Here is a 57671-nt window from a genome sequence, read left to right on the forward strand (position 1 = left end):
GCCGGGAAAAGCCCACGGCGGAACTCGCGAGCAAGGCGAGACACAACGCCAGGGCGAACGGACGTTTCGCCGAAGACGGCACGGGATCCGAAGGCCGGTCGAGCGGTTTGGGCTCCAGGAAGGCGAAAGCGAGACACAGCGCGACGACGAGCGCCAGATCGGCGACGTAACGGGGATCGCTGCCCAGTTCCGGGCCGACCTCGGTGAGCCTGGTGGCCGCCGAAAGCCCGATGTCCGCCACGAACACCAGGCCCAGCAGGATCCACGCCTTCCTGGCCCGGAGCCCGCCCACGCGGCTCCCGAATACCAGCACCCCGACGGCCGCGAGCAGCAGCACGATCCGCACCACCACGGGGGAAGCGGCGAACGTCGCGCCGGGGCCCGGCCCCGACCATGGCCCGCCCACCATTCCGGGGATCAGGGTGTCGCCGAGCATCCGGCCCGTCATGTCCGCGACCGTGCCGACGGTGACCGGACCACCGCCTTGCCCGACCTGACTCGTGGTCAGCATCAGGAAAACGGCGGCGTAGCCCGCGAGGACGGCGGCGAGGACACCCATCAGCACGAGATGGCGGCGCAAGGAAATCCCGAGCAGAACGGTGATCCCGGCGATCAGTAGCGGGATGAACACCGCCTTCTCGTAGAAGGCGAGCCCGAACACGGTCCAGGCCACGGTGGCGATCGCCCAGCGGCCGCCGTCGGCGAGGTAGCGCACGTGCGCGTGCAGGGCGGCCGTGGCCGCCAGGAGCACGGGCGCGATCTGGATGGCGTACGCCCACCACAGTGTCGGGACGAGCAGCAAGGTCGATGTCGTGAACATCGTGAACGGGACGAGAATCCCCCACCGGCGCCCGAAACAGCGCACCAGCACCGCCCACAGCAGCACCGACGCCGCCGCCTGCATCGCCAGGACCGGCGCCATCAGCACGGCGAAGTTCAGCGGTGCCCACGCGGTCAGCACGTCGGCGAGCAGGAACCCGCCGGGCGCGAGATGGCCGTGGTAGTCCTGGAAGAAGTAGCCGAAGTCGAACGGTCCCGCCTTCGCGGCGTGGTAGGTGATGACGAAGTCGTCTTGCGCGAGGCTGCCGCGCAGCGCGGCCCACACGTGCAGGACGAACGGGATCACACCGGCCGCGAACGCGGCGAGCGCGACCGGCGAAGGTCTTTTCCCCCGGAGAGCCACGGATCGCCTCAATTCTTGCAGGTCGGCGGCTGGCACATGATCTTGCTCAGCGCCTGGTAGAAGACGTCCGAGATCTTCCTCGGATCGGGGGTGGTGAACGATTCCCCGCCGGTGGCGGTGGAGACCTGCCGCAGTTCGGACGCGTCGATATCCGGCCCGATGCCGATCCCGATGACCGGCAACGGTTTCCGCGGATCCTGCAGCTTGCCCAGTTCCTCCAGCAGCCGGGGCAGCCCGATCGTCTCGCTGTCCTCGTTGCGCCCGTCGGTGAGCACGACGACCAGGTTGATCCGGCCGGGTTTCCAGTTCTGCCTGGCGTTCTGATACGCGGCGAGGATCGAGTCGTAGAGCCCGGTCGCGCCACCGGCTTTCGGGCGCACGGCTTGGAGTTGCGCGACACCGCCCGAGGCCGTCTGCTCGGCGATCGTCTTCATCGGCAGCAGGACACGATGGTCCTTGTCACCGTCCAATTTGGTCGAGAACAGCCACAAACCCAGTTCCGTCGTGGGTTTGAACAGACCGAGGCCCTGCGTCGCGGCCTGCAGGGTGAGCTCCATCCGGCTCTTCCCCGTACCCGGCACGGCGGCGGCCATCGAACCGGAGACGTCGAGCAGCACCTGGACCCGGGCGCTCAGGTTCGTCCCCGCCCATGCCTGGAGGACGGCGTACAGTTCCGCCACCGGCGGGGCTCCCGGCGGACGCGGCGCCGGATCGGTGCGGCCGTCCTGCGCCCGCGGCACGGCGAACCGGCCGCTGGGAGCCCGGAATCCCGCGTCGGCGAAGATGCCGCCGGCGAGCGGGTCGAGCAGCAGCCGCAGGAAACGTTCCGCCGCGGTCCTCGACGCTTCGGACGCCTTGGGCAGCACGACGTACGGATAGTCGAAGCCCTGCACCGGGACACCCGGGTAGGCCGCCACCAGGTTCCGCGCGAGGACGGATTGTTCGGTCGTGGGAAAGGCGGCCGGGAACCGGTCCGGCACCGGGTTCAGTTTCCGCATGGCGGCGGTGAACGCCGCGGCCGGGTCGGGTTCCTTCTCGGTCAGCTTCCGCAGGGCGAGCAGTGTGCCGACGCCGAGCGGATCGCGCGCCGGATCCGGGATGCCGATCGGTGCGCCGTCGAGGATCTCCTGCCACGACGGGGTTTTCCCCGGCCAGCCGAACCGCCGCGCGGTTTCGTCGGGAAGTCCCAGTACCACCGGGGAACTCGCCACCGACTGACCGGATTCCGGCAGGTTCCACGCGCCGGCGTCCCTGGCCTGCGACAACATCGTGCTCGACTCGGGGACCCAGACGTCGGGCCCGCCGGAGGCGGTGGTCCCGAGCAGGTCGGCGGTCTTGGCCGACTCGCTCGCGGTCACGTTGACACTGAAGCATTCTTCCTGCGGCACGGTCTTCGCGAGCCGGGTGAGCACCGGCGCCACGTCGGGCGCCGCGGTGATCTCGACCGGCGTCAGCGCGTCACAACCGTTGCCCGCCAACCGGGCCCGCAGGTAGTCGACACCCCACCAGGCGCCGAGCGCGATCACCAGCAACAGGCTCAAGACAACCACGGGCGCGTTGAAACGCCCGCCACGCCTCGGGCCGTCCTGCATGTGCGTGCCTCCGAGGTGCGGGGTGAGGACCTGGGATGTTGCCCAATCCGCCCGCGAACGTCAACCCTCGGGTAACTTAGCGCGCCCCGTTGCGGCAAACGGCCTAACGAAACCCGTGACTCACGTGATCAGAGCCGTGACTCGCGTGATCGGAGGCGTAACTCGTGAGTTACGCGTCCAATCACGCGAGTTGCGCCTCCAAACACGCGAGATCGGCCTAACCGAAATACCGTCCGGCGCCGATGTGGGCACCGACGGACTGCCACCAGCCCGCGTCGCCGGTCGAATCGATGCCGTCCGCGATCACCGTCACGCCCGCCATGGTCGCGGTGTCGATGAGATTCCGCAGCGTGCATTCCGCCAGCGGTTCCGTCCGCCGCTCCGCCAGCCGGGGCGCGATCCGGACCGTCCGCACGGGCACGTCGACCAGGCAGACGACGTCGCCGCCCGCGCCGAAGCCCTGCAGTTCCGCGTCCACGCCGATCTCGGCGAGGAGGTGCAGGTTGTCGACCGTCTCACCGAGGTCCGCGAGCACGGCCTCGGTCGGAAAGCCCAGGCGGAGCCGTGACGGCCCGAGGCCGGTCGCGGCCAGGGTGTTCCGCACCGACCCGACGAGATCGGGATCGGCGGCCTGATGCGGGGTCAGGCCCACGACCATCGGGAGCCTGTCGTCCGATTCCTCGCAGGCGGTGCGGATGAGCCATTCGCCGAGCGGCACGATCAGGCCGGTCTCGTTGGCGAAGCGGACGCAGGTGTCGTGACCGATCCGGCCGTGACGCGGATGGTTCCACGCGAGCCTCAGCTCGATTCCCGCCGGCCTGCTGTCCGCGAGCCACGTCAGCGGCCGGAAACCGACCTCGATCTCACCGGTCTCCCAGGCGCCCGCCATGGAGACGGCGAGGCCGAACTCATGTCGTTCCCTGCTGTCGAGCACGGAATCCGACAGCGCCCACTGCCGGTAGCCGTTGGCCTGCGCCCGGCGCAGCGTCATGTCCGAGACACGCAGCAGTTCGTTCGGCGCGATGTCCCTCGGCGGCCGGTGCACGACGCCGACGCAGGCCGAAACCGCGACGCCGCTGCCGCTCTCGAGGTAGACCGGTTCGGACAGCTCCTGGTTGATCATGCCGATGACGGTGGCGACGTCCGGGCTGGTCGCGGTGTTCTGGATGAGGATGCCGAATTCGTCGCCGCCGATCCTGGCGACGAGCGCGTCCTCGCCGCCGACGACGGTCCGCAGCTTCGCCGCGACGTTCTTCAGCAGGTCGTCGCTCTGCTTCTGGCCGAGCCCGCCCGCGATCAGCGAGAACCCGTCCAGGTCGAGGCGATAGACGGTGACGCCGAAGGACGGGTCGGCGTGCCGCAACGCCTTCTCCAGGCGGGTGCCGAAGCACTGCCGGTTCGGCAGGCCGGTGAGCGGATCGTGCAGGGCCTGGCGGCTGAGCTGGCGCTGCAGCAACGAAACGTCGGTGTCGCCGTCGACGAGGGTGATCAGCTGCTGGGCTTCACCGGCCGGGTCGCGGATCACGGCGCCGGTGAACGCGGCCCACGGCGGTTCCTCGTCCTCGGTCACGAGTCTTCGCGACAGCTCGAGTCGCTGGCTCTCGCCTTCCAGCAACTTCCGGTAGCCCTCGCGCAGGCCGTCGGCGTCGTCCGGGTGCACGAGGTCGTAGAGATTGAGCCCGATCAGGTCCGCGACGGGCCGGTTCAGCATTTCGGCGAACGCCGGGTTCACCCGCTGGACGCGGCCGTCGACCCTGGTGACGGCCACGCCGGTCGCCGAGCCGGTGAACAGCTGCTCGAAACGCGCCTGCGTCAGCACCAGCTCACGCCGCGTCTCGCGTTCGAGCGTGACCAACGTGCGGCTCAGATCCTCTTGCTGCGTCTGGATGCTCTCGCGCAACGCCTCGCCGTAGCCGGACGCGAGCGCGCCGAGCACCTGCAACACCCGTTCAGGGAGCGACTTCACGCCCCGCAACTCGGGTTCGTGCAAGAGCCCCTTGCCGAGTACGTCCATCGTGCGGCGCAGGCTGTCCGGCCCGACGCATCTGAGCGCGACGAGCCGCGCGCCGGCCTCGGTGGCCTGCGCGGGCTCGGCGTCGCCGCTCAGCACCGCGTCGAAGACCTCGTCCAGCAGAGTGGCGAAATGCTCTTCGATCTGGGCGTGGGTATACGGAAGATACGCCGTACCGGTGACCAGGTAGGCCCACTTGCGGGCCAGCGTGGCGCGGGTCGGCGCGGCGTTCTTCCGCTTCGGTGCCGTGGAGGATGAAGTTGACTTCGGTGCGTCCGGCGATACGGGGAACTCATCGCCGTCCGGAAGTGGGGCAGTCACGTCCGCCGGTCCTGGGGTCGCTTTCGTATTCCGTCGTGGAGGGACATCCTCCACGATTCTGAAGCCGTACTCACGGTTTGACGGTAACCCAATCGGGTGGTCACCCTACGGTACTGCAACACCGACCTTTTCCTTCAGCCAATCGCGGGTGGCGTCCCGATACTGGGACGCGTTGCGATGTAACGCCAGCGAATGTCCGGCACCGGACAGAACATACGTGGAAAGCTCGGCCTCGGGCCGGTAGAACGGCGCTTCCGCCGGACGCAGCGACTCCGCACTCGAACAGTCGCGAAGCGAGAAAAGACCGCAGAACAGGATGTCCTCCGACCCGACGGCCTGGAGAACGGGCACCCGGATGTCTTTCGTCGCGGGCAGCACGATGCCGAACACGGCGACCGTTCCCATTCCCGGGACCGAAACCTGATCCTTGGTCGCCTCGTCCGCTTCGATGACCCGCGGGTCGGTATTTTCCGTCGCGTAGAAAAGTCCGGCACGCGCTCCCGGTTTCGTCGTGAAATAGAGCGGATCGCTGCCCAGAGAACCGAGCCGCCCATCGGTGAACGCGGGCTGAAGGCCGAAAAGCACCCCGAACGTCAGGGCGGGGACGGACGGCAGATGCGTCATTCCGGTGAGGATCACGCCGTCGACGTCGTGATACGTCGAGGCCTCGGCCGCGACGATGCCCGAACCGACCGAATGCCCGACGATCACGACCTTCTCGAACGGCGTGCCGCCGACCCGCCCGGCGCGCAGGTGACCGACCACCTCGTGCATCGACCGCGCCAGCACCGGCAGCAGGAGCGGAAGGCTGGCCGGTTTGCTGCTCCCGCCCGAACCGAGCTGGTCCGCGGCGAAGGTCGCATAGCCGTGTTTCGCCATGTCCCGCTGATAGGAGTAGCGCTCCGGGTCGTAGGGCAGGTCCCAGTAGGCGCTGTTGTAGGTGCCGCCGTGCACCAGCAGCTGGACCGCCTCGGGCGCCGGGCCGTCGGGCAGGCAGAACCGGCCGTGCACCGTGGCGGGTTCGCCGAGCGGGCCGGTGACCGGGAGGTCCAGATCGGAACAGCGGACGTCGACGGCCTCGGCCGGCGCCGCGACCAGGAAACCACCGAGGAGCACGCAGCAGGCGGCCACCGCCGTGGCCAGTTTGAGCGGCATTCGCACAGGACCCTCTCCGGAATCGGGACGCTCGGAAGGAGCATGAACCCTACACCTGGTGATCGAACGTTCACCGTCAGCCTCGACTTCGCGGCCATGCGATCATCGGCAGCCGATTCGGCTGCATCGTCGCTTTGATCTTGGGGAACACCTTCACCCCCGGTACCGGTTCCAGCCGCCATCGGGCGCCGATCGTCGCCGCCACCAATGCGATCTCCGTGGGAGCGAACCGATGTCCGGGGCACAGCCGGGCCCCGGCGCCGAACGGGATGAACGCGCCCTTCGGCACTCCGGCGGCGCGCCCGGGTTCCCAGCGGTCCGGGTCGAAGCGTTCGGGATCGGGGAACCAGCGCGGATCGCGGTGCAAGGTGTGCTGGCTGACCGCGACCTCGGTACCGGCGGGCAGGCGCACCCCGCCCAGTTCGACGTCCTCCCGTGCGCGCCGCATCAGGATCACCGGCGGCGTCCGGCGGACGACCTCGTTGATGATCCGCTGCGTGTAGACCAGCCGCGGCAGGTGTTCGAACCGGGCGGGCCCGCCCGCCAGCACCTCGTCGATCTCGGCGTGGAAGCGGCGTTCGATGTCCGGCCTCGCCCCGATCTCGTGGAAGAACCAAGCGAGCGCGACGGCCGTGGTCTCGGCGCCGGTGGTGAGGATCGTGATGACCTCGTCCTCCACCTGCCGGTCGGTCATCCTCTCGCCGGTCTCGTCGTCCTCGGCCAGCAACAACATCGACAGCAGATCGCCCTGATCGCCGCCCTTCTCGCGCGCTTCGAGGACGGCGTCGCCGATGACCCGCCGCAGCCGCGCGGCCGCCGCGTCGAACTCGCGGTTCGCCGGGATCGGCAGGCGTTCCACGAACTTCGGCGAGAACGCCCGGACCATGACGTACTTCAACATGATCGGGATCGACCGCTGGATCTCGGTGAGCGCGTCGTCGCCGAGTTCGGCGGAGAACAGCGTGCGCCCGGAGATGGTCAGCGCGAGGTCCTGCATACGCTTGTCGAATTCGACCACCTCGCCCGGTTTCCATGTTCCGGCAAGGTCTACAGCGAGCTTCGTCATCGTCGTCTCGGCGTAGAGCGCGATCCGGCTTCGCTGGAACGCGGGCAGCATCATCCGGCGTTGCCGCTGGTTGAAGGCGCCGTTGGAGGTCGCGAGCCCGTCGCCGAACAACGGCCGCATCTTGTCGAACACGATGCCTTTGTCGAACTTCCCCGCGTCGACGGCGAGCAGCCGCCACGCCAGCTCCGGCGTCGTGACCAGATAGACCGGCATCGGGCCGAAGTCGAGCCGTACGACGTCGCCGTACGAGCGCAATGAGGACAACAGTTTCAGCGGGTCACGGAGCATCGGCACGGTATGCCCGAGCACCGGCCACCGGCCCGGTGCGACAGCGACGTCCGGAGGTGCTGCCATCGTGCTCGTCTCCCGATGCCTGGACGCTGAACCCGGCCACCTTAGGGCCGGCGAGCGGCGAAGAGGCTTTCGCCGCCGCACTTCCACACGATCGGACGATGGCCGCCCGGTCCCGCGAGACCGCTAGACTCCTGTGCCCCAACGGATCCCAACCGAACGGCGGCGACGAAGGTGACTTCGAACCTGAGCTGGGTGCCCCCCGAGGTCGACACGACCGTGCCGAATCCCGCCCGGGTCTACGACTACTGGCTCAACGGCGACCACAACTTCCAGGCCGACCGTGAACTGGGCGAACAGATCCTGAAGATCATGCCGGGCATCCGCGACGCGGCCCGGCTCAACCGCGCCTTCCTGCGGCGTGCCGCCGTGCACATGGCGGAGGCGGGCGTGCGGCAGTTCCTCGACATCGGCTCCGGTATCCCGACCGTCGGCAACCTCCACGAGATCGTCCAGCGGATCGACCCGTCCTGCCGGGTGGTCTACGTCGACCGCGAATCGGTCGCCGTGGCACACGCCAAACTGCTGCTGCGCGGCAACGACCGGTGCGCGGCGATCCAGGCCGACCTCCGCGACGTCAACGACATCTTCGACGCGCCCGAAACCAGGGACCTGCTCGACCTCGACCGGCCGATCGGCCTGTTCATGTTGCTGCTGCTGCATTTCGTGCCGGACTCGTGGGAGCCGCACGCGATCCTGGCCCGCTATCGGGAGCGGATGGCCCCTGGCAGCTTCCTGGCCGTCTCGCACGTCGCCGCCGACGCGAACTCGAGCGGCCTCGACGAGGCCATCGAGGCGTACAAGAGCACCCAGAACGACCCCATCCCCCGGACCCACGACCAGGTGCTTTCGTTCTTCGAGGGGTTCGACGTCCTCGAACCCGGCGTCGTCGGCTGCGCGATGTGGAACCCGCAGGGCGCCGGTGACATGTCCGAAGACCCGGAGATCAACTCGCTGCCGTATGCCGGGGTCGGCCGGAAACCCTGAGCCCAGGATGTCAGGAAAGGGTCGTTCAGGACGAAAGATGTCCTGAACGACCCTTTCCTGACGTTCCCCCCTCGCCTCCCCCGGCTCAGGGCAGCACGTCGGTCACGGTGTCCTTGATGACCTGCCACTTCCCGTGCTCGCGTACCAGCGTCAGGCTGATCGTGTAGTGCCGGTCGATGTTCTGCGACGGAGCCTTGTAGTACGCGTCGAGGATCGCGAAGCCCATCTTGCAGTCCTCGACGACGGTGTGGGTCACCGTCCACGGCATGCTCCACTCGTACGGGAGCTTGAACTGCACATCGACCACCGGATCCACGTTGGCGGCGTAGCCGATGATCGTCTGGCCCTTGCGGCCGATGGTCACCATGTTCTGGTGGATGATCGCCTTGTAACGGGCCGCGTCGCGTTTGTTGAAGCTGTCCATGTCCTCCCAGACCGCGCGGTCGAACGCGCGCTGACAGGCCTGCCGCTCCGACTCGGCCCGCTGGTCGCTCGCCGCCGCCGCGGCGGGCACGCCGATTCCCGCCGCGGCCACGACCAGCCCGGCCAACGCCGCGTAATACCGCTTGCGCATGGGGTTCTCCTCATCACGTCCCGTATTCCGTCCACCAGGAGATTCGCCGGGCGGTGCATCACAGCTGCATCACTTCCGCACCGGCGTGGGCGCGGGGCCGGTTAACCTCGCGGGAGGGGGTGCGATGGAGTTCCGGATCTTGGGGCCGGTGCAGTGCCGGAACGGGGCACGGCCGGTGAAACTGGCGGGCCCGCGGCAGGAGCGGATCCTCGCCGCGCTGCTGCTCGGCGCCGATCGCGTCGTCTCGGTCTCGCGGCTGGTGGACGTCGTCTGGGACGAAGACCCACCCGCCACCGCCACGCGCCAGATCCGCAACCTCACCACCGCGCTGAAGCGCACGCTCGTCGCCGAGGGCGCCGCCGACGACGTCTTGACCGCCGAGGGCCCGGGCTTCGTCCTTCGCCCGCGCTCCTTCGACCTGCACACGTTCGAGGGGCACGTCTCGCGTGGCGAGTTCCGGGAAGCGCTCACGTGCTGGAGTGGGCCCGCTCTGTCCGGTGTGGACAGTGCGGCACTGCGCGGCGAGGCCGAAGAGCTCGACGAGCGTCGTCTGTCCGTTGTGGAGCGTTGTCTCGACGAAGAGATCTCCGCCGGGGAAGACTCCGTCGCGGAGCTGACGGCGTTGGTCGCCGAGCATCCGCTCCGGGAGCCGTTCGCCGGCTTGCTCATGCGCGCGCTGCACCAGCAGGGCAGGCAGGCCGACGCCCTGAACGTCTACCGGCAGGCGCGAACGCGGCTGGTGGAGGAACTCGGGATCGACCCCGGGCCGAAACTGCGCGAACTCTACGAGCGGATCCTGCGTGACGAGCCGGAATACGGCAAGACCCGCTGCTTCCTCCCTTACGACGTCCCGGATTTCACCGGGCGCGAGGCCGAGATCAATCGCCTGGCCGACGCCGTGCGGCTCGGCCGCCCGGTCGTCGTCGACGGGATGGCCGGTGTCGGCAAGACGTCACTCGCCGTCCACGCGGCGCATCGGCTCGCCGCCGATTTCCCCGACGGACAGCTGTTCGTGGATCTGCACGGCCACTCCCCCGCCCGCGAACCTCTTCCGCCCGAGGCCGCGCTCGAAGCCTTGCTCGGACAACTGGACGTCCCGGCTTCGCGGCTTCCCGGCGGCGTGGACCGGAGGGCCGAGTTGTGGCGGACCAGGACGGCGGACCGGTCGCTGCTCGTGGTGCTCGACAACGCCGCGAGCGCGGAACAGCTGCGGCCGCTGGTGCCGGGTTCCGCGACGGTCGCCCTCCTGGTCACCGGGAGACGCCGCCTCGCCGCGGTCGACGGCGCCGCGTCGATCAGTCTCGAAGTGCTGCCGGACGAAGAGGCGGGCGCGCTGTTCGCGGCGGCGTCCGGGCGGCCGGACTCGGGTGTGGCCGCGTTGTGCGGGAACCTGCCGCTGGCCATCCGCATCGCGGCCGCCCGGCTGCAGAATCGTCCACAGTGGACCGTCCAGGCCCTGGCCGAGCGGCTCGGCTCCGAACACGACCGGCTGGCCGAGCTGAAGGTCGCCGGACGTGACGTGGCCGCGGCCTTCGCACTGTCCTATCGGGAACTCGACGCCGAGCAACAGCGTATGTTCCGTTTGCTGGGGCGCAATCCAGGCGCCGACATCGGCGTGCCCGCGGCGGCCGCGTTGGCGGGCACCGGGGAACGCGAGGCCGAACGCCTGCTGGAGGACCTGCTCGACGCCCACCTGCTCAGGCAGCCCGCGCTGGGCCGCTACGCGTTCCACGACCTGATCGCCGAACACGCCCGCAACGCCGCACGCGACGAGGAATCCGGCCCGGCCGTGCATCGGCTCCTCGATCACTACCGCGACGGCGGCGGCCCCGGCTGGTATCGGGCGGAACGGGCGAACCTCGTCGCGGTGACCCGGCACGCGCTCGACGCCGGTCTCGACGAACACGCCTGGCGGATCGCCGCGGACACCGCGGAGCACCTCCGGGAGAGCGGGCACCTCGACGAACTGCTCGCCGTGGCACGAGCCGGGATCGCCGCCGCCCGCCGGATCGGCGACCCGCACGCGATCCAGCTGAGCCTGGCGAGCCTCACCCTGGCGTTCTGGGAGAACGGGCGGCTCACCGAGGGAATGGACTGCGCCCTCGAACGGCTGGACGTCGTCCGCGCGTCCGGCGACCGCGCGGCCGAGGCGATCGCGCTGTCCAGGGCGGGCGCGCTCCACGCCATGCTCGGCCGCTACCCCGAGGCCATCCGGTTCTACGAGGACGGTCTGGCCGTCGTGGGCGAGACCGGCGCCGCCACGCTGTGGACCAATCTCAGCAACGCACAGGAAGTCCTCGGCGGACTGGACGACGCGCTGATCTCGGCCCGGCGAGCGGTGGCGCTGCGTGAGGACGAGCGCGGCGCGATCCTGAGTTCGGCCCAGCTCGGCCTCGTCCTCTCCAAGCTGGGGCGTTTCGACGAGGCCTTCGACATCATCGAACGGTCGATCACCACCTCGCGGGATCTCGGTTACCTGTTCGGCGAGGCGTGGAGCCGGATCGACCTCGCCGACGCCCTCTTGCTCGCCCACCGTCCGGGCGACGCGCGCGAGCAGGCCGATCGCGCGTGCGCGATCCTCACCCGGCTCAACCATCCGCTGCTATTGGCGATGGCGGCCAACAGCCTGGGCACCGCCTGCCTCGCGCTCGGCGAGACGGCGGCGGGCCTCGGCCGGCATCGGCTCGCGCTCGAAACGGCGAAGCGGATCGGCTACCGGCTGCAGGAAGCCCGCGCGCTGGCCGGCTTGGGGCAGGCCGGAGCCGCGCGGGACCACTACGCCGCGATGGGCCTGCCCACCGAACCGCTGCAGGTCGTCACCTGAAGAACCCCGTGAGCAGATCGCGCAGTGTGTCCGGCCGGTGGAGGACGCCGTGGTCCTGTCCCTCGACGGTGGCGTACCGCGCGCCGGGGACCGTGTCGGCGACCGCGCGGGTGCCCGCCCGCATCCAGGCGTCGCTCTCCCCGCCGTCGATGACCAGCGTGGGCACGGAGACCTTCGCCAGCCTTTCCGCGGGCAGCACGTTTCCGGGACCGCAGAGCGCGAGGTCGTAGGGCAGCGTGTGGGCGAGCCCGGTGAACCACGCCCAGAACGGGTCGTCCCGCATCCCCTTGACGACCTCTTCCGGCGTCGCCGTCCCCTCGACCAGGAACAGTTCCGCCGCGCCGTCACGGTCGCCGTCGGCGATCAACGCACGGACCCGGTCGAAGAGGTCGGCCCCGGGCCGCTCCCGGCTGTCGTCGACGACGTACGGCGGCTCGTACACGGCGAGCCTGGTCATGGCGACGCCTCTGGCCGCCGCCTCCAGCCCCAGCACCGCACCCGACGAGTGCCCGAACACCGCCGCCGAGCCGCCCACGTGCTCGATCAGCGCGGCGAGATCCTCGACCTCGCGCTCCACCGAATAGACCGCGCCGGCTCCGCTGTCACCCCTGCCGCGACGGTCGTAGGCGATCACGGTGTGCTCCGGCGCCAGGGTGGCGGCCAGGCCGGCGACGGTCGTCCGGTCGTTGAACGCGCCGCCGGCCAGGATCACCGGCGTGCCCTCCCCGGTGCGCTCGAAGGCGATCGGGGTGCCGTCGGCCGAAGTCACGGTCTCGAACGAGGTGGTCATCAGGTCCTCCGCAGGGTCGCTTCACTCTAGCTTCGGCACTGGGTCGGAGCCGATGACCACCGCTCGACATCACTTCCGGAGATTTCCGAAGAATTCCCGGAGCTCGGCCACCACGTCGTCCGGCACGGCCATCGCGACCATGTGACTGGGGCTGTCGTGATCGGCCCAGCGCACGACGTCGTTCTTGCGGGAGGCGATCGTGCGCAGCGCGGACGGTCCGCCGTGGGAGACGCCGGTCGGCACCACCGTCTGGTCCATCGGCATCGCGGCCTGGCCCTCGTAGTAGGGCCACAGCGACGTGCCGCCGGTCCCGGTCAGCCAGTACAGCGTCGCGTTGGTGAGGAGCAGGTCGCGGTCGATCGGCTCGGCGGGCGCCGTGCCGTCGGGCCAGCCGTCGAACTCCTTGAACCGTTCCACCAGGTACGCCAGCTGCGCGACCGGCGAATCGAGGAAGCCGAAACTCAGCGTCTGCGGCCTGTTCGTCAGGTACGGCGCGTATCCGCTGCCGCCCGCGAAGCGCTCCATCAAGCCCGCCAGATCGGCCTGATCCTGTTCGGTGAGCCCCTCGAAGTCGGCCGGATCGCCCATCGGCACCCCGAGGCCGGACGTGATGTGCGAACCGATGACGTGCTCGGACGCGTGCGCCGCGAGACACGGCGTCACCAGTGCGCCGGCGTCGTTCCCGTGCGCGCCATACCGTTCGTAACCGAGACGGCTCATCAGTTCCGCCCAGGTCCGCGCCACCCGCGCGATGTCCCACGGACGTTCGTCGGCCGGTTCCGGGAACGGCGAGAAACCGAAGCCCGGCAAGGACGGCGCGACGACGTGGAAGGCGCGTGACGGGTCGAGGCCGTGGGCTCGCGGGTCGGTGAGCGGGCCGAGCACGTTCAGGAACTCGGCGATGGAGTTGGGCCAGCTGTGCGTCATGATCAGCGGGATCGCGCCCGGCTCCGGCGACCGGACGTGCAGGAAGTGCACGCGCTGACCGTCGATCTCGGTGAGGTACTGCGGGAACTCGTTGAGCTGTTTCTCCCACGCGCGCCAGTCGTAGCCGTCTCGCCAGTATTCGGCCAGGTCCTTGAGGTAGGCGACGGGGACGCCGCGGCTCCACTCGGCACCGGGCAGCGCCGACGGCCAGCGGGTGCGGGCCAGGCGGTCGGTCAGGTCGTCCAGATCGGACTGCGGGATGTCGATGCGGAACTGCTCGATGTCGGTCATGAGATGACCGTAGGGGCCATTCAGGCCAGATCCTGACCTAAATGGCCCCGCACTTAGCCGACTAAATGCGGACTCGTGGTCAAGCATGTCGCGAAAGCCACTTTCGCGACGTCTGATGTCCCGAAAGTGGCTTTCGCGACCCAACCCCTGGCGATCGCGGAGGGGCGACGGGAGCTTTCCCTGCATCCGATGCGACGAAAGTCCCCTTCGCAAAACTGTTTTTGGCCCACCGTGGCGATCGCCGCGTTCGTCCGTGAAGGCCTCCTTGAGGGACCCAGGGTCCCTCAAGGAGGCCTTCACGGACCGGCCTGAGATTGCCGACCGACGACCCCGCACTTGGCCGACTAAACGCGGACGAGTTGCGTAGCGCCGAAGGTGTCCTTCACCGGCACCTCGAAGGTCTTCCGGCGCACGGTCACGCGCAGGACCTCCTGACGCTGCGTCGGATCCGAAACCGCCAGCTGCCAGCCGTTCCCCGTCCGGCCGAGCGCCACCGACGCCGGACCGGACACCGACACCTCGTCGACGGACCCGGCCGCGAAGAAGTTCGCCAGCAGGGTCGCGTCCCACAGCCGGACGGCCTGCACGGTCGCCGTGTTGGACCGCACGCGCCACGACCAGGCCGAGGCGATCGTCTGCAGTACCGACGCGGTCGGCAGGACGGCGTACGCGTAACTCGCGTTCGACGGCTTGCTCCCGTGCTCGATGACCAGCTTCTGGTAGCGCCGCGTGTACGGCACCGTGGTGCCCTTGGTGTTGGCACCCTTGTCGATGTCGCGCCAAGTCCCCGTCCGGTCCTCACGCAGCGCGGTGACCTCGGCGTCGTCGAGCAGGACGTAACCGCCGACCCGTTCGAGGTGCAGCCATCGCTTGCGCCGCAAGGACTCCGAACCCTCGACGAGATGACCGTCGGCCAGCAGGACACCGGTGCCGTTCTCGCCGAGGTTGCGGTTCTCGATCGTCGTCCGGATCCGCTCGCCGGAGGTGTCGGTGATCCCAGCACCGAGGCACAGCACACCGGACGGCGTGAAGAACCACGACTTCTTCGCGGTCAGCGTGCCGTCCTGCGAGACGAAGTCGAGGGCGTGCGCGCCGTGCCGCGCGTCCCACCGGACACCACCGCAGTGATCCTTGCCGGTCAGCGGCACCGACTCCAGTTTCGGGGTCGGGCCACTCTTGGTGGTCGTGCCCGGCAGCAGCAGCGGATCGACCGTCGGCCAGAAGGCGTCGGTGAAGTGCCCCTTCGCCTTGGGCAGGAACAGATACAGCGAACCGTCGCCGACGTACCAGCCGTGCAGGTTCATCGAGTTGATCGACTCGTACCGCGAGATCCGCGTCGAGGCGACGCCGAGCGAGGCCGACCAGCCTTCGGTGATGTGCACCATCCGGTCCTGCTGGCCGAACACACGATGCGTCGCGACCGTCCGGGTCGCCCGCACCTTGGTCGCCAGCAGTTCCTGCGCGAACTCGATGCCGGGGATGCCGACGAGATCCGGCCCCGGCGCGAACCTTTCGGGATCGGGGATCTCGAGGTACGGCGCGAAAGTGTCCTCGGTGATCCACTTCGCGGCGAGATCGCCGAGTTCCTCCTTGCGTTTCCCGCTCGCCGACCGGGCCAGCAGGACCACCGCGCCGGTGAGCTGGTGCCCGATGTCGTGCGCGGATTCCCCTTGCCGGGAAAGGAACCGGCCGCGAACCGACTCCATCAGCGCGCCCGCGTACACGAACGGCGCGAACGTGTCGGAGACCAGCGCGTACGCCGCGTCGCGGACGTCGGCGGGCAGTTCGAACTCCGTGCCCTTGGTGACGTGGACGGCGGACGCGACGGCGGTGAGCAGGATGATCCCGTAGTGCCCGGGATACGGCACCGAATCGTGCTGGAGGAACGAACCGTCGGTGTGGAAGCCGTCGCCGCCGGAGCGGTGCAGCTTCGCGATGACACTCGCCGCTCCCCCGCCTTCGACGTCGGTGAACGCACCGACACCGCGTTTGATCCGCTCGGCGTCGCCCAGCATCGCGCCGGAGACGATGGCGATCGTCGACTTGTCCGCGCGGTTGGCGCCGGTCTCGACGACGCTCGGGTTGTTGGTGCGGCGGTTCGGATCGCCGGAGAACTTCAGCACCGGCTTCAGATACTTGGCGAGCTCGTCCTGGGTGAGCTCGTCGGCGACCGTCGCGAGGATGTGCAGCAGGTAGAGCGGGATGCCGATCTCGTAGGTGTACCAGTTGCCGATCTCGGCGGTCTTCTCGCTGTACTGATCGCTGGTGTACAGCAGTTCCAGCGCGCCCTTGATCCGGGCGAGCACCGCGGGATCACCCGCCAGCACGCCGCCGGGAGTACCCCAGTTCACCGCGATCGCGCGGAGCCGGGCGTACATCGACGTCGTGAACTCGCTGCCGGGGCCGAGCGGCAGGTCCTTCCACAGTGGACCGTCGCCGACCGTCATGCTGTCGTGGTACGCCTTCGCGACCCTGTCGAGATTCGCCAGCGCGGCCGAGCGCTCCGCCGACGGCCGGTTGATACCGATTTGCAGTTCGCGGTAACCGGTCACGATGGACGACGAGCCCGGAGCCGCGGGCTGCGCGGACGAGGTGCCCGCGAGTGCTGATGTGAGGGCCACCGAAGCGGCCGCTGCCGCGCCTCCCCGCAAGGCCGTTCTCCTGTCGAAGTAACCGAATCCGGACATGACAGTGCCTCCCAAAGTGCGTCGAGACGGATCAGGGGCGGCGGCGGATGCTGGGGCTCGTGAGTGGTGAGGACGGTTCTAACCGCCCTCACCACTCACGAGGTTTCTAGCGTTTCCCGTCGGTCCTGCGAGGCAGGCCCCACGGGTTGTTCTCCTGCAACGGTTCCGGCAGCAGCGCGTCGGGGAAGCCCTGCCAGGCGATCGGTCGCAGGAACCGCTCGATCGCGGCGGTGCCGACCGAGGTACTGGTCGGCGCGGTGGTCGCCGGGTAGGGACCACCGTGTTCCTGTGCCCAGGTGACGGTGACGCCGGTCGGCCAGTCGTTCCACAGCAGACGGCCGGCGACCCGGGTCAGCGACGGGAGGACCGGGCGGATCCAGTCCACATCGGACTCTTCGCCCTGGATGGTCGCGGTGAGCCCCGGTTCCATCACCCCGAGCAGGCTGATCAGCTCGGCCTGATCGGTGTAGGTGACGATCAGCGACGCCGGGCCGAAGCACTCCTCGCGGACCGTGTCGGCGTCGGCGAGGAACGCCTTGGCGGTGGTGGCGAGCAGTGTCGCGCCGTGCGAGATCCCTTCCGCGCCACCGGATTCCGACAGCACCTCGACGCCGTCGACCTCGCTGAGCTTCGCCAATCCGTCGGCGAAGCCCGCCGCGATGCGCTCGTTGAGCATCGGCTGCGCCGGGATCGCCGCGACGGCCTCGCGCAGCGTGTCTTCGAGGCCGTGGCCCTCGGGCAGGAACAGCAGCCCCGGCTTGGTGCAGAACTGCCCGGCGCCGAGGGTGAACGAACCCGCGTAGCCCTTGGCGATCGCCTCGCCGCGCGCGTCGATCGCGGCCCGCGTGACGACGACGGGGTTGACACTGCCGAGTTCGCCGTAGAACGGGATCGGCGACGGCCGCGAGGTCGCGATGTCGAACAGCGCCCGCCCGCCCGGTACCGAGCCGGTGAACGACGCCGCCTGGATCCGCGGGTCCTTCAACGCCGTGACGCCGTTCTGCTGGCCGTAGATGACCGCGAAGATCCCCTCCGGCGCACCGGCCTCGACCAGCGCGTCACGCAGGACCTCGCCGGTGCGGGCGGAGAGCTCCGGATGCCCCGAGTGCGCCTTGAGCACGACCGGGCAGCCCGCGGCCAGCGCCGACGCGGTGTCGCCGCCCGCGACGCTGAACGCGAACGGGAAGTTGCTGGCGGCGAACACCAGCACCGGCCCGATCGGGGTGAGCAGCCGCCGGATGTCCGGCCGCGGCCCCATCGGCCACGCGGCGTCCGCGTGGTCGACGGTGGCGCCGAGGAACTCGCCGTCCGCCAGCACCTCGCCGAACAGGCGAAGCTGGAACGTCGTGCGCTTCAGCTCGCCCTGCAGCCGCGGCGCGGCCGGGAGGTGCGTCTCCTGGTTGGCCAGCGCGATCAGCTCTTCGGCGGCCGTGTCGAGGGCGTCCGCGGCCGCGTTCAGCCATCCGGCGCGCTGGGCTGGGGTCGCGGCCGCCGTCGTGCCTGCCGCATCGGCGGCGGCCGCGAGGATCTGTTCGAGCGTGGCGGGATCCGTTGCCTGGCTCATGATTTCCTGCTTCTCCTAGAGTTCTTGCGCGGCGCTGACGGCGGCGATGAGATCCGCCCAGCGCCCCGGGCCGGCGAGGCCGAGGTGGTACAGGTGCAGCTCGGTGGCGCCTGCCTTGCCGAGTTCGGTGGTGTAGGCCTCGATGTCGGGCACCGGGCTCGCCGCCACCGCGGTGATGTAGCTGCCGACGGCGACCTTCTCCGGCAGTTTCGCCCGTGCCGCCTCGACGGCGCCCACGCTGGGGCGGCCGGGTGCCCAGTTCTGCAGCACCACCGCGTCGACGTCGTCCGGGGCCGACGGCGTCAGCCCCGGCAGCGCGCCGGTGACCCACGGGTCCATCGCGCCGTGCAGCACGATCCTGGGCCCGGACGGGATCTTCTCGAGTACCGCGCGCCGGAGGGCGTCGGTCGCGTTCTGGCGCGTGTCGAGCAGGACCTGCCGCAGTGTGGGCAGGATCTTGTCCTCGGTGGCACGCAGGTCGCCGCTGTCGATCAGCCGCCGGACCTCGGCCCGCAGCTTGCCCAGCGCCTTCACCGGATCCTGCCCGGCCGCCGCCCAGGCGTCGAGACAGTCGTCGCAGCAGCAGATCGACAGCAGCCGGGCCACCGCGGGCGACCAGACGCCGTCGGTCTTCTCGTGCTGGTGCTGGTGCACGGCGCCGAGCGGACCGCAGGCCTCGAGGATGACGGTGGCGAAGTCGAGCCCGGCGAGGCTCTCCGCCGTCACGTTCGCCGCGTACTCGCGGACCGCGGGCGCGCCGGGGCACAGCGCCCACGGATACCGCTCGCCGAAACAGTTGCGCACGGTGAAATCCGGGAATTCCGTGCCCAGCTGCGAGTTGTGCGTCAGCACGATCCACGCCGCGGCCGGGATCCCCGCCTCGGTCAGCGTCCGGACGGCGTCGCCCGCGCTGTCGCGGCTTTCCACCCAGTCCGGCTCGGCGGGCTTCAGCTCACCCCACGCCTCTTCGCGCACCGGCCGGTACAGCGCCGCGTGGCGCGCGACGACCGAGGTGCGCTCGGGCGACCAGGGCGTCGCCGCGCGGGCGCTGTGGTAGGACACGGCGACGGCGACCTCGTCGACGCCGAGTTCCCGTACGCGCTCGACGAAGCCGGGATCGTCGACGACGTCCCAGGGGTAGGCGTATCCGGTGACCTTCACCCTGTCACCACCGTGCCGTGTTCGGTTCGAAGCTTCCCACGAACTTCCGCATATAGGTCACGTCATCCCGTTTTGTCTGTCCACTTCGGACATAGTCTTCATGGGCCCGTGCCAGCGCGTCGGGGTCGAGTTCGACCCCCAGCCCCGGCTTGTCGGGCACCGCGACCGCACCGTCGGCGAACTCCAGCGCACCCGGGGCGATGACGTCGGCCGTCTTCCACGGCCAGTGGGTGTCGCAGGCGTAGGTCAGGTGCGGCGTCGCCGCGGCCACGTGCACCATAGCGGCCAGACTGATCCCGAGATGACTGTTCGAATGCATGGAAAGGCCCACGTCGAAGCATTCCGCCGTGATGGAGAGGGCCTGGGTGTCCCGCAGACCACCCCAGTAGTGATGGTCCGAAAGTATGACCCCGACCGCGCGCTGCCGGAAGGCGGGCTCGATGTCCGCGAAGCGCACGACGCACATGTTCGTGGCCAGCGGCATATTCGCCTTCTCCGCGACCCGTGCCATGCCCTCGATACCCGGTGTCGGGTCTTCGAGGTATTCCAGGACGCCGTCGAGTTCTTCCGCGACCCGGATCCCGGTCTCGACGGTCCACGCCGCGTTCGGGTCGATGCGGAGCGGGTGGTCCGGGAACGCGTCCGCGAGCGCGCGGATCCCGTCCATCTCCTGGTCGGGGTCGAAAGCCCCGCCCTTGAGCTTGATGGAGCCGAAGCCGTACTCCTCCACCATGCGGCGTGCCTCGCCGACGAGCGCGTCCGGCGTGGTCACCTCGCCCCACGAGTCCTCCTCGGCGCCGAGGTGGGCACCGAACTTGTAGAACAGGTAGGCGGAGAAGTCGACGGCGTCGCGTGCCTTGCCGCCGAGCAGGTCCACGACCGGCCTGCCGAGGTAGTGGCCCTGCGCGTCGAGCGCCGCCACCTCGAACAGCGAGTACACGCTGGCCACGGTCTTGCTGACGGAGAAGCCGCCGGTCAGCCCGTGCGCGTCGGCGAAGACGACCTCGCCCAGCGTGGTGGCGACCTTCCGGCGGAGACCGGGCAGGTCGAACACGTCGTGCCCCTTGAGCTCCGGGAGCACCTTCCTGACCTGGTCGAGGAAGGCGAGGTCACCGTAGGACTCGCCGAGACCGACCACGCCGTCTTCGCAGATCAGCTGGACGACACCGCGCAACGCGAAGGGCTCGTGCACGCCCATCGCGTTGAGCAGCGGAGGGTCGGCGAAGGCGACCGGGGTCAGGACGACGTCGAGAACCTTCATCTTCAGGCACCGGCCTCGACGGACTTGAGGACGGCGAGACCGTCGTCGATGATCTTCTCCAGGCGGGCGATCTGGTCCGCGGTGGGCTCGACCAGCGGCGGCCGGACCGAGCCGACCTTGTCCCCGCGCAGCCGCGCCGCGGCCTTGACCAGCGACACGGCGAAGCCCTGTCCCTCGTCCCGCAACGCGACCAGCGGAAGGTAGAACCCGGCGAGCAGCGCCTCCATGACGGCGTCGTCGTTCTCCGCGAGCGCGCGGTGGAACCGGGCCGCGATCTCGGGCGCGAAGCAGTGCACGGCCGAGGAGTACCGCGCCACGCCGACCGCGGAGTAGGCGCGCGCGGAGACCTCCGCCGTCGGAAGACCGTTGAAGAACAGGAAATCCTTGGCCCGGTCGGTGCCGGCGGAGCGGATCGTGGTGATGATCCGGCTCATGAGTTCGACGTCGCCGAAGCCGTCCTTGATGCCGACCACCGACGGGATGTCGAGCAGTTCCACCGCCGAGTCCGGGGTGAACACGCCGGTGGACCGGTGGTAGACGATCACCGGGACCGAGGAATCCCCGACGGCGTACCGGACGTGGTCGACCAGCCCGGACGGCGGGCCGGTGACCAGGTACGGCGGCAGGAGGAGGACGCCGTCCGCGCCGCCCGCCTCCGCCGCCGCGATCCCGGCTCGGGCCGAGGCCGCACCGCCGCCGGCACCGACCCAGACGGGCACGCGCCCGGCCACGACCTCACGAGCCTTGCGCAGGATCGCTGCGTGCTCGTCCGGGGACAGCGAGCTGAATTCGCCCGTACCGCAGGCGACGAACAGCGCACCGGCTCCGGCGGCCACGTGGCTCTCGACGGTTTCCGCGAACGCGTCGAGGTTGAGTTCCAGCCCCTCGGTGAAGGGGGTCAGGGGGAACGCCAGTAGGCCGTCGAGTTCGATCTTGGGCTGTGCCATGGATTTCTCTTTCGTTCTTTGTGGATGGTCCCGGGTACGGGCCCGGTCAGGCGGGCACGGTGGTGCCGTCCTGCGACTTGCGGGGTGTGACGTCGTCGTCGCGGTCGATCGTGTCGATGATCTCGTCGGTGGAGGCCTTGCGCTCGGGCATGAGGTAGCCGAGCCCGATGAACAAGCCCAGCGACACCAGGATCGGGGTGGACACGGTGACCGCGAGAGTGGCGTTGTAGCCGTAGTAGGCGATCGCGTAGGCGATGAGACCGCCCGCCCACGAGATCAGCGCCGCGCGGGAGCCGGAGCGGCGGAACGCCGGCAGCATGCCGAGCAGCAGCGGCACCGAGATCGGGCCCATCAGGGCAGCGACCCAGAGCACCACGATCCCGAGCACACCGCCGAGTTTCTCGGCCTGCGTGGCCACCGCCATGGTGGCGGCGACGAACAGCACGGTGGAGACACGGGCGGCGAGCAGCCCCTGCGACTCGGTGAAGTTCCTGGCCTTCTTCCACAGCACGGGCAGCATGTCGCGGGTGATGACCGCGGAGATCGCGTTGGCGTCCGAGGAGACCATCGCCATGGTGTGCGAGAAGATCCCGGCCAGCACCAGCCCGACCAGACCCGGCGGGAGGAACGTCGTGGTCATGATCGCGTAGGCGTTGTTGGGGTTGTCGATGTCCGGGATCAGCAGCGGGGCGGCGAACATCGGGAACATCATCACCAACGGCCACACCAGGTACAGGATCGAGGAGAGCCGCGCGCCGCGACGGGCCTCGTACGTGTTCGGCGCGGCCATGTAGCGCTGCGCCAGGTTCCACATACCGCCGTTGTACTCCAGCGTCTTCACCAGCACGTAGACGAGCAACACGATGGTGGTGAACTTCGACGTCGTCGGGTTCAGGTGGGCGGGCGGGAGGTCGCCCCATACTGTCCACAGCCCGGAAACGCCGCCGAGCTTGTCCAGCACGACCCACAGCATCACGATCGCCGCGATGGCCTGGATGACGAACTGGCCGAAGTCGGTGAGCGCGTCGGCCCAGAGACCGCCGACGGTGCAGTAGATCAGGGTGATCGTGCCGGTGATGATGATGCCCCAGGTGTAGGGCACGCCCGCGAAGACGTTGAGGATCGTCGCGACGGCGAACCACTTGGCCGCGATGTCGAAGATCTTCAGGAGGCTGCCGCTCCAGGCCAGCGCCTGCTGGGTGGGCACGTTGAAGCGCTTCGCCAGGTACTCGAGCGGAGAGGCGACACCGAGCTTCGAACGCAGGCGGTTCCACCGTGAGGCGAACAGCCAGCTGCCGATGCCGACACCGATGCCGATGCTGGCCATGCCCCAGAAGTAGACGGTGATGCCGTCCGTGTACGCGACGCCCGCGTACGCGACGAAGAGCACGGCGCTGTAGCCGGACATGTGGTGGGAGATACCGGCCAGCCACCACGGCATCTTGCCGCCTGCCGTGAAGAAGTCACTGACCGTGTTGACCCGGCTGTGCGACCACAAGCCGATCACCACCATCAGGACGAAGTACGCGGACACCATGATCCAGTCCAGTAAATGCACCGCTGACTCCTTTCCGCGTTCACGAAGGCCCAGCCCGACCTGTTCACATCCATGAACGGAGTCTGTTATAGTGATTATGTTCATCCATAAGAACGCTGTTCGGGACGCTAATATGGCCGGAGTCACAAGTCAACGGCCGGATGGAGGAGCGCGGATGCCGCAGCAGGAAGCCGCCGTCACGGTGGCGAACGGCGCGCCTGAACCCGCCGGGGTGAAGTCGGCCAGGCGGGCGATCGACCTCATCGAGACCTTCGCCGCGAACGACGTGTGGCTCTCCCTGTCGGATCTCCACGCGCGGACCGGTTTCCCCAGGTCGAGCCTGCACGGCCTGCTCCGCACCCTGCTCGAAGCCGGCTGGCTGGAAGTGGACACCAACACCGCCCGCTACCGCCTCGGCGTCCGCGCGCTGATCTGCGGCACGGCTTACCTGGACCGCGACCCGGTCGTCCCGTACGCGACCGAAGCGCTGGAGCGGATCCGGGAGAAGACCGGCTACACGGCACACTTCGCGCGCCGCGAGGGCACCGACGTCGTCTACCTGGAGACGCGCGAGTCCCGGCACTCGACGCATCTCGTGTCCCGCGTCGGCCGCACGCTGCCCACCCACGCGACCGCACTGGGGAAGGCACTGCTGGCCGAACTGACGCACGACGAGATCGACGGCCTCCTGACCGGAGAGCTGCCGGCGCTCACCCCGAACACCATCACCACCGTCGAGGCGCTGCACGCCGAATGCGCGAAGACGCGCGAACGCGGCTATGCCTCGGAAATCGAGGAAGGCAGCCTCGGCGTCCGCTGCGTCGCGGCCGTGATCCCGTACCGCATCCCCGGCACCGACGCGATCAGTTGCTCCATGCCGGTCACCGAGGTCACCGACGCCGATGCCCAGCGCGTCGGCGAACTCCTCGCCGAAATCACCGCGGAGCTCGGCCAGCAACTGCGCCGCGCCGGCATCCGCTGACCTGTTTCCCACTTTCCTTCACTGACAAGGGGTCCCCATGGCAGACCAGCGCGTCCTGATCACCGGCTCGGCGGGCATCGTCGGCACCCTGATGCGGCCGCGGCTGCGCCGTTCCGGACGGGTGCTGCGTTTGCTCGACCTGGCCGCGCAACCCGAAGCCTCGGGCGGCGAGGACGTCGAGCTGATCACCGCTTCGGTGACCGACCCGGAGGCGATGGCGAAGGCCTGCGCCGGCGTCGACGCGGTGATCCACCTCGGCGGGCACAGCCGCGAGAACTCGTGGGAAGCCACGCTCGACGTGAACATCAACGGCACCCACACCGTCCTCGAAGCCGCGCGCGCCGCCGGTGTGCCGCGGGTGATTCTGGCTTCCAGCAACCATTCCGTGGGCTTCCGCCGCAACGACGAGGCGGGCCCGGACGGTCTCCCCGCCGACTCCACGCCCCGTCCCGACACCTACTACGGCGTCAGCAAGGCGGCCATCGAAGCGCTCGGCAGCCTGTACCACTCGCGCTTCGGCATGGACGTGATCGTCATCCGGATCGGCTCCTGCTTCGAAAGCCCGCTCGTCCTCGGCCCGCGCGGCCTGACGACGTGGCTCTCCCCCGACGACGGCGCCAGGATGTTCGAGGCCTGCCTGAGCTACCCCTCCCCCGGCTACCGGCTGATCTGGGGCGTCTCCGACAACACGCGCCGGATCTACTCGCTCGCCGAAGCCGAGGAGCTGGGCTACAAGTCGCTCGACAACGCCGAGACCTACGCGGACCAGCTGGCGGACATGCCCGCGCCGACCGGGGTGGCGGCGGAGTACGTCGGGGGGCCGTTCTGCACCGCGCCGCTGGGGGCGTACAACCCGCTCTGACGTCTTTCGTTTGGTAGCGGAGAGCTGTCGGGGTGACGCCGGGTGAGGGCCGTTTCTACTGGACTGTGTGGATTTCTGGTCATCTAACGCCCCAAAATCCACACAGTGCCAGCCCGGCGAGCACTTCACCTCGCACGCCCCTGCACCCGCCCTGCCACCGCGAGCACAACCGGCGCCGCCAGCCAACACAAGTACGCCCAAGTGCCCGCGGTAACGAACGAAACAGGAACCGAAGCCCCGAACACAACCGCCAGGCACACACTCCGCACCAGGTTCTGACTGAACGCCCACGGCGGCGTGTCCGCGCGGTAGAGGTGTTCGCGCCGGATCTCCCGGATGATCAGCGCGAACGACGCGGACGCCAGCACCTGCACGATCGCGTACAGGCTGAACCGGGGCGGGAAGGCGCCGTCCGCGGTGATCACCCGGGTCGCGAACGGCGTCAGGACCTGCATGAACAGCCAGGCCAGGGTGAGGCTGATCAGGCGACTGTTCAGCGAGCGGACATGGCCGAATATCTCGTGGTGGGCGCGCCAATGGGCGGCGATCACCACGAAGCTGACGCCGAAGGCCAGATACTCCTTGCCGTGATCCGCCACCGAATTCAGCATCGCGGCGGTGGTGTCGCCGGCGGGGACGGGGAGTTCCAGCGCCAGCAGGGTGAGCGCGATCGCGCTCACCGCGTCGATGAACATGGTGAGCCGCTCGGGCGGGGCCTGAGTCGCCATGATGCGGAAATCTCCCTCTGCGTCAGGCGACGGTTGCCGGGCGGAGCTTCCGGGACCGCACGGCCAGGATGATCATGACGGCGGGGATGAGCAGGTCGTTGGCGAGGACACCGCCGGTGTTGCCGGGGCTGTGGACGCCGTTGGCGAACCACTGGTAGACGTGGCCGACCAGGGCTCCCCAGAGGAACATCCCGGCGCCGAGCCCGATGGTGACGCGTTCGCGCGCGGACGCCGAGGCGGCGCGGAATCCCATGACGGCCAGCCCGAGGTTCGCGAAGGCGATCTCGAACAGGAAGGGCGTCCGGTCGAAGCCGATGGCGGTGGCCATGACATCCGGGAACGCGAGGAACGCGACCGTCATCCACAGGCTGCCGAAGCCCAGGGCGCCGATCGCCCACCAGCGCTGCCAGATCTCCAGCCGTTCGTGGGCCGTCGGAGCGTGGCGGGCTCGCAGGAACGCCCCGACGGCCGGCACCAGCATCCAGACCAGCGGGAAGGCGGATTGGGCGAGGTAAGAGAAGTTGTCCATGCATTCAGTCTTACCTAGTTAATATTAACTCGTCAACAATCAGGTATAGTGACCCTCGTGGATGACGGACTCGCAGACCTGTTGCACCGCGTGGTCATGCTGCTGGGCGAGAACGCCCGGCGGCGCACCGAAGGCACCGACGGCTTGACGTACAGCCAGATACGGCTATTGGGCACGCTCGAGGAGATCGAACCGGCGACGCAGCATCGGCTCGCGCAGGCGCTTTCGGTGTCCGACCCGGCGATCAGCCGGGCGCTACGACCGCTCGAGGCGGACGGCCTGGTACAGGTCACCGTCGACCCCGAGCACGCGCGCCGGAGGCTCGTCCGCCTCACCGAGGTCGGCCGGAAAGCCTTCCATGCGGCCGGAAAACCGCTCTACGACGAGTTCCGCGCCGGGCTCATCGCGGCAGGCTTCCCCTACGAGCGCTACCTCGAAGACACCCTCCGGCTGGCCGAGATCCTCTCCCCCGATCAGGGAACGCGGCGCTGATCCGGAGCCGCCCACCCGTTGATCACGGCGAGCAGCTCGAGATACCGCTCCCGCCGGGGATCATCGGCGATGTCCAGCCACGGCAGATCCCGCCGCGGGGCGGCGTCGTACCCTTCGGCGAGGCGTCGCATGAGGGCGCGGAAATCCGGATCCCTCACCAGTTCGGCGAGTTCCACCCAGGCATCGACCTGTTCGACCGCGGGACTTTCGGGTAGTTCGGGCGTCATCGAGCGGGCGATCCCGGCGAACCCGGGATGCTCGAGACCGCCGAAGATGGCGTCGAGGAAGTCGTCGATCAGCCGACGTCGCTCCTCCTCGGTCAGTTTGGCCAAGTCGTGCATCAGAGTGATCTCCTCGGGAGTGGATCCGCGCCGGGTCACGGCTTTCAGCACCGCATGACGGAGACGCAGCACGTGGATCTGCGCTTCCAGCACCCGCAGGTGGGTCTCGGCGACATCGGGAAGGGCGGCTTCGCTTTCGACGACCTTCCGGATCGTGCCCAGGTCGAGTCCCAGCTCACGCAACGTGCGCACGAGCTCCAGGCGCGCGAGCGCGTCGACGCCATAGCGCCGGTGCCCGGACGCGGTGCGGCCGGACGGGGCCAAGATGCCTCGGTCGGAGTAGAAACGGATGGTCTTGACGGTCAGCCCGGTCCGCCGGGAGAGCTCGCCGATCGAGTACCGGGGGTCGTCCATCCGCCCACCCTCGCACCTCCCCTCGGGGGAGATACAAGAGCGATCACGCGCGCGTCGTGGGCCCCGTCAGGCAGTGCTGCACGAGCGGGCCGAACGTGGCGGCCAGTTCGTCGACGGACGAAGACGCGATCGGCTCGATACGCATGCGGCGGGCGTCTGCCTCTATCTGTGCCGGCGGATCCTGCGCGAAGAGCCGCGGACCGCCGCGTGAGACGGCGGTTGCCAGGAAAGGTCCTTTCCTGGCAACCGCGCGTTCAGCCCACCACGATCGACTGGAACTGCACCGCGATCCGCGGCGGCCCCGTCCCGTCTCCGGGCCCCTTCGCATCGTCCACGCCACCGCGTGCGACCTTGTCCAGTGTCTGGAGGCCCTCGTCGGAGATGCTCCCGAACACCGTGTAGTCCGGCGGCAGTTCCGCTTCACCGAAGACCATGAAGAACTGGCTGCCACCCGAGTCCGGCGCTTGCTTCTTCGCCATGGCGAGAATGCCGCGGCCGTACTTGAGCCCGGAGAAGACCTCGTCCGGGACCGTGTAACCCGGTCCGCCCATTCCGGTGCCCTCCGGGTCGCCGCATTGGAGCATCTGCAGCCCCGAGACACCGAGGCGGTGGCACGAAGTGCCGTCGTAGTACCCCTGCTGCGCCAGGGAAAAGAAGTTCGCCACGGTGCACGGCGCGAGCCCGCGGTCCAGCGTCAGCCCGATGTCGCCCGCGGTCGTCTTGACCGTGAGCGCCACCGTGCCGGAAGCCGGAGTCGGTCCCGCCGCCGGCGGGTTCACCTTCTTCGGCACCGGACCGGAGGTGTCCGCCGGGTAGGCGCACTCCGTCGGATCCGCGAGCGGGGTCGTGCGTTTCGGCAGTTCCGTGCGCGCGGACGGGATGTTCACCGGGCTCTGCGTCGCCGTCTCCTGGGAACTGGAGGCCGGAGCCGACGAGGACGACGCGACCGCGCCCTTGTCCTTCGAGTCCGACAGGAAGAACCCGGGCGCCACGAACCCGAGGATCGCCACGACGGCGACCACCACGACGAGTCCCAGCACCCCGAGCCCGACCCACAGCGCCGTCTTGTTCGAAGACGGCGGCGGCTGCTGCGGCGCGCCGTACCAGCCTTGTTGCTGATACGGCTGCTGCGGATAAGGCTGCTGCGGATAAGGCTGCCCCGGCTGAGGGCCTGGGGCGGGCGCCTGGCCTTCGGGCTCGCCCGGCTGCGGCGGCTGGGACATCTGTGCTCCTGTCGTCCGGAGGAAGTACAAGAACACTCTTGCGTATCGCCCTTCAGGAGGTCACGGCATCCCCCACGGCGTGCCGTCGCCGTTCGACGGCACGGGCCGGATCTCGAAGTCCGGCCGGTCGCCCGCACGGTGCACGACAGCCTCCTCACCGCGCCGCAAGTCGATCCGGACGTCTCCGTTCGGCAGCCGCCGCCAGCGTTTCGGCCGCTCCCACCGGTCACGGACGGTCAGTTCGCCGTCGAGATCCGTCCGCAGCACGCACGGCGCCCCGGCCTCGCTGGTGATCTTGACCCACCGCGTCTTCCCGCCTTGTCGAGAGGCGCTGAGCAGGAACGCCCCCTCCGTGCGGAAGTCGCGCAGCGCGGCGTCCGCCCATTTCGCGGGCACCGCCGGGAAGAGCCGGATCACGCCGCCCCAGCTCTGCACGAGCATGTCGTGCAGCGATTGCGCGGCCGAAAGGGGCGTCTCGATCACCGGACCGGATTCCTTGTACATCGTGTTCGGCTGGATGTAGCGCCGTTGCAGTTCGCCGAGGTAGAACTCGGCCTTCTCGCCGCGCAGCATCTGCGCCGACATCGACGCGGCCCCGGTGAACGTGTAGCCCTGCAACGCCCCCTCGAAGCCCACCCAGTGATCGAGCGAGGTCTCGATGATCCGCCGGTGCTCCGGCCGTTCCCAGGTGATCTCGTACAGCGGGTAGATCTGCAGCAGATGCGAATAGTGCCGATGCGACTTCGCGAACGGCACCCCCGCGCCGATCATGTAGCCGTTGGCGTCGACCGGGTACGGGACGAGCGTCGCCAGGACCTCCCGCCACCGTCGTGCGAGCGGATCGTCGACGCGCAGTTCCGCCGCCGACTCCAGCAGGGTCTTGCAGCCCCATCGGATCAGTGCCAGATCGTAGTTGCAGTCGGGCGCGTTGACGCCGTACTCCGGCGAGAACGTCGCCGGAAGGTGCAGTTTCCCGTCCGCCCCGGGTGCCAGGAAGTGGAGGTAGTAGTTGATCGCCTTGCGCAGCAACGGGAACAGGGTGTCGCGCAGAAGGCGCCGGTCCATCGTGTGCCGATAGGACAGCCAGACGTTGTGCAGCGCCCAGGTGAGGTTGCCGACCTCCGGCGTCGGCGTCGCCTTGCCCGGGATGCCGACCGGGAAGCCCGCGTTCGTCCCGACCGCGCCGTTGAGCAGGTTCATGTCCGTCGTACGCGGGATGCCCGCCGAATCGTGCTGGTACGGCTCGGCGACCTGGCTCGTCAGGTTCGCCCGATACTTGCCGAGCGCGTGGCCGACGGCGTCCAGTTCGAGGTGGTTGGACCCGTGGATCAGCCAGTACTCGAGCTGGACGTTGAGGTTCCACCAGGTCGCGGGCCACGGGGTCGGCTCCAGCCACGGTCCGCAGGTCGCCATCACCGGAGCCTCCCGGCGCGCGGCGGAGGCGATCTTGTACAGCTGGATCCAGTAGAAGCTCTGGAGGCGGGTGTCCGGAATGGACAGGAAACCGTGCCGGTAGTAGTCGTGCCACCATCTGCGATGTCCGGCCGTCAGCGCCAAGAACGGCTCGGCGCGGCGGACCGTGTTCAACGCCTCCCGCACGGCGGTCCGCTTCGGATACGACCAGGCCACGGACGTGTACAGCGTCCGCTTCGAGCCCTGGGCGACCTCGCGCCACGCCGTGACGTGTTCGCCGCCAGACAGCAGGCTCTGCACAGAAAGCCTGCTGTCACCGCTGCTTTCCAGAGTCGCGGGCGGGTTGGCGGCATACCCGGCGGGCGGCGGCTTCCCGAACTTCGGATCCGTTCTCGGGCTCACCGCCTCCGCCGGATGGAAGACCCAGGCGAAACCGCGCTCCCCCTCGGTCGGCTCGATCTCGACGGCCAGCAGCGACTGTCCGGTGTGGACGATCGCGCGCAGCGACAGGCTGCCCGCGGCCGTGGTGATGGTGCCCCTGAGCTCGGCGTTCCAGAGGTCCATCCGCCAGTCGATCCCGGTGATGGCGCCGACCGGTTCGAGGGTGAAATGCCCGATCGGCAGCCGCGCCAGCCCGAACAGGGAGCCGAACTCCGGCCGGTGGTCCTGTACCTCGCTATGCTGGACGTTGAACCGGACGGCGTTCCGGCCTGGTTCGGCGTAGATGCCCGAGCCGAGGAAGCCGTTGCCCAGAAAGGGGCCCTCGTACCAGGTCTTCGGCATCCGGCGCCAGATCAGGTCGGCCGTGCCGAGGAATCCGGCCCAGTCGAGGCCGCCGAGCGCGAAGTCGTTCTCCACCGCCGACGCGGACGGCGCGAATCCGGCCGCGGCCACGCCTGCCAACGCCCCGCCGAGCACCGTCCTGCGAGTGATGTCCATGCTCAGATCCCCCAAGCCGGAGTCGAACGGTCGCCGGGCACGTCCCGCGGTTCCAGTTCCGGACGCGTGCCGCGTCGCGTGACGACGGCTGTCCCGCCGCGGTGGAGCGGAATGGAGATCGCGCCGGGACCTGTGTGGCGCCAAGGAAGCCGTCGTCCGCGCGCGTCACGGACCTCGATGTCGCTGGGAATCCCGTGCCGCAGGGTGAGCGGCTCCCCCGCCTCGCTGCGCACGCGGATCCATTCGGTCGCGCCGTTCCGCCGGGACGCGTCCACGAGGAACGCCCCTTCCGCGCGCAGGCTTTCGAACGACGCGTCCGGCCACGCCGACGAGACCGACGGGAAGACCTTGAGCACGCCGTGGTCACCCTGCAGGAGCATGTCCACAACGGACTGTGCGGCGGTGATGGGACTCTCGATCGCGAGGTTCGCCCCCTCGCGGTACATCGTGTTCGGCGTCAGCTGGGTGTTCGCGACGACGGTTCCGTCCAGGAAGATCTTCAGATAGCGCAGGGCTTCTTCAGGTTGGTCCATCACGGAACACATCGACGACGCCGCCGCGAAGCTGTAACCGTGCCATTTCTCCTGCAAGCTCGACCAATGCGCGAACGTGCGGCGCATGATGTCCCGGTCTCCGGGCCGATCCCAGAGTTTCTCGCGCAGCGGGTAGAGCCACAGCAGATGCGAGAAGTGCCGATGCGAATCGGCCAGCGGGACGCCGTCGCCGATCAGCACGCCTTGGGCGGGATCCTGGTGGTACGACACCAGCTTCTCGCCGATCTCCCGCCACGCCGGCACCCGCGGATCGTCGATCCGCAGCTTGGCCGCCGATTCGACGAGCGTGCGCGCGGCCCAGCGGATCAACGACAGGTCGTAGGTGCAGTCGGCCGCGTCCGCGTACTCGGGCGATCTCGTCATCGGCAGATGCAGGGCGCCGTCCGGGCCCGTCGCGAGGAAATGCCGGTAGTAGTTGAGCGCCTTGGCGAGCGTCGGATACAGGACGTCGCGCAGGACCCGGTGGTCCATGCTGTGCCGGTACGCGAGCCAGACGTTGTGCAGGCCCCAGATCAGGTTTCCGGTCTGGTCGTTCTTGGTGGCGGGCCCGGGGATCCCGACCGCGCGGGTGCCGCCGGGCCGCAGCCGCCAGTCGCCCGGATGCGAAAGCGCGTACGTATCGCCGTCCCGGTGAGCGGGAGGCACCGAGAGTTCGAGGTTGGCATGGTCGCGGCGGAAGGTCTCGGTGACGGCGTCGAGTTCGGGATGGTTGCTGCTGTTGACGATCGGATACGTGACCTGGACGTTCAGGTTCCACCACACCGCCGTCCAGCTGTTGCCGACCTCCGGGAACCACGGCCCCCATTCGGCGACCACCGGGCCGCTCGCGCGGGTGGCGCACGCGGTCTTGTACAGCTGGATCCAGTAGAACCGCTGGATCCGTTTGTCCGGAATGGACACGAAACTGCGCCGGTAGAATGCGTTCCACCAGCGCCGGTGCCCGGCGACGAGCAGGTCCGGAACCACTGTCGACGCCCGATTGACCCTGGTGATCGCTTCAGCGGTGTGCGTCGGCTCGGGGAACCCGTACGCGACCGTCGCCGCCAGAAGCCGTCGCGTGCCGATGGTCCGCTCGCGCCACGCCGTCGTGTATCCGCCGCCGGCGTGGAGCGGCTGCTCGCAGTACCGGACGGCGCCCGCACTGGCGAGCTTCGGATCGGGGTTGGCCGTGTAGTCGGGCGGTTTGCGGATCGTCCGGGTGGTCGCCGACTTGAGCGGCGTGAACCCCCAGTCCGCCGCCGCTTCCCCGGTGAGCGAGACGAGGAGGAGATCCTGGTCGTTGTGGACCAGCGCGGAGAAGCGCACCGAGCCGCGGGTGGTGGTGATCGTGCCGCCGAGTTCGGCGTTGTACAGGTCGAGGTGCCAGTCCACCGCCGTGATCGCGCCCTCGAAGGTGAGGGTGAGGTAGCCGATCGGGAGCCGCGAGTACCCGATGGCCGCTTCCCACTGCCCGCGCTGGTCCTGGACACGCGAATGGCTGAGCATCACCTTGAGGACGTTCGGCTGCGCGCCCGCGTAGAACTGGACGCCGAGGAAGCCGTTGGCGAGGAACGGGCCCTCTTGCCAGCCCGTCGGCAGCCGCTTCCAGACCATGCGCGCGTCGTCGACGATCCGGCGACGGACGTCTTCACCGGCGAGCGCCGGTGGCGCCCCCTGAGCCCAGAGGCCGCCGAGCGCCGCCGCCCCCGCCGCGACCCTCAGCATCGATCGCCTGGACAGCTCGGCCATGGGTCGCCTCCAGATTCATACTACGTTTACCGCAGATCAAGTCCTGGCGACCGGCATGTTTCCAGAGATCAGCGCGCTTTGACCAGTACGCTCACCCGGAAAGCGGCAGATACATCCGACCTATCGGTCAGCGGGCGAGGTAGGCACGAGTAGCGTCAGGCGAGGCGTGACCGAGCATTTCGGAGGCGGTGCCGAGGTCGGCTCCGGCGCGGAGCAGGTCGATGGCAAAGGTCTTGCGCAGAGTTCGCGCGGAGAGCCCTGGCATGCCGATCAAGGTCCCGAATGTGGCCACGACGTCATTGACCGACCTTGGAGACACTCGGCAGCCGAAAGCGTTGAGGAAGTACGCCGGTTCCTCGTCAGCACCCGGCCGCTCGGCACGGACCCGGAGATAGGCGTCGAGCGGCGGCCGAAGCTCGGGCGGCAGCGGAATCGTCCGCCGTCGGCCGCCGCGCACGATGACCGAGCCGGTCGACACGTCCCGCAGGTCCAGTGCGGAGAGTTCGGTGACCCGAACACCGGTGTGCACCAGGAAGTGCAGGACCGCCACGTCCTTGGTCGACAAAAGATGCGCCGCCGCGGAGAGCATCTCGCGCAGTTCGCCGTCGGCCAAGGGGGACAGTGTTGCCGCCTCGAACGACCGGCGCACATCGATCCGGTCCAGCTTTCCCCGCACGACCCCGCCAAGCGGGGTATCGGGCCATTTCCGCCACCGCTGGGGCCGGACCTTCAACAGGTGCTCCTCGGCGGTCGCCGCATGTTCGAGGTCCACCGGACCGCGGGCCGCGGTCAGCATCTGTTGATCGCGGTGCCGGTTCGCCTTGTTCACACGGCGTTTGTGACGCGGGAGGTTCTTGCGCGAAGCCTTGTCGTTCGCGCAGTAATGGTTGCGACGGTCCTTGGCGTAGCTCAGCCGTTTCTTCTCCTGCGGACTCTTCCGTCCCATGCTTCTCCCCCTGACGTCGGAGAAAGGACGATAACGAGACGTCCGGGCCGCCGACCACCGATTTACCGGGGCTGCCGCAGGTCGGGAGGTTCGAGCAAACGCGCCTTCAGTGTCCGGACCGCCGCGTCGGACACACCACGCTGCCGCGCCCAGCCGGCGAAACCCCCGAAATCGTCCTCGACGCTGTCCAGCAGAGCGTTGATCGTGCTTTCGGTGCACCGGAACAGTTCCTCCGGCAACCGGAGCGCGCGGATGCGCTCGATCACCCGGGGAAGGCTGTACGCGCTGCGCAGGTAGTCCTGAACGATCAGCTCCCGCGGCGCACCGGCGAGACCGAGCGCGAGGGCCGTGACGATCCCGGTCCGGTCCTTGCCCGACGCGCAATGCACCACGACGGGCCGGGCCAGCAGGACCGCCAGGATCTCGATGGCGACCGGGAGGTTGTCGTCGAGCCGGAGATGGTCGGCGTAAACCGCCTCCAACGACCGTCCGCTTTGGACGGTCCGCAACGGCACGTTCGCGTAGCGGGCTCCAGGCAGTGCCGCACGGCCCTCGCCGGCCGTCTCGGCGCTGGAGCGAAGGTCGAGGACGCCTTCGATACCGAACCGGTCGAGCAGGAGGTCCTTGTCCCTGCCGGTCAGAGCCTGCAAAGTGTCGCTGCGGAACAGCCGCCCCCGCCGGATCGGCCCGCCGCCGGTGTCGCGGAAGTTGAACGCGCCGGTGAGCGTGGAAGTCACCGGTGCTCCTCGCCGAACGTGATCGTTCCCGCCGAGCCGTCGACGGTGATCACCCGGCCGGTGGTGATCAGCGTGGTGGCGCCGGGGACACCGACCACGGCCGGGATCCCGTGTTCCCTGGCGACGGTGGTGCCATGGGAGATCATCCCGCCCGTTTCGGTCACGAGCGCGGCCGCGGTGAGGAACAGCGGTGTCCAGCCGGGATCCGTCGTCGCGGCGACGAGGATCTCGCCCGGTTCGATCCGCGCCCCGTCGGGATCGCGGACCACCCTCGCCCGGCCGGTCACCACCCCCGCCGCCGCGGCCAGCCCGGCGAGGTCACCTTCGCCCGCATCGGACTCGAGTGCGGGCACGGTGCCGTCGGAGAGCAGGACCGACGGCACCCGGGGCCTGCGCGCCTCCCGCTCCCCGACCTTTCGCCGTCGTGCCACGGTCGTCCGGAAGTCCTTGCCGTCCAGAACTTCGCGGACTTCGGCGAGGTCGAGGAACATCACGTCGCCTGCCCGGTCCAGCCGCTCCGCCTGGACGATCTCCTCGCCGACGAGGAGCAACTGTTTCCGGAGCGCGGCGAAACCGCGCATGAGACAGAACTTCGGGAACTCGCGCAGGCCGCGCAATCGCCTCGACCGACGCAGCAGGAAACGTGCCAAGAGCGTCCGGTGCGCCTTGGTCACCGGAAGTCGGCGAGTGAGTTCGACGATCCGTGTCTCGGCCGTCGCGGCCGTGCTTTCGAAGCGGGCTTCCGCACGCAGCAGGTTCACCAGCATCGCGAAGACCGGCTCGGGATCGTCGGCCCAGCGGGGTACGCCGAAGTCGATCTCCGAGGTGGCGCGGCAACCGTAATCCGCCAGGAACGCCGCGACGCCGTGCTGGATGACGTCCGGCAGGGTCCCCGCGAGCTGTTTGGCGGCCAGCTCGTCGGGCGCGGTGTCCAACAGCAGTCTGAGGGCCCCGTCGTCGCGTCGGATCGACTCTCCCGTGCGCCACAACGCCAGATCCATCTCGGTGGTCGGATTGTGCGGGACAGCGCGGAAAACGGTGGCGATCTCCGCCTCGTCCACGTAGCCCCGGAGCAACCGTCCGGCCAGCTGCCCGCCGACCGCACCCGCGGTATTGGCGTCACGTGGAAGATTCGCCTCGATCCGGCAGACGTCACCGCGAATTGACTCCACAAAGGACAGTCGTTGGCGGGCCGTCGCGTCGTCCGGCCCCGCTAACGCGGCGATCCGCCGTTCGGCGTCGCGGACGACCCTGGCGCGGGCCTGATCCGGCCACAGCCACGCGGCGATCATCCGGTCCCAGCGGCGGCGCCGTTTCTTCGGCGGGGTGTCCTCGTCGGAACCGGGCGGTACGGAAGGGAACCGCTGGTCTCGGCCGAGCTGTTCGACCAACCGACCCGACGGCGCCGCGAGGCTGTCCATGAACGCGGCCATCTTCGGCCGCTTCACCGGGCTCCGCACGCCGTCGGTGATGTCCCAGAACAACCACCCATCGACGTCGATGATCTCGTCGGAGAAGCCGAGCGCGCTCATGTACGTCGCCATCCCGCGCTGCCGCTCCCGGATCATGGACGCGCCCATCGGTGTGAAGGGGCGGTTGATCCCCTGGTAGACGTTGACCGACCAGTACGCGCGCGGCTCCCCCGCGGTCTCCGGGACCGGGAACAACGTGGTGATGTGCCGCGACTGGGTCAGCCACAGTCCACCGTCGCCATCGAACGCCCACTCGACGTCCTGCGGCGCGCCGAAGTGCTTCTCCAGCCTCCTGCCGACGGCCGCGAGCTCACCCAGCCGTGACGGCGTCAGGCAACCTTCGCTCGGACCCTCGACGGTTTCGCCTTCGACGCTCAGCCGGTAGTGATCCGGCGTGACCGCACCGGAAACCACCGCTTCACCCAACCCGGGTGCGGCGTCGACGACGATTTCGGACCGTTTACCCGAAACCGGATTCGCCGTGTACAGCACCCCGGCGCACTCGGCGTCGACCAGGCGCTGCACGATCACCGCGATGGCCGGAGCCTGACCGGTGTCGTGCGCCGCCCGGTACCTCGTCGCCCGATCGGACCACAACGAGGCCCAGCACCGGCGCACCGCCGCGAGCACCTCGTCCGCACCCCGGACGTCGAGGAACGTGTCGTACTGGCCGGCGAAACTGGCGTCCGGCAGATCCTCGGCGGTCGACGACGACCGCACCGCGACCGGACCGCCCCGCGAAAGCCGTTCGTACGCCTCGACGATCCCGGTTTCGAGCCGGGCCGGAAGCGGCGCGGCAACGTCCGGAAGAATCCGCCGGTACGCGGCGGTCGTGATACAGAAACCCTCCGGCACCGGGAAACCCGCCGAAATCATCTCCGCGAGATTCGCGGCTTTGCCGCCGACGAGGTCGCGGGGGCAGCCTCTCGCTTCGGCGAGCTGGAGAATCACTTTCGTTACCTCCCAGGGAATTCGCTTGGCCTGAGCTTGCCTCCTCAACCTCGGTTGAGTTCAAGTACGTTCTGGGAATTCGCGGCGTTGTACGCGGCGACCAGTTCGGCGGCGACCTTGCCGGGCTCGGAGCGCAACCGGCTGGGCAGGGTCTGGAGTACGAGAATCCCCTCGGCGGCGTACCGGCTGTTCCTTTCGAGCGTGCCGGCATACTGCTCTCGCGCGAAGTGGAAGTCGTACGAGTCGACCTCCCATGCGAGCCGGACCTTCTTGAAGTAGCCGTCGGGGGTACCGATGTAGCGGCCGGAGGCGTCCCGCAGTTCGTGGTTCCACAACGGCTCCGGGAGACCCGTCCGCCGCCAAACCGCCATCGCGTCGACCTCGGCCACCGACCGTGCGCCTCGGAGGACGTCACGCAGCACTTCGCGAGGCAACGCGCTGCCCCGGTCACTGCCCGCTTCGAGTTCCCTGATGAGCGCCTCGGGATTCAGTCTTCCTCTCTGGACGGCTTCGGTCAGCAATGCCCGGACCGGGTCATGCGCGCTGAAGCGACGGCACTCGTCGAGAACCGCCCGGACGAGGGGCGCCATCGGCATCCCGTCCACGACGACGGGGCGGAGCATTCGTGTGGTCCGCTCCACGGTCACCGAACCCACGCTGCTGACCTTGCACGAGGCCGGTATCAGAAGCTGGATCCTGCTCGCCGCGATTCCCGACCCCCGCAAGCCCTGGCGGCGGCAAGCTTCGAGGCCTGTGACGAGTGCTTGCGGCCCGCCGTAGAGCAAGGCACCGTCGACCAACTGACGCCGGGTCGGTTTACCGGAACCGAGCAGGAGCACTCCTGGCAGCAAGAGCTGCCACGGCTGCCCTGGTCGGCACCGCCGATAACACGTCTTCCTGGGAACGCCGAACTCCACCAGCCGCGCGACAGTGATCACTCCGCCGCGACTGAGCCCCCATAGAGCCTCGCGATCGTCTCGCCATTCGCCGGTTCGCACCACATACGCGATCGTGGATCCACCGGTCCACTCCGCGCCAGCCCCGATCCGCTCCCCTGTGGACAACTCGCCCCACTGGCGCCGCCTGTGGACAACCCTCCAGGTGTTCCCAATGTCGCATTTGAGACGCTGAGCGTCTCAAATGCGACATTGGGAACCTTCAAGCGAGAGGAAGCGGAGGCAGCGCCGGAGCGTCCAGCCAAGCGTCGAAGAACCCACCCAGCGAACGCCCGGCAAAGCGTTCAGCGAGCGCAACGAACCCGGCAGTCGTCACCAGACCGTGCCGGTTCTCCATCGCCCAAGCCTTCACCAGCGGGAAGAAGACCGCGTCGCCGACCGTACAACGCAAGGCGTGCAACAAAAGCCCGCCCCGCTTGTACACCCGCTCGTCGAACATCCGTGCCACGCCGGGGTCGGCGAGACGCAGGTCCGCGGGCTTCGCCTTCATCCGCGCGTGCCAGGTCTTCGCCCACGCGTGCGCGCTCTGGCCGCCGGATTCCTCTGACCAGAGCCATTCCGCGTACGTCGCGAAGCCTTCGTTCAGCCAGATGTGCCGCCAGTCGGCGACGGTCAGGCTGTTGCCGAACCACTGGTGCGCCAGTTCGTGGACGACGAGCCGTTCGTGCGTGCGCCGTCCGTCGACGTGGTTGGCGCCGAAGATGGACATGCCCTGCGCTTCGATCGGGTCGTCGAGGTCGTCGTCGGTGACGACGACGACGTACTCGCCGAACGGATACGGCCCGAACATCCGCTGCAGCGACTCCATGATCTGGCCCTGCCGCCCGAAATCGCGCGCGAAGGCCCGGCGCAGGCGCGGCGGCACGGCGGCCCGCTGCGGGACACCGCCGGACGCGAGCACGATGTCGTCGTACCGTCCGATTTGGACACTCATCAGATACGTCGGCGTCGGCTCGGGCCGTTCGAAGATCCACTGGGTGGTGCTCGCGCGCGTGTACCGCGAGACGAGATTCCCCGTGACGGCCACGAGATACGGTGACGACGTCGTGAGCGCGACACGGTACGTCGCCTTGTCCGCGGGATGGTCGTTGCACGGGAACCACGACGGCGCCCCGACCGGCTGGCTCGCGACGAGCGAGCCGTCGGTCAGTTCGTCCCAGCCGATGTCGCCCCACAGCCCCGGAAGCGGCCGCGGATTGCCGACGTAGTGGACCTCCACCAGGAACTCGCTGCCGAGCGCCAGCGACTTCGCCGGCTTCACCTGCAGCTTGTGCGCGCGCCGGAGGTACTTGGCCGGTTTCCCGTTGACCAGCACCCGGTTGATCCGGAAATCACCGAAGTCGAGCGTGAACCGCGACAGCGCCTGCGTCGCCTCCGCGGTGATGGCCGCGGAGGCGGACAGGCGGTTGGGACCGATCTTGTAGTCCAGCTCCAGGTCGTAGTGCCGGACCCGGTAACCGCCGTTACCGTGACGGGGCAGATAGGAGTCGCCGGAGGTGTCCGCGCCGGGCGAGGGCTGCGCGGAGGCCTTCGAAATCACCCGGGAAGAACCCCGCTTTCCATTGTGTCTGTCTGTGAACCCGCGGCCGCGATCGACGTCGGCAGGGCGCTGGTTGACAGAAGACCGTCACGGTGCGTGGACACGGCGCCCTGCCACCGCGATAGCGGGGCCTTCGGCCGGGGCGGGTTCACCCCTGTGGTCACCATTCCGAACGCACCTCAGCTCCGCCAGCCGTTCCTACTTCGTCCAGGCCGAGATGGGATTACCCAGCCAGCGCGAGTCGGCGGGCACCGCGTCGCCCCGGGTCACCAGGGAGCCCGGTCCGACGGTCGTCCGCGCGCCGATGCTCGCGCCAGGCAGCACGATACCGTGCGGCCCGAGCGTCGCTCCCTCGTCCAGGGTCACCGGCGACATCGTCATGATCCGGTCGTGGAACAGGTGCGTCTGCACGACACAGCCGCGGTTGATCGTCGCGCCGTCGCCGAGGCTCACCAGATCCGACTCGGGCAGCCAGTACGTCTCCAGCCACACACCGCGCCCGATCTTGACGCCCATGGTCCGCAGCCACGCCGGCAGCAGCGGCGTGCCGCCGAGCGAACCGATCAGCCACGGCACGGCGAGCGCCTCGACGAACGTGTCGGCGAGTTCGTTGCGCCAGACGAACGAGCTCCACAGCGGGTGGTCCACCGCGCGGAACCGGCCGACCAGCAGCCACTTCATCGCGGTGGCGGTCAGCGCGGCGACGGCACCGGCGGCGAGCAGCAGCGGCCCGCCGAGCAGCACCGCGACCAGGAAACCGAACGACGACGCCAGCGCGAAGATCCCGGCGGCCACCAGCACGGTCAGGGCGACACCGCACATCACCGGCACGATGCGGCACAGTTCGACGAGCGCGCGGGCCGCCTTCAGCCGCAGCGGCGGGGTGAAAGTACGACTCGTGTCGGCCTCGCCGACCGACCGGCGGACCGGCAGCGGCGGCATCCCGAGGTACGACGAGCCCTTCTTCGCCTTGAGCGGGGCCGACGACAGCACCCCCACGAGACCGCGTTTCGGCACCGAACGTCCCGGCGCGGCCATCCCCGAGTTGCCGAGGAACGCCTGCTTGCCGATCCGCGCCGGCGCGACGTGCAGCCAGCCGTGGCCGAGTTCGTAGGTGGCGACCATGGTGTCGTCCGCGAGGAACGCGCCACTGTCCACCTGGGTCATCTTCGGCAGCGCGAGCACGGTGGACGCCTCGACGTTGCGGCCGACCTTCGCTCCGAGCATCCGGAGCCACACCGGGGTGAACAGGCTGGCGTACAAGGGGAACAGCCCTTCACGCGCCATGCCCATCAGTCGTTCGGTCGCCCAGACCTGCCACGCCACACGCCCGTGCACCGGGTGATAGCCCTCGACCATGCCGATGCTCAGCGAACGGACGCCGACGAGCACGAGGAGGGCGTACGTCAGGAAATACGCGACGGTCGCGAGCGGCGTGAACAGCAGCGCCTGACCGAGCGCGGCGCCCAGCGACGGCGCACCGGCGATCGCGTAGCCCAGCACGGCGACAGCGGGCAGCGCGGCGACGGCGGGCAGCAGCCCCAGCGCGACCGAAGTCGCGCCGTAGACCGAAGCCCAGAACCGCGACCGCGGCGGGCGGCTCGACGGCCACTTCAGCGCGTCCTTGCTGGCACGCGCGGCGGGCGCACCGGCCCAGCGCTGCCCGGCGGGCACGTTGCCGCGGACGGTCGACCCGGCCGCGATCTCCGCGCCCTTGCCGATCCGCACGCCGGGAAACAGGGTGCTGCGCGCGCCGATCCGCGCGTCGGCGCCGATCCGGATCTTGCCGATGTGCACGAGGTCGCCGTCCACCCAGTGGCCGGACAGGTCGACCTCGGGCTCGACGGCGGCACCGCGGCCGAGCTTCAGCATGCCGGTGACCGGCGGCGGGGAATGCAGGTCGACGTCCTTGGCGATCCGCGCGCCGAGGGCCTTGGCGTACGTCGTCATCCAGGAAGCGCCCGCGACACTGTCCGCGCCGCTGAACTCGGCGAGCTTCTCGGCGGTCCACAGTCGCAAGTGGACACTCCCGCCGCGCGGGTAGCTGCCGGGACGGACGCCGCGCAGCAGCAGCCGGGAGCCGGTCGCGGAGATCGCGATCCGCCCGGCCGGGCTGAACAGCACGATCCACGCGGCCGCGATCCATGCCCAGTTCAGCGTCGGCGCCCAAGCGAAACCGGCCAGCGACAGTACGTTCGAGAGCGTCGCGGCGATCGTCGTCCAGCGCAGCCCGACCAGGCCCATCAGCGGGATCATCAGCAGCGACTGGATGATCCCGGCCTTGCGCGGCGTCGGCGCGATGTCACGGCGTTCGGTCTTCTCGCCGCTCAGCGCGTCCAGCATCGACGCGAGCGCGCCGAGCTTCGGGTTCGCGTAGATGTCGCTCACCGACACCTGCGGGTGGCGGGTGCGGATCCGCGCGATCAGCTGGGCGGCGGTCAGGCTTCCGCCGCCGTTGGTGAAGAAGTCGGCCTTCGGGCTGTCGACCGAGACGCCGAGGATCTCCGCCCAGCCTTCGGCGAGCCAGCTCTCCGTCGGGGACAGACCGGATTTCGCGGCGTCCACAGTGGACAGCGGCCAGGGCAGCGCGTTGCGGTCGACCTTGCCGGAGGTACGCGTCGGCAGATCGTCGATCAGCGCCAGCAGCGGGACGAGCGCGGCCGGCAGCTGCTCGCGCAGCCGGGTCGAGGCCTCGTCGTGGTCGAACTCAACACCTTCGGCGGGCACGACGTACCCGACGAGCACCTGGTTTCCCGCCTTGGTGCGGCGGACCGCGGCGGCGGCGCCCTGAACCCCGGGCAGCGCCTGGAGCGCGGCGTCGACCTCACCGAGTTCGATCCGGCGGCCGCCAAGTTTCACCTGCTCGTCGAGGCGCCCGAGGAACAGCAGGCCCTCGGCCTCCGCGCGGACCATGTCGCCGCTGCGGTACGCGCGGCGCCAGCCCAGCGAAGGCAGCGGCGCGAACTTCTCGGCGTCCTTCTCCGGGTCCAGGTAGCGGGCCAGGCCGACGCCGCCGATGACCAGCTCGCCGGTCTCCCCCATCGCGACCGGCTCGCCGGCCTCGTTGACCACGGCGAGCTGCCAGCCCACCAGCGGCAGGCCGATGCGAACCGGGCCTTCGCCGGTCATCTGCGCGGCGCAGGCGACGACGGTGGCCTCGGTCGGGCCGTAGGTGTTCCAGACTTCGCGCCCCTCGACGGCGACGCGTTCGGCCAGCTCCGGCGGGCACGCTTCGCCGCCGAAGATCAGGAGGCGGACGTCTTCGAGTGCGTCGGCGGGCCACAACGCGGCCAGCGTCGGCACGGTCGACACGACGGTGATGCCCTGCGCGACCAGCCACGGGCCGAGGTCGACGCCGGTGCGCACGAGCGAACGCGGCGCCGGGACCAGGCAGGCGCCGTGGCGCCAGGCGAGCCACATCTCTTCACAGGACGCGTCGAACGCGACGGACAGCCCGGCGAGCACGCGGTCTCCGGGGCCGATCGGCTCCTCGGTGAGGAACAGCTGAGCTTCGGCGTCGACGAAGGCGGCGGCCGAGGCGTGCGAGACCGCGACGCCCTTCGGTTTGCCGGTCGATCCGGAGGTGAAGATGATCCAGGCGTCGTCGGTCGGCGCGGGCGAGCCCTCGACGCCGCTCGGCGAGCCGAGCACGGTGATCGCGCCGCCGTCGGTGACGACCGCGGCGACGTCGGCCTCGCCGAAGACCAATTCGGCGCGCTCCTCCGGGTCGTCCGCGTCGACCGGCACGTACGCGGCGCCGACGGACAGGATCGCGAGGATCGCGACGTAGAGCTCTGCGGTGCCGGAGGAGATCCGGACGCCGACCCGGCAGCCGACGCCGACGCCGTTGGCGGTCAGCTTGCGGCCGTAGGCGTCGATCTCCTCGACGAGCTTGCGGTAGGACAGCGTGGTCTCACCGTCGTCGATCGCGCCCGCGTTGGGGTGGCGGGCGGCGGTCTCGGCGAGGATGTCGATCAGGGTGCGCTCGCCCGCGCCGAGACCGGACCAGAACAGGGCTCGATCGGCGACCGGGGCGGGCGACGGGGCGACGGTGACGTCCGCGACGCAGGCGATCGGTCGCGAGTCGGCGGTCAGGGTCATCGGGAGATCACCACGGGCACGGCAGAACCATGGGCGCGCAAGCCCATCACACACCTTTCGCGAAGTGCGTCATTCGGGCTCGCTCTCCGAATGAGGCGCCCGCTAGCAGACCAATGACTTTACCGCAGGTGAACGACATATCTCGGCAGGGTCTCGGCAGAGTGTCGAAACTCACCGGTGGACACGCCGAAACCCGAGGTCATCGGTGTGTCCACCCAGTGAAATATTCACCTACATCGTGAGAAAATCAGCGCGCTTTTGGCTTACCCTGTGGTTTCCCCGCCGCTTTACCACCGGCCTTGGGCTTTTGCTTCTTTTCCCGCACCCGCACATTCACCCGAACGGGGCTGCCTTCGAAACCGAACCGCTCACGGAACTTCCGTTCGATGAACCGCCGGTAGCCCGCCTCGAGGAAGCCGGTGGTGAACAGGACCAGCGTCGGCGGCCGGATGCCGGCCTGGGTCGCGAACAGCACCTTCGGCTGCTTTCCACCGCGCACCGGCGGCGGGGTCGCGGCGATGAGGTCGGCCAGCCAGCCGTTCAGCTGGCCGGTGGGCACCCGCTGGTCCCAGGACTTCAACGCGGTCCGCAGCGCGGGCGCGAGCTTGCGCACCGACCGGCCGGTGAGCGCGGAGATGTTGACCTTGTCCGCCCACGGGACCCGCACCAGGCCGCGGTCCAGCTCGCGGACCATGGCGTGACGGCGGTCCTCGTCGACGAGGTCCCACTTGTTGAAGGCGAGCACGCAGGCGCGGCCCGCCTCGACGACCATGGTCAGCACCCGCAGGTCCTGCTCCGAAAGCGGTTCGGCCGCGTCCAGCAGCACGATCGCGACCTCGGCCGCGTCGATCGCGGTCTTGGTCCGCAGCGAGGCGTAGTACTCCGCGCCGTTGGCCGAGTTGACCCGCTTGCGCAGGCCGGCCGTGTCGACGAACCGCCAGGTCTCGCCGTCGAGCTCGACCAGCGAGTCGACCGGGTCGACGGTGGTGCCGGCGACCGAGTCCACGACGGACCGCTCTTCGCCGGAGAGCTTGTTCAGCAGGCTCGACTTGCCCACGTTCGGCTTGCCGACCAGCGCGACGCGGCGCGGGCCGGTGGTGGCGCGGTCGCCGTCGCGCGGCATCGACGGCAGCGCCTTGACGATGGCGTCGAGCAGATCGCCCGAGCTACGCCCGTGCAACGCGCTGACCGGATACGGCTCGCCGAGGCCGAGCGACCACAGCGACGCGGTGTCGGCGAGCAGGCGGTCGTCGTCGACCTTGTTGGCGGCGAGCAGCACCGGCTTCTTCGAGCGGCGCAGCACCTTGGAGACGGCCTCGTCGGTGGCCGTCGCGCCGACACTGGCGTCGATGACCAGCAGCACCGCGTCGGCGGTGGCCATCGCCATCTCGGCCTGCGCGGCGACGGAAGCCTGGAGCCCGGTCGCGTCCGGCTCCCAGCCGCCCGTGTCCACCAGTGTGAACCGGCGGCCCGCCCAGAACGCGTCGTAGGCGACGCGGTCCCTGGTCACGCCGGGGACGTCCTGCACGACCGCCTCGCGACGGCCGAGGATGCGGTTGACCAGGGTGGACTTGCCGACGTTCGGCCTGCCGACGACGGCGAGGACCGGCTGCGCGAGCTGCGCCTCCTCCTCGGCCTCGCCCGCGGCGATCTGCGCGTCGAGCGCGGTGAATTCGGACTCGTCGGACCAGGAGCCGTCGACCTCGCCGACTCCGTCAAGCTCTGTCATTTTCTCAATCCTGTCGCGTGTCTCGGAGCCCGTGCTCCAAGCGCCATTCGTCCAGTGCCTTCACGAGGTCCGCGAGCGCGATGCGAAGCCGCTCGGTTCCCTCCTCCAGCCCTGTCCTTCCCTTCCCGATGTTGGGAGTGAAAGGTTCGCCGACCATGATGTCGACGCGTGGCCGCCAACGCCGTTTGGCGCCGGCGGGTTTGTACGTCCCCCGAGTGGCGACCGGAACCACGGTCGCGTTCCCGGCGCGGACCAGGAAGGCCGCGCCGCGCTCGAAGTTTTCGGCGTCACCGAGGCCGCGGGTGCCTTCGGGGAAGATCCCGACCGCACCGCCGTCCTCGAGCACCTTGACCGCCGCCATCAGCGGCTTGCGGTCCACCGCCCCCCGTTTCACCGGGATCTGGCCCAGCTTCGGGAAGAACCAGCCGACGAACCCCCGGAAGAGTTCCTCCTTGACCAGGAACGCCGTGCGCCTCGGCAACATTCCGAAGAGCAGCTGCGGTTCCACCATCGAGCTGTGGTTGGCGATGAACACCACCGGCCCGGACGCGGGAACCCGCTCGGCACCGTGCACCCGCACCCGGAAGGCGGGCCGCACGATGAACTTCGCGATACCGCGGCCGAACGTGTGGATCGGGCCGCTCGCGCCCTCGGGAAGCCCTTGCGCGGTCACCTCGTCGCCTCGGCCGGGCAACCCTCGAGAAGGCCGCGGTGCAGCGCGAGTTCCGCCAGCGCCACGATCACCTGGTCGATATTGAGCGCCGAAGTGTCGACCTCGACGGCGTCCTCGGCCGCGCGCAAGGGCGAAGCCGCCCGCGTGGAGTCGAGGCGGTCACGCCGTTCCACCGCCGCCTTGGCGACGTCGACGGTGGACTCGCGACCGGCGGCGGAGTCCTGCGCGCTCCGGCGTGCGGCGCGGACTTCGGCCGACGCGGTGAGGAAGATCTTGAGCGGGGCGTCCGGCGAGACGACGGTGCCGATGTCGCGGCCTTCGACCACGATGCCGCCGACGCGGCCGAGCACCTCGGCGATGATCTCGCGCTGCCGGGCGACCAGCAGTTCGCGGACCGCGGGGACGGCCGAAACCGGCGACACCGCGGTGGTGACGTCCGCGCCGCGGATCTCGGCGGAGACGTCTTCACCCGCCAGGGTCACGGTCGCTTCGTCCGGGCTGGTCCCGATGCCGAATTCGGCTTTCCGGGCGACGTCGGCGATCGCGTCCGGGTCGGTCAGGTCGGTTCCGGCGCGCAGGACGGCGAGGGTGACCATGCGGTACATCGCGCCGGTGTCGAGGTAACCGGCGCCGAGTTTCGTCGCGAGCTTCCGCGAAACCGTGGATTTCCCGGTTCCGGATGGGCCGTCCATCGCGACCACACCACGCAGGGCTCCCGCCACCGAAACACTCCTCAGCTCATCCGTCGCTCATCTGATCGACGACCATTCTGCCTGGTGGCGAACGACACTCCTCAGCCGCCCACGGCGAACCGGTCGACGAGCATGCCGATGCGTTCCGCGCGCGCGGCCGCCGGGAGCCGGCTGCTGCGTTCGAGGGTGACGAGGCCGTGCAGGGCGGCCCAGAAGGTCTCGGTGTAGAGGGCGGGGTCGTATTCGCCGGCGACCGGGCCGACGACTTCGAGCAGCGCGCCGAACGCGTCCTTCAACGGCGCAGGACTGTCCGGGCTGGCGAAGCTCAGTTCACTGGCGAGGGTGAAGATGGCGTCGTAGAGCGCGGGTTTGCGGTCGGCGAAGTCGAAGTAGTTCTCGGCCAGCCGCAGCAGCGCGTCACGGGAGCCCTCCGCCGTTCCGGCCCCTCTCCGCATGTCGGCGGCCATTTCGGTGCAGCCCTCGAGCGCCGCGGCCGCCATGATCGCCCCCTTGCCGGAGAAGTGGCTGTAGAGCACGGGCTGGCTGTACTCGATCTTCGCCGCCAGCCGCCGGGTGGTGACCGCGTCCCAGCCCTCTTCTTCGGCGATCTCGCGAGCCGTGGTGACGATCAGCTGTTCGCGTTGCGAGCGGTCCCGCTCGCGCCGGGGGTTCGTGACCATACGGACATGCTAGCACCGCTAGACAAGCTAGCACTGCTAGCGCTACTGTCGGCTCCGTTCCTAGCACTGCTAGCTTTTGGAGTCGGAGACCATGACCCGAATCAAGATCGCCTACGTCCTGTCCGCCGCCCTCGTGCTTTTCGTCCTCTACTTCGGCAGCGGTTACGTGTTCTTCCCGGCGACCCAGACGGGCGGCTTCGGGCTGCCGGTGATGCCTTCCGAGGGCGATCCGATCCTCGCGGTCAAGGGCGTCCGTGACATCGGCACGGCGCTCGTGGTGCTCGCGCTGATCCTGTTCCGGAACGCCCGCGCACTGGGCTGGGCGATGCTCGCACTGGCCTTCATCCCGTTCGGCGACATGCTGATCGTGTTGACCCACAACGGATCCGTGGGCGCCGCGCTCGGCATCCACGGCGCGACGTGCGCCCTCATGCTGGTGATCTCGGCGTTGTTCCTGATCCGTCCGGCGCGAAACGGACAGTGAGTTAGTGTTGTTCACGTGAACGTCGAAGTGACCCCGCTCCCCGGAATAGGCGTCCGCAAGGACTTCGCCACCCGCAACGGCCGCCGTGTCGGGGTGGTGACCCATCGCGATGGACACGTCGAGCTGATCGTGTCCAAAACGGACGATCCCGACGCCTGCCTGGCGTCACTTCCGCTCACCACCGACGAGGCGGGCGCGCTGGCGAACCTGCTCGGCGCGCCCCAGCTGGTCGCCCAGCTCACCGAAGAGCACCGGGATCTGCCCGGTATCAACACCAAGCAGCTGCCGATCAAGGCGTCGTCGCCGTTCGACGGGCGAACACTCGGCGACACCGCCATGCGCACGCGGACGAGCGTCTCGGTGGTCGCGGTGATGCGGGCCGGTCAGGTCCACCCCTCCCCCAACCCGGACTTCAACCTCACCGCGGGCGACGTGCTCGTCGCGGTCGGCACCTCCGAAGGACTCGAGGCCGCCGTCAAGATCTTGAAGTACGGCTGATCGCGGATGGATCACACCGCACTGTCCTTGATCGAACTCGGGGCGGTCTTCTTCGGGCTGGGCGCGTTGGGCCGCCTCGCCGGGAAGATCGGGATGTCCCCCATTCCGCTGTACCTGATCGGTGGCCTCTGCTTCGGGCAGGGCGGGCTGATCCCGCTCGGCGACATCGGCGACTTCACCCATCTCGCCAGCGAGATCGGTGTCGTCCTGCTGCTTCTCCTGCTGGGCCTGGAGTATTCGGCGGCCGAGCTGTTCACCGGGCTGAAACGCTCGTGGGTGGCGGGTGTCGTGGACATCGTGCTGAACGCCGCTCCGGGGGCGATCGTCGCGCTCATCCTCGGCTGGGGGCCCATCGGCGCGATCGTCATGGCGGGCGTCACCTACATCTCGTCGTCCGGGATCATCGCGAAGGTGCTCGGCGACCTCGGACGGCTCGGTAACCGGGAAACACCGGTGGTGCTGTCGATCCTGGTGTTCGAGGACCTGGTGATGGCGCTGTACCTGCCGATCCTCACCGCGGTGCTCGGCGGGGTGAGCTTCCTCGGCGGGATGAAGGCCGTCGGGATCTCGCTGATGGTCATCACCGTGGTCCTGGTGATCGCGCTGAAGTTCGGCCGCTACGTCTCCGCGGCCGTCGACAGCCCGGATCGCGAGGTGTTCCTCCTCAAGGTCCTCGGCGCGGCGCTGCTGGTCGCCGGTGTCGCTTCGGCGATGCAGGTTTCGGCCGCGGTCGGCGCGTTCCTGCTCGGTATCGCGATCTCGGGTTCGACGGCGGAGAACGCGACGCACATGCTCGAACCGCTGAGGGACCTGTTCGCCGCCGTGTTCTTCGTCGTGTTCGGGCTCAACACGAACCCCGCTTCGATCCCGCCCGTGCTCGGCTGGGCGGTCGTGCTGGCGGTCGCGACCACGCTCACGAAGGTCGGCACCGGCTGGTGGGCCGCGCGGCGGCAGGGCATCGGGAAGATGGGCCGCGCCCGTGCCGGAGCCGCGTTGGTCGCGCGAGGCGAGTTCTCGATCGTCATCGCCGGGCTTGCGGTGGCCGCGGGCGCGGTGACCGGCGAACTCGCGGCGCTCGCGACGGCGTACGTGCTGCTGATGGCGATCCTCGGCCCGACGGCCGCGCGGATCGTCGAACCGGTCGCCCGTGCTCTGCAGCGGAAGCCCTTCGGGTCGAAGAGCCCCGCCTCGCAAACCGGCTGATCCCCTCCCCACACACGCTAGGAACGGTCCTTTCCTTGCGAAATTTGCAAGGAAAGGACCGTTCCTAGCATTCGGCTAGCCGCGCTCAAGCCCCGAACCGGTGACAGGAGCGACCTGCGCCGGAGCCACCGGAAGCGCCGCCGGCACCGCCGACGGACCCGAGCCCGCGACAGGCAGCGCCAGCGAGGTCTTGCCCAGATCCACCGTGATCTTCGGGTACTGCGCCGGCCCCGAGATGAACGAGCCGTCCGTCCCGCCGATGATCAGCGCGAGCTGATGTCCCTGCGGGACGACGTGATCCGTGCTCGCCAGCCGGAACGTCATCGTGTACGGCTGCCCCGGCGTCAGCGGCGATTCCTGCGTCAGCGAACCGTGGTTGGCCAGATCCGCCCAGCCGCGGCTGATGATGTTCAGCCCCACCGAGACCGCGTCGGTGCTCGTGTCCAGATAGCAGGCGTCGTTGCCGGGAGCGCTCGAACCCCAGCACGACTGGGTCAGCTCGTTCTTGATGCCTTCCTTCGGTCCGGTGTAGTTCCGGATGGTCGCCGGGCCGTAGTCCACCAGGATCGCCGAGAGCCGCGCAGTGGACGTCGACGGCGTCGCGGTCACGGTCACCTTCGCCGTTCCGGACACGTGAAGGTCCTTCGCCAGCGCGCCGGTGCTGAAAAGCACGCGCCCGGCCGAAGTCTCCGTCGGCTTCGCGGCCCAGGTGTTCGACGACTGGCCGGAGGAGTCCGTGAACGACGCCGTTCCCGTTCCCGCCGTCGTGCCGAGCGTGCCGACCCCAGGGGTGCTGCCGGACGCGGGGCGCAGGGTGACGGCGCTGCCCGCGGGCCACGCCGGCTGGTCCACCCAGACGTCGGGTTCGCGTTCCACACTCGCGCCCGGGGTCTTCTCGATGCCGTTGTCGACGCCGAGCAGGTAGTGGTCGAACCACTTGTGCAGGGTGTCGACCCAAGCCGACCGGCGGTAGTCGAATGGGTCGACGTGACCGGCCTGCGTCAGCCAGATCTTGCGCTCGACGTTCAGCGCCTCCCACCACTGCCCGAAGTTGATGGTCTTGACGTTGAGATCGCCGAGGCCGTGCGAAGCGAGCACGCTGGCCTTCACCTTCGAGGCGCTCTGCACGTAGTCCCGGTCGAGCCAGAACGCGTTGTAGTCGCCGTTCGAGGTCGCGCCCGCGGTGAGCTTCTGGTTCGCCGCACCGCAGTTCTGTCCGCCGTTGCGCCGGGACACGGTCTGCGCGAGCCCCGCCGGGCTGCCCTGGCGCAGGTTCGCGCCGTCGGAGCGGTAGTAGTCGTACCAGGAGCTGATCGCGCCGATCGGCACGATGGTCTTGAGCCCGTCGACACCGGTCGCGGCGACGCCGTTGGCCACCGTGCCGTCGTAGGACTTCCCGATCATGCCGACCGCGCCCGTCGACCACGTCGCGTTCGTCCTGGCCGGCCCGGTCGCCGTCGTGTAGCCGTTCGCCCGGCCGTTCAGCCAGTCGACGACCTTGCGCGCCGAATTGACGTCCGAAGGCCCGCCGATATCGGTGCAGCCGCGGGATTTGTTGGTACCGGCCAGATCCACCAGGACCACGGCGTACCCGCGAGGGACGAAGAAGTTGTCGTAGTAGAGCGGGAAACCGACCGGCCTGCCCGCCGAGTCGTAGGTCTTGAGCTCGCTCTCGTTGCCGCGCCCGCAGCACGAGTAGTACGGGCTCGCGTCCATGATGACCGGGACCTTCTTGCCCCGCGCCGCCGGTTCCTTCGGGCGGATGATGTCGGCGGCGACCCGGTCCGAACGGCCGTCGCCGTCCCCGTCGAGCCCGATGTCCACCCAGGCCGTCTCGCGGACGGCCTGGGCGAAGTCGTAGACCGGTTCACTAGCCCGCGGTTTCGCCGCGGCCTGCGGTGCCGCGACCACGGCCGCGGCGACCGCCAAGATCCCTGCCAGCACAACTGTTTTCACGGTTGAGCCCTTCCCCGTCGGCTGAAAGCCCGTCAGGGAGAGCTAAACGCGGTGATCACTTGTGCAGTAGGGCGGAAAGTCTGACAGTCAGGCGCAGCCTGTCCGTTGAGGGTGGTGGTGGGGCGGGGTCCGGGCTTACAGATCGACGGCGCGGTACAGCGAGCCGACCTCACCGCGGTTCAGCCGCCGGATCGAACCCGACCGCTGGGCACCGAGCTGGACGTCACCCAGCGCGGTCCGGACCAGTTTGCGCACCGGGTGCCCGGTGGCCGCCATCAGCCGCCGCACGATGTGCTTGCGTCCTTCGTGGATGACCAGCTCGATCTGGGTGCGCCCGGCCAGCATGTCCTTGACGCGGAACTGGTCGACCTTGACGATGCCGTCCGGCAGCTCGAAACCCGCGCGCAGTTCCTTGCCGAGCCCGCGCGGGACGATGCCCTCGACCTCGGCGAAGTAGGTCTTCAGGACCCGGAACGACGGGTGCATCAGCCGGTGCCCGAGGTCGCCGTCGTTGGTGAGGAGCAGCAGCCCCTCGGTGTTCTCGTCGAGCCTGCCGACGTGCACGATGCCGGGCGTCTCCTCGTACCGGCCGCGCAGGTAGTCGCCGACGCACGGACGGCCACGGTCGTCGTTCATCGTGCTGTGCACGCCCTTGGGCTTGTTCAGCAGGAGGTACACGAGGTCCTCGCGGACCTGGACGCGGGTGCCGTCGACGTGGATCACGGAGTTGTCCGGATCGACCCGGCGGCCGAGTTCGGTGACCACCTTGCCGTCCACGCTCACGCGACCGCGCACGATCAGGTCCTCGGCCGCGCGCCGCGAGGCGACGCCCGCCTGCGAAAGGACCTTCTGCAGCCGAATGCCGTCGGGATGCGGGTCAGATGTCATCGATGGTGTCCACTTCGGGTAGCAACGGAGCGATGGGCGGAAGGTCGGCCAGGGACGACAGGCCCAGTCGCTCCAGGAACAGCTCGGTCGTCACGTACAGCGTGCCAGTGGTTTCGGGGTCGGTCCCCATCTCCTCGATCAGGCCGCGCGCCAGCAGCGTCCTGATCACCCCGTCCACGTTCACCCCTCGGACGGCGGCGACCCTGGCCCTGGTCACCGGCTGCCGATAGGCGATCACGGCGAGGCTCTCCAGTGCGGCTCGCGTCAGCTTGGAACGCTGGCCGTCGAGCAGAAGCTTCTCCACGAACGGGGCATAGACGTCCCTAGTGTAGAACCGCCACCCTTCGCCGACTCGGCGCAGGTCGATTCCGCTGGTCCGCTCGGTGAACTTCTGCGCCATCGTGCGCAGCGCCACGGTCACCCTCGACACGGGCTGAGCGACCGTCTCGGCGAGCGATTCCTCGCTGATCGGCGAGTCGACGACCAGGAGCAACGCCTCGAGAGCCGCTTCGAGCGCCTCGTCGGAGGTGACGTCCGGATAGTCGCCGTCACCGGCCGCGACGAGACCTTCGTCGGCGGGCGGCTCCGCTTCGACGGCAGGAGCCTCCGCCTGGGCGTCTTCGGTCGTCTCTGTCTCTTCGGTGTTCTCCGGGGTCACCCGTACTCCTCGTCCTCGGCGGCGGCGCGGTCCTGCTCGGCCGCCACCGACGCCTCCTCCACGGACCCGCCGGTCCAGCGCACGTGCAGTTCGGCGAGCGCCTCCAGCTGCTCGAACTGGACCGAGGACTCCCGGTACAGCTCCAGCAGCGCGAGGAACCGCGCCACGATCTCGACGGTGTGCTCGCAGTCCTCGACCAGTTCGCCGAAGGTCGCTTCGCCTCGTTCCGCGAGCTTGAGCCGCAGCAGCGCGGCGTGCTCGCGCACCGAGACCCGGCCCATGTGGATGTGCGCGATCGACACCTGCGGCGGCGGCTTCGGTTTGAAGACCGCGACCGCGATCTCGGAGAACTTCCCGACGTCGACGCCGAGCATCACCTCGGGCAGCAGCCCCATGAACCGGTCTTCGAGCGCGACCGAACGCGGGTAGCGCCGCAGCGCGCCGGCCTCCAGTTCCCCGAACAGCGCCGCGACCTGCTTGTACGCCCGGTACTGCAGTACGCGCGCAAACAGCAGGTCCCGTGCTTCGAGCAGGGCGAGGTCGTCCTCGCTCTCCACCTCGGCGGCGGGCAGCAGACGCGCCGCCTTGAGGTCGAGCAGGGTCGCCGCGATGACCAGGAACTCGGTTGTCTCGTCGAGGTTCCACTCCGTGCCGAGCGCACGGGTGTAGGCGATGAAATCGTCCGTGACCCGGTGCAACGCGACTTCGGTGACGTCGAGCTGGTGCTGCGAGATCAGCTGGAGCAGCAGATCGAAGGGGCCCTCGAAGTTCTCCAGGTGCACCTTGAACTTGGACGTGCTCAGCTCTTCACTGGCCAGTCCTTCGGGGACCATCCCGCCGTGCACGGTCTCGTGCACGGCGGGGGTCTCGTCTGCCTCTGTCCGCTCGACCGGCTCTGGGCCGCTGGGAGCAGCCGCGGCCGGGTCGTCCATCAGTTCTCGGTCTCTTTCCCGTCCTCGCTGCCCGCCCGCAGGCGCTGGACGAGGACCGAGTCCTCGCCCGCCGCGTCGAAGTCGGCCAGCAGCACGGCCACCGCCTCGCGGACCAGCCTGCCGCGGTCGAGCACGAGGCCGTGCTTCGCCCGGAGGTTCAGCCTGGCCTGCTCCATCGCCAGCAGTTCGTCGCCGGAGACGTAGACGGTGATCTTCGCGTCGTGCTTGGTCCGCCCGGAACCGCTGCGCGCGGCACGGGTCAGCTGTTCCTTGTGCGCGTGGCCCGTCTCGTTCCCGGAACCGTTCCCGTTGCCGTTCCCCTTCGCGGGGGCGGGCTGTTCGGGCGCGGGCGGGAGATCGAGGGCGGGGCTGGAGGTGATCCTGAAAAGTTCGGACGCTCCGGGCAGGGAAGCTCGCCTGCTCACCGAGCGATCACCTCACGTGCCAGCGCGCGATAGGCCGCCGCGCCCGCTGATTTGGGAGCCCAGGTCGTGATCGGCTCGCCCGCGACCGTCGTCTCGGGGAACCGCACGGTGCGGTTGATCACCGTGTCGAACACGGTGTCGCCGAATGCCTCCACCACTCTCGCCATGACCTCCTTCGAGTGCAGGGTTCTCGGGTCGTACATGGTGGCGAGAATCCCGGTGATGTCCAGTTTGGGGTTGAGGCGTTCCTGCACCTTCTCGATGGTGTCGATCAGGAGCGCTACGCCTCGCAGACTGAAGAACTCGCACTCCAGCGGGATGATCACACCGTCCGCGGCGGTCAGTGCGTTCACCGTCAGCAGGCCTAGCGAGGGCTGGCAGTCGACAAGAACATAGTCGTAGTCGTTCATGACCGGACGAAGGACCCGTAACAAAGTGTGTTCGCGTCCTACCTCTGCGACCAACTGGACCTCGGCCGCGGACAGGTCGATGTTGCTCGGCAGCAGGTCGACGCCGTCCACCCGGGTCTTCCGGATGACGTCGGTGATGCTGACCGAGCGCTCCATGATGACGTTGTAGACCGTCTGGTCCAGCTCGTGCGGCTGAATGCCGAGGCCGACCGAGAGCGCGCCCTGCGGATCGAAGTCGACCAGCAGCACCCGGCGGCCGCATTCGGCCAGCGCCGCGCCGAGGTTGATGGTCGAGGTGGTCTTGCCGACGCCGCCCTTCTGGTTGCACATGGCCATCACCAGTGCGGGGCCGTGCCGGTCCAGCGGCGGCGGGTCGGGGATCTCGCGATACGGACGGCCGGTGGGCCCGATACCGTCGTTGTCGCGTTCTTGCTGCTTGGCGTCTTTGGCTTCTTTGGCGCGCTTGGCCTTGCGGCCGCGGGAAGAGATCGTGTCCTCCGACGGTTCGTCGCCGTCGTGTTCGGCGGGGGTTGCGATGGTCACCTGGCTGAGGCTCGCGGCAGCCGAACCGGCGGACGCGGACGGCTTCGCCGGCTCGTTCGGTGTCGACATAACGCGAAAGCTCCTCTTCGGCAGGATCCTCGGCAGCCTATGCGCGATCCGGGAGTCGAGCCAACGAGGCACGCCGGGACCGACCGGGTCGTTTAGGCGCTGTCCTGCGACTCTTGTCCGCGGTCTTCGCGCCCAGGCGGCCCCTGACGGCACGGGCGGTTCACCCGAGTACGACCCGGTACGAGGGAGAACCGCCCGCACCGCCAGGAACCACCTGGATCACGAAGCTCATCGAACAGAGCCGCAGAACAGCGCCTAACCGAGCGCCCGCGGATGTGCTGTCGCGTAAACCTCGCGCAGCGTGTTGACCGTGACCAGCGTGTACACCTGGGTGGTGGTCACCGAAGCGTGGCCGAGCAGTTCCTGCACGACGCGGACGTCGGCGCCGCCTTCGAGCAGATGCGTGGCGAAGGAATGGCGCAACGTGTGCGGCGAAACGCCCGCCGTGATCCCCGCGGATTCCGCGGTGTCCTTGAGAACCTGCCACGCGCTCTGCCGGGAAAGCCGGGAGCCGCGGGCGTTCAGGAACATCGCCGGCGTCCCCCGGCCGTGGGTGGCGAGGGCGGGCCGCGCGCGGACGAGGTACGCGTGCACCGCTTCCAGCGCGGGACGGCCGATCGGCACGATGCGCTGTTTGCCGCCCTTGCCGTCGAGCAGCACGGTCCGTTCGGCGTCGTCGATGTCGACGACGTCGAGGCCGACGGCCTCGGAGATCCGCGCGCCGGTGGAGTAGAGCAGTTCCAGCAGCGCCCGGTCCCGCAGCGGCCGTTCGCCCTCGGGCGGTGGGGTTTCGAGCAGTTTCAGCACGTCGCCGACCGGTAGTGCCTTGGGGAGCCGTTTGGCCGCGGCCGGCGGGCGGACCTCGCGGGCCGGGTCGTGCTCGGTGATGCCGTCGGCGTGCGCGAACTTGTGCAGTCCCCGCACCGCGACCAGCGCGCGAGCCGCCGAGGACGCGGCCAGCGGGCGATGCTCCTCGTCGCCCTCACGCAGCGCCGCGCCGAACGAGGTGATGTGCGCCGAGGTGACGTCGGCGAAGTGCTCGACGTCGGCGTCGCCGAGGTACGCGGTGTACCGGCGCAGGTCACGGGAGTAGCTGTCGAGGGTGTTCCTCGCGGTTCCGCGCTCGACCACCAGATGGTCGAGGTACGCGGCGACCACCTGGGCGACTCCGCTACCGCCGGCCCGTGACACACGGACACTCTAGGACCACCGCGACCCGATCGGGGGTTCGCCGCGCGTGCCGCGCCGCGGGTGTGAAACGGGCTACCTTGGGAGCATGTCCCAGCAACCGGACCCGGACGAGATGCGCGTCGGCACCGCCGAGCGCGAAGAGGCCGCGCGGCTGCTCGGCGACCACTACAGCCAGGGCAGGATCACGCCGGACGAGTACGAGGGCCGCGTGCTCGCCGCGTACGAGGCCGTGACGCTCGGCGAACTCCGGCCGCTGTTCCAGGACCTGCCCGCGCCGCACCCGGCGTCCCTGGCGCCGCGGTTCGACCCGCCGCCGTTCGTGCCCGTGTACCAGCAGCCCGCCGCGGTGCTGCCGTACTCACCGAAGTCGAAGATCGCCGCCGGGGTGCTGCAGATCGTGCTGCCGTTCGGGATCGGGCGGTTCTACACCGGGCACGTCGGTCTCGCCCTCGGCCAGCTGGCGGTCGTGCTGGTCACCTGCGGCGTCGGGGTGGTCTGGCCGATGGTCGACGGGATCGTGCTGCTGGCGAACGGCGGCACGGACGCGCAGGGCCGCCGTCTCC

At 69.2% G+C, this 57671-nt stretch carries 46 protein-coding genes (2 of these 46 cut by a window edge); 9 read left to right on the forward strand and 37 right to left on the reverse strand.

The window, feature by feature from the left end:
• From DMC61_RS29220 to DMC61_RS29240, 5 genes are all read right to left on the reverse strand, one after another.
• A protein-coding gene (locus tag DMC61_RS29220) for a hypothetical protein (protein ID WP_125693014.1) crosses the window boundary here: on the reverse strand, positions 1–1183 show its 5' portion. The gene continues 563 nt to the left of window position 1, outside the view; 1183 of the gene's 1746 nt are visible here — the first part of the coding sequence; its start codon is at positions 1181–1183; its stop codon lies off the left edge, out of view.
• A gap of 8 nt (positions 1184–1191) precedes the next feature.
• Positions 1192–2775 carry a substrate-binding and VWA domain-containing protein gene (locus DMC61_RS29225; protein WP_125693016.1) on the reverse strand — a complete coding sequence of 528 codons (1584 nt, stop codon included), beginning with the start codon at positions 2773–2775 and terminating at the stop codon, positions 1192–1194.
• A gap of 217 nt (positions 2776–2992) precedes the next feature.
• Positions 2993–5107, reverse strand: coding sequence for a diguanylate cyclase domain-containing protein (locus DMC61_RS29230; protein WP_125693018.1), 2115 nt, complete (start codon positions 5105–5107; stop codon positions 2993–2995).
• Between the two features lie 105 nt (positions 5108–5212).
• Positions 5213–6262, reverse strand: coding sequence for an alpha/beta hydrolase (locus tag DMC61_RS29235; protein WP_125693020.1), 1050 nt, complete (start codon positions 6260–6262; stop codon positions 5213–5215).
• Between the two features lie 76 nt (positions 6263–6338).
• Positions 6339–7682, reverse strand: a complete 1344-nt coding sequence (locus DMC61_RS29240; RefSeq protein ID WP_125693022.1) for a cytochrome P450 — start codon at positions 7680–7682, stop codon at positions 6339–6341.
• Positions 7683–7853: 171 nt separating this feature from the next.
• Here DMC61_RS29240 and DMC61_RS29245 point away from each other — a divergent pair, with 171 nt between their 5' ends.
• Positions 7854–8666 (forward strand): SAM-dependent methyltransferase, encoded by an 813-nt coding sequence (locus DMC61_RS29245; protein ID WP_125693024.1) that lies wholly within the window; start codon positions 7854–7856, stop codon positions 8664–8666.
• Between the two features lie 85 nt (positions 8667–8751).
• On the opposite strand, the gene DMC61_RS29250 is transcribed toward DMC61_RS29245, so the two are convergent.
• A complete protein-coding gene (locus tag DMC61_RS29250; protein WP_125693026.1) occupies positions 8752–9240 on the reverse strand; it encodes a hypothetical protein in 489 nt (162 codons plus the stop codon).
• Between the two features lie 124 nt (positions 9241–9364).
• Between DMC61_RS29250 and DMC61_RS29255 the strand changes: the two genes are divergently transcribed.
• On the forward strand, positions 9365–12064 hold the full coding sequence (locus DMC61_RS29255; protein WP_125693028.1) for a BTAD domain-containing putative transcriptional regulator: 2700 nt from the start codon (positions 9365–9367) through the stop codon (positions 12062–12064).
• Here DMC61_RS29255 and DMC61_RS29260 read toward each other — a convergent pair.
• From DMC61_RS29260 to DMC61_RS29295, 8 genes are all read right to left on the reverse strand, one after another.
• Positions 12057–12854, reverse strand: a complete 798-nt coding sequence (locus DMC61_RS29260; RefSeq protein ID WP_125693030.1) for an alpha/beta fold hydrolase — start codon at positions 12852–12854, stop codon at positions 12057–12059. The two genes, DMC61_RS29255 and DMC61_RS29260, sit on opposite strands and share 8 nt — an antisense overlap.
• A gap of 69 nt (positions 12855–12923) precedes the next feature.
• Positions 12924–14072 carry an epoxide hydrolase family protein gene (locus DMC61_RS29265; protein WP_125693032.1) on the reverse strand — a complete coding sequence of 383 codons (1149 nt, stop codon included), beginning with the start codon at positions 14070–14072 and terminating at the stop codon, positions 12924–12926.
• A gap of 344 nt (positions 14073–14416) precedes the next feature.
• Positions 14417–16759 carry a polysaccharide lyase 8 family protein gene (locus DMC61_RS29270; protein ID WP_125693034.1) on the reverse strand — a complete coding sequence of 781 codons (2343 nt, stop codon included), beginning with the start codon at positions 16757–16759 and terminating at the stop codon, positions 14417–14419.
• A 106-nt stretch (positions 16760–16865) separates the two neighbouring features.
• Positions 16866–18323: an aldehyde dehydrogenase (NADP(+)) gene (locus DMC61_RS29275; RefSeq protein ID WP_125693036.1), complete on the reverse strand. Its 1458-nt coding sequence runs from the start codon at positions 18321–18323 to the stop codon at positions 16866–16868.
• Positions 18324–18338: 15 nt separating this feature from the next.
• A complete protein-coding gene (locus tag DMC61_RS29280) occupies positions 18339–19484 on the reverse strand; it encodes a hypothetical protein (RefSeq protein ID WP_125693038.1) in 1146 nt (381 codons plus the stop codon).
• Positions 19485–19488: 4 nt separating this feature from the next.
• A complete protein-coding gene (locus DMC61_RS29285; RefSeq protein ID WP_125693040.1) occupies positions 19489–20745 on the reverse strand; it encodes an enolase C-terminal domain-like protein in 1257 nt (418 codons plus the stop codon).
• A gap of 2 nt (positions 20746–20747) precedes the next feature.
• On the reverse strand, positions 20748–21692 hold the full coding sequence (locus DMC61_RS29290) for a 5-dehydro-4-deoxyglucarate dehydratase (RefSeq protein WP_125693042.1): 945 nt from the start codon (positions 21690–21692) through the stop codon (positions 20748–20750).
• A gap of 46 nt (positions 21693–21738) precedes the next feature.
• The gene (locus tag DMC61_RS29295) at positions 21739–23250 is read right to left on the reverse strand and encodes a sodium:solute symporter family protein (protein WP_063272258.1); all 1512 of its coding nucleotides are present in this window, start codon (positions 23248–23250) and stop codon (positions 21739–21741) included.
• 154 nt (positions 23251–23404) lie between these two features.
• Here DMC61_RS29295 and DMC61_RS29300 point away from each other — a divergent pair, with 154 nt between their 5' ends.
• Both DMC61_RS29300 and DMC61_RS29305 read left to right on the forward strand, forming a co-directional pair.
• The gene (locus DMC61_RS29300; protein WP_016335334.1) at positions 23405–24211 is read left to right on the forward strand and encodes an IclR family transcriptional regulator; all 807 of its coding nucleotides are present in this window, start codon (positions 23405–23407) and stop codon (positions 24209–24211) included.
• 37 nt (positions 24212–24248) lie between these two features.
• A complete protein-coding gene (locus tag DMC61_RS29305) occupies positions 24249–25073 on the forward strand; it encodes an NAD(P)-dependent oxidoreductase (protein ID WP_125693044.1) in 825 nt (274 codons plus the stop codon).
• A gap of 125 nt (positions 25074–25198) precedes the next feature.
• Here DMC61_RS29305 and DMC61_RS29310 read toward each other — a convergent pair whose 3' ends face one another.
• Both DMC61_RS29310 and DMC61_RS29315 read right to left on the reverse strand, forming a co-directional pair.
• Positions 25199–25801: a TMEM175 family protein gene (locus tag DMC61_RS29310; protein ID WP_125693046.1), complete on the reverse strand. Its 603-nt coding sequence runs from the start codon at positions 25799–25801 to the stop codon at positions 25199–25201.
• 22 nt (positions 25802–25823) lie between these two features.
• Positions 25824–26330 (reverse strand): DUF6790 family protein, encoded by a 507-nt coding sequence (locus DMC61_RS29315; protein ID WP_063272263.1) that lies wholly within the window; start codon positions 26328–26330, stop codon positions 25824–25826.
• A 57-nt stretch (positions 26331–26387) separates the two neighbouring features.
• Here DMC61_RS29315 and DMC61_RS29320 point away from each other — a divergent pair, with 57 nt between their 5' ends.
• Positions 26388–26822, forward strand: coding sequence for a MarR family winged helix-turn-helix transcriptional regulator (locus DMC61_RS29320; protein ID WP_125693048.1), 435 nt, complete (start codon positions 26388–26390; stop codon positions 26820–26822).
• Here DMC61_RS29320 and DMC61_RS29325 read toward each other — a convergent pair.
• The 14 genes from DMC61_RS29325 to DMC61_RS29390 all read right to left on the reverse strand — a co-directional run bounded on the left by DMC61_RS29325 (position 26804) and on the right by DMC61_RS29390 (position 47851).
• The gene (locus DMC61_RS29325) at positions 26804–27517 is read right to left on the reverse strand and encodes a MerR family transcriptional regulator (protein WP_125693050.1); all 714 of its coding nucleotides are present in this window, start codon (positions 27515–27517) and stop codon (positions 26804–26806) included. The genes DMC61_RS29320 and DMC61_RS29325 overlap by 19 nt on opposite strands.
• 254 nt (positions 27518–27771) lie before the next feature.
• Positions 27772–28740: a peptidylprolyl isomerase gene (locus DMC61_RS29330; protein WP_125693052.1), complete on the reverse strand. Its 969-nt coding sequence runs from the start codon at positions 28738–28740 to the stop codon at positions 27772–27774.
• Positions 28741–28800: 60 nt separating this feature from the next.
• Positions 28801–31092: a glycoside hydrolase family 95-like protein gene (locus DMC61_RS29335; RefSeq protein WP_125693054.1), complete on the reverse strand. Its 2292-nt coding sequence runs from the start codon at positions 31090–31092 to the stop codon at positions 28801–28803.
• Positions 31093–31094: 2 nt separating this feature from the next.
• Positions 31095–33374: a glycoside hydrolase family 95-like protein gene (locus tag DMC61_RS29340; RefSeq protein WP_125693056.1), complete on the reverse strand. Its 2280-nt coding sequence runs from the start codon at positions 33372–33374 to the stop codon at positions 31095–31097.
• A 127-nt stretch (positions 33375–33501) separates the two neighbouring features.
• The gene (locus DMC61_RS29345; protein ID WP_125693058.1) at positions 33502–34320 is read right to left on the reverse strand and encodes a tyrosine-type recombinase/integrase; all 819 of its coding nucleotides are present in this window, start codon (positions 34318–34320) and stop codon (positions 33502–33504) included.
• Positions 34321–34382: 62 nt separating this feature from the next.
• The gene (locus tag DMC61_RS29350) at positions 34383–35057 is read right to left on the reverse strand and encodes a tyrosine-protein phosphatase (protein ID WP_125693060.1); all 675 of its coding nucleotides are present in this window, start codon (positions 35055–35057) and stop codon (positions 34383–34385) included.
• Positions 35054–37480, reverse strand: coding sequence for a PEP/pyruvate-binding domain-containing protein (locus DMC61_RS29355; RefSeq protein WP_233594998.1), 2427 nt, complete (start codon positions 37478–37480; stop codon positions 35054–35056). Before DMC61_RS29355 ends, DMC61_RS29350 begins: the two co-directional genes overlap by 4 nt.
• Positions 37481–37524: 44 nt before the next feature.
• Positions 37525–38136: a hypothetical protein gene (locus DMC61_RS41780; RefSeq protein WP_233594999.1), complete on the reverse strand. Its 612-nt coding sequence runs from the start codon at positions 38134–38136 to the stop codon at positions 37525–37527.
• A gap of 502 nt (positions 38137–38638) precedes the next feature.
• Complete coding sequence (locus tag DMC61_RS29365) at positions 38639–39976, reverse strand: M1 family metallopeptidase (RefSeq protein ID WP_125693062.1); 1338 nt, start codon at positions 39974–39976, stop codon at positions 38639–38641.
• Positions 39977–40174: 198 nt separating this feature from the next.
• Entirely contained in the window at positions 40175–44077 is a 3903-nt protein-coding gene (locus DMC61_RS29370) for a Pls/PosA family non-ribosomal peptide synthetase (protein WP_125693064.1), read from the reverse strand.
• A gap of 247 nt (positions 44078–44324) precedes the next feature.
• The gene (der, locus tag DMC61_RS29375; protein ID WP_016335349.1) at positions 44325–45806 is read right to left on the reverse strand and encodes a ribosome biogenesis GTPase Der; all 1482 of its coding nucleotides are present in this window, start codon (positions 45804–45806) and stop codon (positions 44325–44327) included.
• Positions 45807–45810: 4 nt separating this feature from the next.
• The gene (locus DMC61_RS29380; RefSeq protein ID WP_125693066.1) at positions 45811–46479 is read right to left on the reverse strand and encodes a 1-acyl-sn-glycerol-3-phosphate acyltransferase; all 669 of its coding nucleotides are present in this window, start codon (positions 46477–46479) and stop codon (positions 45811–45813) included.
• Complete coding sequence (gene cmk / locus DMC61_RS29385) at positions 46476–47180, reverse strand: (d)CMP kinase (protein WP_043848218.1); 705 nt, start codon at positions 47178–47180, stop codon at positions 46476–46478. The genes DMC61_RS29380 and cmk overlap by 4 nt, the downstream gene beginning before the upstream one ends.
• Before the next feature lie 92 nt (positions 47181–47272).
• Entirely contained in the window at positions 47273–47851 is a 579-nt protein-coding gene (locus tag DMC61_RS29390; protein WP_125693068.1) for a TetR/AcrR family transcriptional regulator, read from the reverse strand.
• A 91-nt stretch (positions 47852–47942) separates the two neighbouring features.
• On the opposite strand from DMC61_RS29390, the gene DMC61_RS29395 reads away from it, so the two are divergent.
• From DMC61_RS29395 to DMC61_RS29405, 3 genes are read left to right on the forward strand one after another with little or no spacing between them, the layout of a single operon-like run.
• Positions 47943–48335: a DUF4267 domain-containing protein gene (locus DMC61_RS29395; protein WP_125693070.1), complete on the forward strand. Its 393-nt coding sequence runs from the start codon at positions 47943–47945 to the stop codon at positions 48333–48335.
• Positions 48336–48350: 15 nt separating this feature from the next.
• On the forward strand, positions 48351–48833 hold the full coding sequence (locus DMC61_RS29400; RefSeq protein WP_063272281.1) for a cation:proton antiporter regulatory subunit: 483 nt from the start codon (positions 48351–48353) through the stop codon (positions 48831–48833).
• 6 nt (positions 48834–48839) lie between these two features.
• Positions 48840–50036 carry a cation:proton antiporter gene (locus DMC61_RS29405; protein ID WP_072026475.1) on the forward strand — a complete coding sequence of 399 codons (1197 nt, stop codon included), beginning with the start codon at positions 48840–48842 and terminating at the stop codon, positions 50034–50036.
• 75 nt (positions 50037–50111) lie between these two features.
• On the opposite strand, the gene DMC61_RS29410 is transcribed toward DMC61_RS29405, so the two are convergent.
• The 7 genes from DMC61_RS29410 to xerD all read right to left on the reverse strand — a co-directional run bounded on the left by DMC61_RS29410 (position 50112) and on the right by xerD (position 57075).
• Positions 50112–51980 carry a Xaa-Pro dipeptidyl-peptidase gene (locus DMC61_RS29410; RefSeq protein WP_125693159.1) on the reverse strand — a complete coding sequence of 623 codons (1869 nt, stop codon included), beginning with the start codon at positions 51978–51980 and terminating at the stop codon, positions 50112–50114.
• Positions 51981–52127: 147 nt separating this feature from the next.
• Positions 52128–52880, reverse strand: a complete 753-nt coding sequence (locus DMC61_RS29415) for a pseudouridine synthase (protein WP_007035528.1) — start codon at positions 52878–52880, stop codon at positions 52128–52130.
• Positions 52870–53538, reverse strand: a complete 669-nt coding sequence (scpB, locus tag DMC61_RS29420) for an SMC-Scp complex subunit ScpB (RefSeq protein WP_125693072.1) — start codon at positions 53536–53538, stop codon at positions 52870–52872. Before scpB ends, DMC61_RS29415 begins: the two co-directional genes overlap by 11 nt.
• Positions 53535–54470, reverse strand: a complete 936-nt coding sequence (locus tag DMC61_RS29425) for a ScpA family protein (protein ID WP_199750130.1) — start codon at positions 54468–54470, stop codon at positions 53535–53537. Before DMC61_RS29425 ends, scpB begins: the two co-directional genes overlap by 4 nt.
• Positions 54470–54895: a hypothetical protein gene (locus DMC61_RS29430; protein WP_016335359.1), complete on the reverse strand. Its 426-nt coding sequence runs from the start codon at positions 54893–54895 to the stop codon at positions 54470–54472. The genes DMC61_RS29425 and DMC61_RS29430 overlap by 1 nt, the downstream gene beginning before the upstream one ends.
• Positions 54892–55917, reverse strand: coding sequence for a ParA family protein (locus DMC61_RS29435; protein ID WP_016335360.1), 1026 nt, complete (start codon positions 55915–55917; stop codon positions 54892–54894). The genes DMC61_RS29430 and DMC61_RS29435 overlap by 4 nt, the downstream gene beginning before the upstream one ends.
• Before the next feature lie 255 nt (positions 55918–56172).
• The gene (gene xerD / locus DMC61_RS29440; RefSeq protein WP_125693163.1) at positions 56173–57075 is read right to left on the reverse strand and encodes a site-specific tyrosine recombinase XerD; all 903 of its coding nucleotides are present in this window, start codon (positions 57073–57075) and stop codon (positions 56173–56175) included.
• 118 nt (positions 57076–57193) lie between these two features.
• Between xerD and DMC61_RS29445 the strand changes: the two genes are divergently transcribed.
• Positions 57194–57671 carry the 5' portion of a DUF1707 domain-containing protein gene (locus DMC61_RS29445; protein WP_125693073.1) on the forward strand. The gene runs 8 nt beyond the window's last position, so the window shows 478 of its 486 coding nt (coding positions 1–478); its start codon is at positions 57194–57196; its stop codon lies beyond the right edge, outside the window.

The sequence above is a fragment of the Amycolatopsis sp. WAC 04169 genome, assembly GCF_003947535.1.
GTDB classification, from domain to species: Bacteria; Actinomycetota; Actinomycetes; order Mycobacteriales; family Pseudonocardiaceae; genus Amycolatopsis; species Amycolatopsis keratiniphila.

Bases quoted from the DNA above. Each gene is read 5' to 3' on its own strand.
- DMC61_RS29225 (WP_125693016.1), bottom strand. From the start codon at position 2,775: ATGCAGGACGGCCCGAGGCGTGGCGGGCGTTTCAACGCGCCCGTGGTT.
- DMC61_RS29285 (WP_125693040.1), bottom strand. From the start codon at position 20,745: ATGAAGGTTCTCGACGTCGTCCTGACCCCGGTCGCCTTCGCCGACCCT.
- DMC61_RS29405 (WP_072026475.1), top strand. From the start codon at position 48,840: ATGGATCACACCGCACTGTCCTTGATCGAACTCGGGGCGGTCTTCTTC.
- DMC61_RS29255 (WP_125693028.1), top strand. From the start codon at position 9,365: ATGGAGTTCCGGATCTTGGGGCCGGTGCAGTGCCGGAACGGGGCACGG.
- DMC61_RS29340 (WP_125693056.1), bottom strand. From the start codon at position 33,374: ATGGCCGAGCTGTCCAGGCGATCGATGCTGAGGGTCGCGGCGGGGGCG.
- DMC61_RS29435 (WP_016335360.1), bottom strand. From the start codon at position 55,917: ATGTCGACACCGAACGAGCCGGCGAAGCCGTCCGCGTCCGCCGGTTCG.
- DMC61_RS29300 (WP_016335334.1), top strand. From the start codon at position 23,405: ATGCCGCAGCAGGAAGCCGCCGTCACGGTGGCGAACGGCGCGCCTGAA.
- DMC61_RS29275 (WP_125693036.1), bottom strand. From the start codon at position 18,323: ATGAGCCAGGCAACGGATCCCGCCACGCTCGAACAGATCCTCGCGGCC.
- DMC61_RS29345 (WP_125693058.1), bottom strand. From the start codon at position 34,320: ATGGGACGGAAGAGTCCGCAGGAGAAGAAACGGCTGAGCTACGCCAAG.
- DMC61_RS29315 (WP_063272263.1), bottom strand. From the start codon at position 26,330: ATGGACAACTTCTCTTACCTCGCCCAATCCGCCTTCCCGCTGGTCTGG.
- DMC61_RS29305 (WP_125693044.1), top strand. From the start codon at position 24,249: ATGGCAGACCAGCGCGTCCTGATCACCGGCTCGGCGGGCATCGTCGGC.
- DMC61_RS29240 (WP_125693022.1), bottom strand. From the start codon at position 7,682: ATGGCAGCACCTCCGGACGTCGCTGTCGCACCGGGCCGGTGGCCGGTG.
- DMC61_RS29325 (WP_125693050.1), bottom strand. From the start codon at position 27,517: ATGGACGACCCCCGGTACTCGATCGGCGAGCTCTCCCGGCGGACCGGG.
- DMC61_RS29390 (WP_125693068.1), bottom strand. From the start codon at position 47,851: ATGGTCACGAACCCCCGGCGCGAGCGGGACCGCTCGCAACGCGAACAG.
- DMC61_RS29250 (WP_125693026.1), bottom strand. From the start codon at position 9,240: ATGCGCAAGCGGTATTACGCGGCGTTGGCCGGGCTGGTCGTGGCCGCG.
- DMC61_RS29310 (WP_125693046.1), bottom strand. From the start codon at position 25,801: ATGGCGACTCAGGCCCCGCCCGAGCGGCTCACCATGTTCATCGACGCG.
- DMC61_RS29415 (WP_007035528.1), bottom strand. From the start codon at position 52,880: ATGACATCTGACCCGCATCCCGACGGCATTCGGCTGCAGAAGGTCCTT.
- DMC61_RS29335 (WP_125693054.1), bottom strand. From the start codon at position 31,092: ATGGACATCACTCGCAGGACGGTGCTCGGCGGGGCGTTGGCAGGCGTG.
- DMC61_RS29260 (WP_125693030.1), bottom strand. From the start codon at position 12,854: ATGACCACCTCGTTCGAGACCGTGACTTCGGCCGACGGCACCCCGATC.
- DMC61_RS29270 (WP_125693034.1), bottom strand. From the start codon at position 16,759: ATGTCCGGATTCGGTTACTTCGACAGGAGAACGGCCTTGCGGGGAGGC.
- DMC61_RS29395 (WP_125693070.1), top strand. From the start codon at position 47,943: ATGACCCGAATCAAGATCGCCTACGTCCTGTCCGCCGCCCTCGTGCTT.
- DMC61_RS29265 (WP_125693032.1), bottom strand. From the start codon at position 14,072: ATGACCGACATCGAGCAGTTCCGCATCGACATCCCGCAGTCCGATCTG.
- DMC61_RS29330 (WP_125693052.1), bottom strand. From the start codon at position 28,740: ATGTCCCAGCCGCCGCAGCCGGGCGAGCCCGAAGGCCAGGCGCCCGCC.
- DMC61_RS29370 (WP_125693064.1), bottom strand. From the start codon at position 44,077: ATGACCCTGACCGCCGACTCGCGACCGATCGCCTGCGTCGCGGACGTC.
- DMC61_RS29425 (WP_199750130.1), bottom strand. From the start codon at position 54,470: ATGGACGACCCGGCCGCGGCTGCTCCCAGCGGCCCAGAGCCGGTCGAG.
- DMC61_RS29290 (WP_125693042.1), bottom strand. From the start codon at position 21,692: ATGGCACAGCCCAAGATCGAACTCGACGGCCTACTGGCGTTCCCCCTG.
- der (WP_016335349.1), bottom strand. From the start codon at position 45,806: ATGACAGAGCTTGACGGAGTCGGCGAGGTCGACGGCTCCTGGTCCGAC.
- DMC61_RS29235 (WP_125693020.1), bottom strand. From the start codon at position 6,262: ATGCCGCTCAAACTGGCCACGGCGGTGGCCGCCTGCTGCGTGCTCCTC.